Raw genomic sequence first — 56267 nt, 5'->3', positions numbered from 1 at the left:
AGCCGCCTCTTCGGGCGCCCCCTCCGCGACGTCCACCTGGGCGAGTACGGCCAGCAGCAACGCGGTCAGGTGCGGGGTCGCCCGGCCGGGCGGAGCCTCGGTCAGACCGGCCTCGGCGTGTTCGCGGGCGGCCCCCGGCCGTCCGGCCTGCCACTCCAGCCGCGCCAGGCCGAGACACACCTGGGCCTGCGACTCCGCAGACCCGGCCCGGCCCGCCTGGGCGAGCAGGTCCGTCAGCAGCCGTCGCCCGCCGTCCGCGTCACCGGTCTGGGCGAGACGCAGCGCGGTGGCGACCTCACTCTCCATCGTGTGCTCGGGCATGCCGAGCTCCTGGAAGTGCCGGGTGGCCCGCTCGGCCAGCACGGGCGAGGCCGGTTCGCCGGCCCGCTGCGCCGCCGAGTTCAGGGTGCTCATCGTGGTCGCCAGCCCCCACCGCTCGCCGAGCTCCTCGAAACCGGTCAGCGCGTGCGACAACAGATGTCTCGCCTCCACGGCCCGCCCGGTGTTCATGGCCAGCACGCCCCGGACCAGCAGGGTCAGCGACCGGCTCCACGGATCGGTCTCCTCGTCGGGGGAACCGGGGATGTCCGGTGCGCCCGCGCCTATGGCGAGCGCCAGCCGGGCCATCCTCAGGACGGGGTGGGTGCCGGAGGCCTCTTCGAGCGCCTTCCCGATCCGGTCGAAGGCCTCCTTCGCCTCCTCCGGCTCGCCGACGGCCTCGACGGTGGCCAGTGCGTGCGCGACGACCACCAGCGCGCGGGCCTGCGGCTCCGCCGGACCACGAACCTGGAGCACCCGGTCGAGCAGGTCGAGTGACTCCGGCGGATGGTCCCGAAGGAACCAGAACCAGCACAGCGCGACGCCGAACCGGACCGCCAGACCGGCGTCGCCCGACTCGGCCGCCCAGCGGATCGCGGCCGACAGGTTGTCCCGCTCCGCGGACAGCCGTACCAGCCAGCGAAGCTGCTCTGAGGTGCGCAGATGCAGGTCGGCGGACTCGGCCGTCCGCAGGAGGAAGGCGACGTGCCGCCCCCGTACGGCCTCCACCTCGCCCCGCTCCGCCAGACGCGCCAGGCCGTACTCCCTGATGGTCTCCAGCACGCGGTAGCGCGGCTCGACCGGGTCGGCGGACTCCACCGGGTGCAGCAGGGACTTGTCGACCAGCGCCGCCAGCGACTCCCGCACCTCACCCAGCCCGCCGACGGCCTCCGCCGTGTCCTCGGCGAAGGTGCCGGGCACGACCGACAACCGTTCCAGCAGCGTCCGCTCGTCGGAGCCGAGCAGGTCCCAGCTCCAGGCCACCGCCGCGCCAAGCGTCCTGTGCCGTGGCAACGCCGTACGGCTGCCGCCGGTGAGCAGCCGGAAGCGGTCGTCCAGCCGCGCCGCGACCGCCTCGACCGGCAGGGCGCGCAACCGCGCCGCGGCCAGTTCGATCGCCAGCGGGAGGCCGTCCAAGCGGCGGCAAATCTCGGTCACCGCGGTCAGCGCGCCACCCTCGGGGGCGAAGTCCGGCCGGACCGCGGCGGCCCGGTCGTGGAACAGGCGGACCGCCGCGCAGGCACGGGCCCGCTCGGGGCTCGCCCCAGGTTCGGGGAGTTCCAGCGGGAGCACCGGATGCAGGGTCTCACCGTCGATCCGTAGGGGTTGCCTGCCGGTGGCCAGCACCCGCAGGCCCGGACAGCGGGCGAGCAGGGTCCCGGCGAGCGTCGCGACGGCCTCGATCACGTGCTCGCAGTTGTCCAGCACCAGCACCAGGTCGTCGTCCGCGAGCGTCTCGGCCAGGTGGTCCGGGACGTCCTCCCGGGCGACGGGCCGGGACGGCACACCCTCCCGGCGGCTCCGCAGCAGGTCGAGCACCACGCGGGGCACGTCGTCCGCGGCGGCCGGGGCCAGCGGGACGAACCACACCCCGCCGGGCGGCGAGAGCCGTCGGCCGACGGCGTTGGCCAGCCGGGTCTTCCCCGCTCCGCCGGGGCCGACCAGGGTGACCAGCCGGACGCGGCCGAGCAACCCGACCACCCGGCGGACGTCCTCGTCGCGGCCGACGAAGCTGGTGAGCGGGACGTCCAGGTTTCCGTGCGACCGGCGGGGGCCGGGAGACGTGCCGCGCAGCACCGCCAGGTGGGCCTGCTGAAGGTGCGGTCCCGGATCACCGCCGAAACCGTCCGCGAGCAGGTCACGGATCCGCTGGTAGGCGGCAAGGGCCTCGGCGCCCCGGCCGTTCAGCGCCAGGGCCCGGATCAGCTGGGCGTGCAGCCGTTCCCGCAACGGGTGCGCGGCGGTCAGCGACTCAAGCTCGGCGACAAGGCCGGGCTCCGCGCCCAGCGCGAGGTCGGCCTCGATCCGGTCCTCCAGGGCGGACAGCCTGGCCCGTTCGAACCGCTCCGCCTCGGCGTCGGCGAACGGCGCCTCACGCACGTCCACCAGAGCGGGACCGCGCCACAGTTCCAGGGCCTCGCGCAGGGTCGCGGCGGCCTCGGCGGGCCGGGACCGCGCGTACGAGTCGCGCCCCTCGCGGGCCAGCCGTTCGAACCGGACGGCGTCGACCGCCTCCGGCTCGACGGCCAGCCGATATCCGGCGGGCCCCAGGGTGAGCAGCCCGGGGTCGCCCAGGACACGGCGCAGCCGGGAGACCAGCGACTGCAGCGCACGCTGGGGGTCCTCCGGCGCCTCCGCACCCCACGGTTCGCCCCACAGCGCCTCGGTCAGGGTCGCGGGCCGTACGGCACGCCCGGCGTCCAGCGCCAGCCGGGCCAGCAACGCCCGAAGCCGCGCGCCTCCCACCTGCGCGGGACCGGAGGGGGTGTCCAGCACCAGGGGGCCGAGGACACCGACGCGCACCCGTTCACTCGCCATGACCAGCAGTCTGCCAAACCGGAACATCACGACCGGCCCCTGAGGCGTACGCCGATGACGGTAAACCGGACCGTGCGTCGGCGATGCCCGCTCAGGTCGTTGTCGTACGGCTCCGCGTCGGGTCTCTCGGCGAAGACGCCGGTCGGCCTCCCGCTCCTCCGCCTGGCTCCGGCGAACAACCGCCTGCCGTCGGGTGCCCGACGGGAACGGCCTCCCTTCGAGGGCTCCCGGGGCCGGTGACCGTTTGCGAACGCCGCCCGTTTGTTTACCGGTCACCACAATTAACACGAGGAAATGAAGGGCATAAGGGAAACCGCACCGGCGGAGCCGGTAAGCAATTGGCACGGAGCCGGACGCCCGGATTGTCCCGGGACGGGCTTCGGTCGTCGTAACAAGAAAGGATGATATTCATGGAAGAAACAGCGGAAAAGCCGCGGAAGAAACTCTCACTGGACCGGGAGACGGTGCGCAACCTCAATGACCCCATCCTGAGCACGCAGGGATGGAGTCTGTGGACGTGCGACGACGCCGGCTCCGAGCATGAGATTCAGGGCGAGCGGGTCAAGTAGACGAAAACGGTGGGTCGGCGTTGAATCTGAAACCGGTTCCACGTGTCTCACGTGGTGACTTCCGGCCGGCACGCCTCGCCGGCCTTCCTCAGGTGGTCGTGGACAATGTTTCCGGATGGCGGGCCGTCAAGAGCTGGAACAGCGCCTACCTCAAGTCCGTGGCAGGTCACCGTGAGGTCGCCGTGCGAGAGACGAACGGCCCACCCAGCAATATTTTCCAGAATCTGGCCCGCGGCGGGCGTACGTCTTTCGGTGATTATCTGGACTGGGTGGTGGAAACCGCGCACGACCTACGGCCTGTCACCGAAAGACACGCCGACGTCGGCGCCATCACCAAGGCGGTCGCCGCCAGCGGCTTCGAGGACTCCTATTACCTCGACGCGAAGCTGAGCCAGTTGTCAGAGAGGCTCGCCGCCGACGCGCCGGCCCCGGACTGGTTCCGCGCCTCCCCGGTGGACACCAATCTGTGGTGCGGCGTCCTGGGCACCTCCTCCGGACTGCACTGCGATGTGACTCCCAACTGCAACGTCCAGGTGATCGGCCGCAAGCATTTCGTTCTGTTCCCGCCCTCGCAGTCGCGGCTGGTGTACCGCATTCCCCGGATCACCCACTGCCGCTTCGACCCCAACGTTCCGGACTTCGACAGGTTCCCGCTCGCACGGCGGGCGTCTGGCTGGCAGTGCACTCTGCGGCCGGGTGAGTCGCTCTACATCCCGGTCGGCTGGTATCACCAGGTGACGGTGGTGACGCCGTGGGCGCTGAACGTCAACTTCTTCTGGCCGCGCCCGTTTCCGCAGGGCGTCATGACGCCGTCGCTGTGGCGGTTCCTGCTCCGGCGGGGGTCGGCCCGGATGAGGCGGCTGCTGCGGGGATGACGGGTGCAGAGGAGGAGCCGGCCTGGCGGCCTGCGGAGTTCTTCGTGCTCCGCACACCGTACCTTCCGCTGGACGCGTTGTCCGCGCTGGGCGGTGACGGCCTGGTGGAGACGGGTTTCTCGCACGAGCGTGCGACGGCGGAACACGCGCGTGCCCTCGACCGGCTGCGGGCGCTGTGCCTGCGGCCCGATGTGCGCGAGGCCCTGTGGGTGGCCTCGCCGTCGCTGGAGGGGCGGCTGGACGGCTGGGCGCGTGACCCGCGGGGCGGGCTCAGGATCGGCCATGGTCTTCTTCGGTATGTCGCGCGCATGGCGGGGCGCCCGACGCCGTTCGGGCTTTTCGCCGGGTGCTCGCTCGGGACGGTCGGTGCGGAGACCCGGCTGTGCCTCGCGAGCCGGGAGGCCTACCGCCGCCACACGAGTTTGGACGCCCGATATCTCGCTGCCCTGGCGGAGTCCCTGCAGCGGGATCCGGCCCTGCGGCCGCGGCTCAGGTATCTGCCGAACTCCAGCGTCTACCGGGCGGCCGGGCGTCTGAGGTACACCGAGACGCGCCCTGCCGGCGCCGGGACGTCGTACCATCTGGTGGCCGTCGAACCGACGGCCCACCTGGAGGCCGTGCTTGAGCGGGCCGCGGGCGGGGCCCTGCCCGGAGAGCTGGCCTGCGCCGTCGGCGCCGTCGACCCCGAGGTCGGCCGGGACGAGGCGCTCGACTTCGTGGACCGGCTGATCGACGCGCAGCTCCTGGTCTGCGAACTCGGTCCCACGGTGAGCGGGCCCGAGCCGGTCGACGACCTCCTTGACCGGCTGGACCGGGCGGGCGGAGAGCGCGCCCGGCCGGTCGTCTCGGCCCTGCGCCGGGCCCGGACCATGCTCGCGGGTTTGGACGAGTCGTCGCCGGGGGCCGATCCGGAGCGTTACCGCGAAGTCGCCGCGGCGCTTCCGGCCCTGGCCGAGGTCCCGGTCTCCTTCCACGTCGATCTCACGAAGCCCGCCAGGGCGACACTGGGACGAGACGTGCTCGCGGAGATCGAACGCGGGGTGCGTCTGTTGCGCCGCGTCGGCGCTGGGCGGCGCGGCGACCCTCTGGCCCGCTTCCGTGAGGCGTTCCTCAACCGGTACGACCGGCGCGAGGTGCCGCTGTGCGAGGCCTTGGACGACGAGATCGGTGTCGGATTCCCCGCTGACGGCCCGTTCGGGGCGGCACCGGCCCCGCTGCTGGACGATCTGGCGTTCCCGGCTCCTCCACGGGCCGAGGACACTCGGCTCAGCAGGCGGGACACGCTTGTCACGCGCTGGCTGACCGAAGCCGCATGCGCGGGCGTGGCGGAGCTGTCGCTGGGCGAAGCCGAGGTGCGGGCCCTTGAGGAGGCAGGCGAGGCAGCCTCGCTGCCGGACTCCTTCGGGGTCGTCGCCACGATCATCGCGGCCGACGAGGACGAGGTGGCCGCGGGACGCTACCGCATCATGTTGTCCGCGGTGGGCGGTCTGTCCGGAACAACGCTGATGGGCCGGTTCTGCCGGCGTGACGACCGGTTGCTCCGCCATCTGCAGCGGCACCTACGGGCCGAAGAGGCACTGCGACCGGAGGCGGTTTACGCGGAGATCGTGCATCCCGTGCCGGGCAAGGTGGGCAACGTCCTGGTCCGGCCGCGCCTTCGCGAGTACGAGATCGTCTACCTCGGCCGACCGGCCGCGCCGGAGCGGCGAATGCCCCTCGACGACCTCACGGTCTCCGTCACCGGCGAGCGGGTGGTGCTTCGCTCGCGTTCGCTCGGCCGCGAGGTTCTGCCCCGGCTCACGGTCGCGCACCGCTTCGACGGAGCCGGCAGCCCGGCCTTGTATCGCTTCCTGTGCCACCTGCAGCGCCAGGGGAGGGCGGGCGGGCTGTCCTTCCCGTTCGGAGGCCTGGACGACGCGCCCTATCTGCCGAGGGTCACCGCCGGTCGGCTGGTGCTGTCCCGGGCCCGCTGGCGTCTGTCGGACGCGCAACTGGCGTCCCTGGAGGGCCCGACGGCCGCCGCCCGCTTCGCCGCGGTGCAGGATCTGCGACGCCTGCTTCGCCTGCCGCGATGGGTCGCGGTCGTGGACGCGGATCGGAGACTGCCCATCGACCTGGACAACCCGCTCTTCGCCGACATGGCCGTCCATCTGTTCCGTGAGCACCGGCCGGTGCGGCTTGAGGAAGTGTTCTTCGGGCCGGACGAGGTGCCCGCGACGGGGCCGGAGGGTCGTTTCGCGCACGAGATCATCGTGCCGTTCCTGCGTACGAGCGCTCCCGAGCCCACTGCCGGTGCCCCGGCGCGCCAGGAGAGGCCCCTCACGCGAAGTTTCCCGCCCGGATCGCCCTGGCTCTACGCCAAGCTGTACAGCGGCCCGGTCGGTGCCGACACCATGCTCCAGCAGGTCGTGCGACCCCTGGTGCGCGCGGCGGTGTCCGACGCCTCAGTCGACCGCTGGTTCTTCGTCCGGTACGCCGATCCCGACCCGCATCTGCGGCTGCGGCTGCACGGCGATCCCGGCCGTCTGATGAACGAGGTGCTGCCCGCGCTGCTCGCCGCCTGCGCGCCGTTCCACGCCGAGGGCACGCTCTGGCGGATCCAACTGGACACCTACGAACGCGAGGTCGAACGCTACGGCGGAGCCGACGGGATCGTTCTGGCCGAGCGGCTGTTTCACGCCGACAGCGACGCCGCGCTCAAGGTGATCGGGGAGACTCCCCGCGACATGGACGCACGCTGGCGGCTGGCGCTGGTCGGTCTCGACCGGCTGCTCGACGATCTGGGCCTGGACCTGGCCGGACGGCTCTCCGTCAGTACGGCGGCACGTGATCGTTTCAGCCGCGAATTCGGTGCCGACACCGCCTTCGCCCACCGGCTCGGCGCCCGCTACCGGCGGGAGCGGACGCGACTGGAGTCGCTCCTGGCCGCACCGGATCATCTGTACCGGGCACGCTCCGAGGCGTTGCGTCCCATCGCCGGCGACCTGGCGGCGTGTGCGGGGGCCGGTCGGCTCACCCGTCATGCGACCGCCCTCGTCGGCAGCTTCCTGCACATGCACGCGAACCGGATGCTGCCCGCCGCCGCGCGCGCCCAGGAACTTGTCCTCTACGACTTCCTCAGCCGCTGGTACCGCTCGCGCGTGGCCCGGACTCTCATCGAGGCCGCGACAGAAGCACCGCGTCGTGCCACCGGCCGGTCTCATCGAATCCAGCGGTGACGAACATGTCGGCGTACCGCGGGTTGAGGTACATGACGTAGAAGTCCCGGGGAGCCTCGGCGAGCGATTCGAGAATGCGCTCCACGACCGCGCGCATGGTCTCGGCACCGAACGGATGGAAGAAGTAGGCGACGGTCACGGACGTCGGGACGGCGAAGGACCCGGCGTCCGCGCACGTGACGCTCAACGCGCAGGGACGGCGGCGGCCGAACCTGGCGATGTTCGCGTTCGCGATCGCGCACAGCTCCGGCGACGCTTCCACACCGATCGCCGCGGCGAAACCGTGTCTCGCGGCGAGCATGAGCACCCGTCCTTTTCCCGCCCCGAAATCCACGAACACCCGCCCGTCGGTGGTCAACGGGGTGTTTCGCAGCATCTCCGCGAAGAGCAGCGGATTGGTGCCCTCGTGCGCGGTCGCGCAGCCGGGCGGCTCCAGAGAGGTGTCGGTCCCGTGCCGGACGTCGAACAGAAGCTCATGCGAGACCAGCCGCATCGTCCGGACGACACCGTATCTCCGTCGCGCGGCGGGAAACGAACGCGTGATGAGCCGGAACTGCCCGGCGAGCCGACCCAGCATCGCGCGCCCAGCCCTCCCGTCGCGACCGTGAACGTCACCTCATCCTGTCAGGGGCGTCGAGACGAGTCCCGGGGAAACGCCGAGACGCCGCCCACGGCCCGGCGGCCCGTTCCTGCCCTGCGCACATGTGGCGGGAGGCAGCCGCGAGTCGGTCGGCCTGCGGTCCGATTCCCTGTAGTAAGGCCCGACCTCGTCGGAGGCCATCAGTCATGAGGCGACTACTCAGTGTATTGGACGCTGCGTTCCGCGCGTATGGACAGCCCCGGCGCCCATCGACGGTCACCGCTGCCCGGCCGCCTTCAGGAAGGACGTTCCCTGTGAACCTCAGCAACCCCGTCGGTGCCCACCGGCCGCGTGTCCGGCGCACCGCGGTCACCGCGTGCCTTATGCCGGCCGTCCTGCGCCACCGATGGTTCCAGCGCCACCGCCCGCACGGGCCCCGGGCGCTGGCGCTGGAACGTGCCGGTACTGGTCTGGCTTCAGGCCGCCGCCAACGCCCCCATGCAGCGGGCCCGTTACAGCGGAACCCTGAGCGTCGACGGTGAGCGGCAACCACTCGACGTGGTCATCACCGAGGGGAAGCAGGGCCTGTTCGGCGTCGTCCGTGAGGACGCCCCCAACAACAGCGGCGCGCTGGTGTCCGACGTGGTGCCGGGCAGCCCTGCCGACAAGGCCGGGATCCGGCCCGGTGACGTCATCGTCTCCTTCGACGGCAGGGTCATCACCAATGCCAGGGAGCAGAGTGCCGCCCGTGTCGGAGTGTTGCGCGCGGGAGCCGTCGTCCCCGTCACCTACCGCAGGCCCGACGGCGGCGTCAGAACCGCCGAAGTCACCCTGGTCGACGCCCTTTGAAATTCTTCGAGGTGGATGCCCGGTTCCCCGAGGCCGCCAAGATGGAAAGCCCGTGGGCGGAGGCGAACAAGCCTCTGAGGGTGCGGAAGCTTACAACCGGCTGAAGTCCTGTTCGGCCTCCGAGGTCGCCTCGGTGATCGAGGGCGTGTCGCGGCGGTACACCGACACGCACGGCGCCTTGAGCGTCGGGTTCGCCTTCGCGTACATGCTGGACTTCAAGCTGAGGCTGAAGAACATCGGCTCGGCGAAGCCGTACCGGCCGACGGCCGGCAAGGACAAGAACTGGCCCCACCTGGCGCCGACGCTGTCCACCAAGACGATCAACTGGGACCTGATCCGCCAGCAGTACGACCAGATCGTGAAGGACGCCACCGCCCTGCACGCTGGGCATCGCCGAGGCCGAGAGGTCCTGCGCCGCCCCACCCGCGGCGTACCGGATGGTCAGCACGTCGGCGATCTGTGCCGGAGACCACTTCCGTGTCAATTCTGTCCGTGTTGCTGCGTGGGATGCGCGGCCCGGACAGCCGCCCGGCCTCCGCTCAGCCCTTCCGGTCGCTCAGGACGCAGAACTCGTTGCCCTCCGGGTCGAGGAGGGTCACCCAGTGCTGCTCCTCCTGCCCGGTGCTGGCGCGCTGGGCACCGAGCGAGAGCAGCCGGGCGACCTCGGCCTCCTGGTCGTCAGGGCGGAAGTCGGGGTGGAGCCGGTTCTTCGACGTCTTGCCCTCGGGGACGGGCACGAAGAGCAGCCCCGGCATCCGGTCCGGCTCAGGCCGGATCTCGATGATCTCCTCGGATTCGTCGACCACCACCCAGCCGAGAGCCTCTGCCCACCAGCGCCCGAGAGCGACGGGGTCGGCGGAGTCGACGATGATCTGTTCCCATTCCAGTGCCATGGGCCTGAGCATAGACAGGACCGGCGGCCGTCCCTCCGTGAAGGAGCGGGCCGGCTCGTGTACTCCTGTGAGAACCAGGTGGAGCACGGGCCGTCCGGAGACTCGGCAACCGCGGCGTCCGACCGTTCCGGTTATGGCCTCCGAGGATCTGGGACGGCCGTGTCGCGGGGCCTTGGGAAGACGCGGACGAATCTTCGTCAGCTCCCGGAGATGGTGCCTCTCCACTTCCAGCCTTGGTTTCGGGCCGACATGGACACGTCAGTACCTGGAGGCCCGCGTAGCGGACTGATGACGTCAGGTCGCGACGCCTATGGAGCCGGTTCCGGGGGAGTGGCGGGGGCGCGGAGTTCCGCTGTCACCGCGCGTTCCCTGAGCTGGGCGGCCTCCAGGCGCAGAGCCTCCATCTGCTCCCGCAGGTCGGAAAGCCTCACCTGCTCCATGGCCAGTTGCATGAGCGCCCTGTCCCGCTCCGCCTGTGCCTCGGCGATCCGCGCGGCGGCGCGTTCCTCCGCCTCCGTGACCTTCGCCATGGCCCGTTCCTCCGCCTCGGTGACCTGGCGCGCCGCCCGTTTGTCCGCCTGGGCCGACTGCCGGTCGGCGCGGGCCGCCTGCGCCCGGGCCTCGGCGGCTTCGGCCAGCGCCTGTGCCCGGCCCTGAGCCTCGGCGTCCGCCCGGGCCTGGGCCCTGTCCCGTTCGGCTTCGGCCGCTCTGGCCTGGGCCTCGGAGGCGACGGCGGCCCGCTCGGCCTCCGCCCTCGCCCGCTGCGCGGCCTTCGCCGCCCGTTCCGCCTGGTCACGCTCGGCGCGGGCCTGTTCCGCCTGCTCTCGTTCCTGTACGGCCAGCGCCTGGGCCTGCTCGGCGGCGGTCTCGGCCGTCTCGATCCGCTCGGCCGTCTCCCTCAACGTGGCGTCCCTGGCCGCCTCGGCGTGGTCGGCCCGTCGTCTGGCCTCCTGTTCGGCGTGCTTGGCGAGCCGTTCGGTGGCCGCTGCCTCGTGCAGGGCGGCCAGCGCCTGTTCCCTGGCGGTCTCGGCGTCGGCCAGGGCGATGTCCCGTTCGGCGTTCGCCTCCTCGACCTGGCGGGCCATGGTGTCCCGCTCCCGGCGGGCGTGTCCGGTGGCCTCGCGGGCCAGCCGTACCTGCTCGAAGGCCTGTTCCCGCTCGGTGCGCGCGATCGCCACCCGGGTGTGGGCCTCGGCCTGCACCGCGCTCAGCTTCGCCTCGACCCCGGCGGGACTCAGCTCGTCGGCCAGGATCTGCGCCAGCGGCGCGATCGCCGCCGCCATGCCCTTCTCCATCCGCTCGTAGAACTCCTCCGCGCGGGCGAGCGCGCCCTCAAGGCCGGGGGTCGCGCGTTTCAGCTCCCGTTCGCGCTTGGCCGCCGCCTGGCAGTCACCCTGCGGGCAGTAGGCCTTGGGCCGTCCTCTTCCCTGGCGCTGCTCGATCGGCATCCCACAGTGCTTGCACGGCGTCACCGCGCCGGCTCTCTCGCTCACCCCTCCAGGCTAGCATTTTCTGTTTTCCAGAAATTCAAAATCAATAATCACGCTTCGTTGTGTTGGCGGCACAGATCGCCTACTACCGGGAATGACAATTCCCGCAAGTAGGCGGATCGGAGGTCTTCTGCGGCGTGGATTGTCCGTTTGTGCGAATCCGCACGAGGTGTCAGTGCGCAGCTCAGAGGCCTTTTTGAAGGCTCGGTGGCCGCCTGGCGCCCTCACCGCACCGCTGCGTCCCAGAGGACGGATGAGAAAGTGTCACGGAGCCTGAGGCCCTGCAGGACTGTGGGGCCTCGCGGATCGTGACCAACGACGCCTCGGTGACCCGCGACGTCTCATTGATGGCCAGCCCCCTGGGAGTGCTTCCGGCTCAGAGACGTGACACGTTCCTCAGCCCACAAACGAATGGCCATGCCCCGACCTTCGATGTCTCGCCGACAGCCAGACCGTGCTCGTGGCCAATGAGAATTGGCCACGAGCGGTGAAGCCCTATAGGCCCTCCGCTCGGGTCCGCGCGATGAGCCCCAAAGTAACTATGGGTGACATTGCAAATTCGATTCGTAGTAGTCACGACTAGGTGATACCGGTCAGTAGCGACCTGGTTACAAAACATGGTTCTCCCGGATCTTCTGTGCGGATCGGGAGAAGGGCCCGCGATGCGGCGTGAGTGGGAGTTAGAGGACCTCATCGAGTGCTGGACGCTGGATGAGGCCGAGCTGGAGCTGCTGGGCAACAAGACCGGGGCGACCCGGCTCGGGTTCGCGCTGCTGCTGAAGTTCTTCGAGCTAGAGGCGCGTTTCCCCCGGCGTGAGGACGTGCCCAGGGCCGCGGTGGAGTTCATGGCCGGTCAGGTGAAGGTCGACGCCGCGCTGTTCGCCGGTTACCAGTGGTCGGGCAGCACGATCGAGTACCACCGGGCGCAGATCCGGGACTTCCACGGCTTCCGGACGCCAACGGTGGCCGACGAAGACAAGCTGATCTTCTGGCTGGCCGACCAGATCTGCCCGGTGGAGGTCTCCCGGGACCGGCTGCGGGCGGCGTTGCGGGGGTCAGAGAGATTTGGAACGGAATCCGGCGTTAACGGGGTTCCCCCACTGGTCAACGAGCCGAGCGTTTCCCCTGCCTTCGAACGCTGCGGCGCCGGATTCCGTTCGGTTTCACAGCGCGACATTGATCTACCTACTGCTACGATAGGTAGCACTTAGTAACGATTGCATTGCTCTGATGACACTGTGTCTGTTGAGTCATACGTTGCGTGCATGCCAGTCGACTTCCTGAGCGACTCAGAAGCGGCGAAGTACGGCCGTTACGACGGTCCGCCCTCCCGGGGCGAGATGGAGAAGATCTTCTTCCTCGACAACGAGGACATGGCCCTGATCAAGGGGCATCGCGGCCGGCACATCCGGTGCGGTTTCGCTCTGCAGCTCGTGACCGTTCGCTACCTGGGGTGCTTTCTGGCTGACCCGCTGGAGGTGCCGAACGAGGTCCTGGACGTCGTCGCCGGCCAGCTGGGGATCGAGGATCCGTCCTGCGTGAAGCGCTACACCGAGCGGGACAAGACGCGGCTGGAACACACCTGGGAGATCGCCAAGGCGTTCGGGCTGAAAGACTTCGCCTCGGCCGAGACCGAGCTTGCGGGCAAGGTGCGGGCGCACGCGTGGAACACCGGCGACGGCCCGACCGCGTGCTTCCAGTACGCGGTGCGCTGGCTGCGCCAGAACGACGTGCTGCTGCCCGGGATCAGCACGCTGACCCGGCTGGTGGCACGCGAGAGGGAACGCGCCACGAGGGAATTGCACGACACCCTGGCCGCGCTGCTCAGCGCGCCGCAGCGGGCGGTGCTGGACCTGCTGCTGGCGGTGCCGCCGGGTAAGAAGGTCTCGGATCTGGAGCGCTGGCGGACCGGTCCGTCGAAGGCGTCCGGACCGCAGATCGTCAAGTCGCTGGATCTGGTGGCCGAGATCGGCGGCACCGGGCTCGGCCGGCTGGAGCTGGACGCCGCGGTGCCGCAGCGGCGGCTGGACGAGCTGGCCCGCTACGGCCTGACCGCGCACTCCTCCCAGCTGAAGAAGCATCCCGCCTCGCGGCGCCTGGCCACACTGCTGGCCACCGCGCAGCGGCTGGAGACCAAGACCATCGACGACACCCTGGAGCTGCTCGACCTGCTCATGGCCACCGAGCTGCTCGGCAAGGCGCAGCGGGAGGCCGACAAGCAGAAGGTCGTCAAGCATCCGCGGCTGGCCAAGGCCTCGGCCTGGCTGGCCCAGGCGGTGGAGGTGCTGCTGGAGGCCGAGACGTGGAGCGAGGACGTGCGGCTGTTCGAGGTGTGGGAGATGATCGACGCGGTCGTGCCCCGCGCGCAGTTGCGCTCGGCGGTGGCCACCGTGACCGGGCTGGTGCCGCCGCCGGACGCCGAGGACGACGGCGGCTGGCGGGCGGAGATGGCGAGCAAGTACGCCACCGTGTCCGGGTTCGTGAAGCTGATGACCGCGGTGATCGCGTTCGAGGCCAACGCCGAGGGCCGGCAGGTGCTGGCCGCCATGCAGCGCCTGCCGGACGCGCTGGCCTACCGCTCGCGCCACCATCCGGTCACGGTGCTGCCGCTGCGGCTGATCGACCCGCTGGTGGTGACCGGCCCGTGGAAGCGGCTGGTGTTCGGCCATCCGGCCCGCACGGACGGCCTGGTCGACCGCAACGCGTACGTGTTCTGCGTGCTGGAGCAGTTCCACCGCCACCTCAAACGCCGCGAGATCCACGCGCCCGCCTCCAGCCGGTGGCGCGACCCGGACGCCCAGCTGCTCAAGGGCGCGGCCTGGGCGGCGGTCAAGGACAGCGTGCTGACCGACCTGGGCCTGCCCGAAGACCCCGCCGGGCTGCTGGCCGAGCACGCCGAGCGGCTGGATCGCGCCTACCGGGTGGTGCGGGCCGGGCTGGCCGCCAACACCTCCGTCACCATCGACGACGACGGCAAGATCCACGTCGCGAGCGTGAAGGCGATCGATGAGCCGCCGTCGCTGATCGACCTGCGCAAGCGGGTGGAGGCGATGATGCCGCGGGTGGACATCTCCGAGGCGGTCGTGGAGGTGCTGGGCTGGTGCCCGAAGTTCATGGAGGCCTTCACCTCGATCGCCGGCACCGGAGCGCACCTGGACGACCTGGACATCTCGGTGGCGGCGTGCCTGACCGCTCAGGCGCTGAACATCACCTACGGGCCGATCGCGGTCAAGGGCGTGTCCGCGCTGGAGCGGCACCGGCTCGGCTACGTTGATCACACCTACCTGCGCGCCGACAACTACGGCGCGGCCAACCCGCACCTGATCGCCAAGCAGGCCGGGATCGGTTTCGCCCAGGCGCTGGGCGGCGGCCTGGTCGCGGCCATCGACGGCATGCGGTTCGTCGTCCCGGTGCCGTCGGCATATGCTCGCCCGAATAAGAAGTATTTCGGGCCGAAGCGCGGCATCACCTGGCTGAATATGATCAATGATCAGGCGTTCGGGATCGCGTCGAAAATCGTGTCGGGCACCGACCGGGATTGCCTGCACGCGCTGGATGTCATTTTCGGCTCGGGTGAGGGCCGCCGGGCCGATGTGATTGTCACCGATACCGGATCGTACAGCGATCTGGTCTTCGGGCTCGCGCATCTGCTGGACAAGGAATACCGGCCGGCGCTGGCCGATCTGCCCGATCAGAAGCTGTGGCGCGTCCAGGCCGATGCCGACTACGGGGCGCTGAACGCGCTGGCGCGCGGGCGGCTGGACCTGGGCAAGGTCGCCCGGTGGTGGCCGGACATCCTGCGCCTGGTCGGCTCCATCTACACCAGCGCCGTCAACCCCTACGACGTGGTGCGGATGCTGCAGCGCGACGGCCGGCCGACCGCGATGGGCGAGGCCATCAATACCTACGGCCGGATTTTCAAGAGTCTGCATGTGCTGGCGCTGATCGATGACGAGGGCATGCGGCGCGGCATCAAGGGCATCCGAAACCTTCAGGAAGGCCGCCACGATCTGGCGCAGAAAGTCTTCCACGGCCGTAAAAGTCAGGTGTTCCAGCGCTACTACGAAGGGATGGAGGACCAATTAGGAGCTTTGGGCATTGTCTTGAACTGCCTGGTGCTGTGGAACACGGTCTACATTGACGACGCCTTGCGCCAGCTGCGGGCGCAGGGATATCCGGTGCTGGATGACGACGTGGCCCGGCTCAGTCCGTTCATCAGGCGGCACATCAACGTGCACGGCCGGTATTCCTTTCAACGTCCGCAGCTGGGTGGCGGGCGGCGGGCCTTGCGTGATCCTGACGCCGACGACACCGACGATGAGGATTGACGGGCGCTGCGGAGGCGAACGGCCTGCCCCGGAGCGTGCGGGCGGGCATCATCCGGGGGTGGGCTGCACCGCGTGATCACGATGCTGTTCCTCGGCCTGCAGGAGGGTATAGGGGCTGTCGGTGAAGATCGGGTAGTAGCGGTAGGTGGGAAACAACTCGACCTGACCTTCGGCGACCTGGTCGAGCTTCCTGACCCTGCGCACGATGGGCTCGGTGCGGTTTCAGTGAGGCCGCGCCGGGGCCAGCTGATCACGGGGGCGCTCCGCGTCTGTGCTGGTGGTGCATGAGCAGCGTTGGCATCGAGCTCCTGCCGGAGCCGGCGGATGACCAGAGCGACTATCAACACCGGGCGTCGGCCGCCGAGCAGGCCAGCGCCCTTCTCAGCAAGGCCTCCGCCGACCTGATCCTCTCCCGGGAGCCACGAATGGAAATTGACCAGTGGGCGTTTGCCCACTAATAATGGGCGCTCGGTCACTCTATCGCTGTAACGAAGGGAGAGCGTCTCCATGGAGACTTCAGACATGACGGATGTCGTCATCGTCGGCGCAGGGCCGGTGGGGCTCACGCTGGCATGCGACCTCGCCCGCCGCGACCTCCGCGTGCGGATCATCGATCGTGCCACCGCGTATCCAGTCGGAACGCGGGCCCGTGGCATCCGGGCCCGCACGCAAGAGGTGTTCGAGGACATCGGCGTGCTCGGCCGCCTGGCTGAACACGCCGAGCCACCTCTTCCCACGCGCTTCTACGATGCGCAGGGGAACGTGGTGCGCGAGGCGGTGATGTACGACGCTCCCCCGGTACCAGGTGCGCCCTACCCGGGCAGCCTCATGGTGGGGCAGCAGTTCACCGAGGCGGCCCTGTGCGAGAAGCTGGCATCGTTCGGCACCCGGGTGGAACTCGGCGGCGAACTGGTCGAACTTTCACAGGAGCGCGACCAGGTCACGGCATCCGTCCGATTTGACGGGCAACACCAGAACATCCGGGCGCGCTACCTCATCGGATGCGACGGCGGCGGCAGCACCGTGCGTAAGCAGGTCGGGATCGACTTCATCGGGGAGACGTGGGAGCAGCAGCGGATGCTGTTCGGCAACCTTCGCGTCGACGGACTGGACGCCTCGGTCGCGCACATGTGGGCCAACGGCTCCGGCGGCGGCATGCTGACCCTGGCCCCGATGCCGAGGAGCGGAACCTGGTTCTTCACCGCGCCGCTGCCGCCGGCCGACGGCCAGGGGCCCTCCTCGGTCTCGGTGGAGACCTTCGCCGACATCTTCTCGCAGCGAGTCGGGATGTCCGGGGTGCGCTTCCACGATGCGGTCTACCTTTCGGTGTACCAAGTCAACATCCGCATGGTGGACCGGTATCGGGATGGCCGCGTCTTCCTGGCGGGAGACGCGGCCCACGTGCACACGCCTGCGGGCGGCCAGGGCATGAACACGGGCGTTCAAGACGCCTACAACCTCGGCTGGAAGCTCGCGCACGTCCTGCGCGGAGCACCCGAACAGCTGCTGGACACATATGAGGAGGAGCGTCTGCCGATCGCCGAGCATGTGCTGGCCTCGACCACCGCTCGGGGCAGATTCTGGAGCAGCGGCGACTCCGCACGCGTGTCGGAGCGCATTGTCGGCGCATTCCGAGGTCAGGACCCGTTCAGCGATGTCAGCCAGCTGAGCATCACCTACCGAGGCAGCAGCCTGGGCCGCGACTTGGATGAAGGGATCGGCATCCGTGCCGGCGATCGCGCTCCGGACGCCCACTGCATCGAGCCGGCGAGCGATGAGCAGGTGAGGCTGTTCGATCTGTTCCGCGGCACGCACTTCACGCTGCTCGTCTTCGGTCTCAAGCCCGCACCCCAGGTGAGCGAGGGCCGACTCGGCGATGTGCACACGCACCGCATTCTTCCCCCGGGACTCCCCTACAGCGACAGCGAAAGCGTGCTCATCGACTCAGCGGGAAAGGCGCACGATCTCTATGGGGTCGACGGCGACGGTCTCGTGCTGATCCGCCCTGACGGCTACGTCGCCCTCGCGGGAGGCCACTGGGATGACCAATCCGTGGCCGACTACCTCGAACGCGTGACTGGCGATCGAGCGCACGGCTTCGAACGTGGGCGGCAGGCTCTGGGAACTCCGTCCTGATGCGTGGTGTGGCCGCGACCGCGAGGTCTGCGTCGACCACGTCGCGGGCGGGTTGATGCCACACAATCACGTGATCGATCGACTCCCGCACTTCGTGCGTTTCGGGACCGCACCCGCCCGGCTGAGACCAAGATCGCCATGAGTCCTGTGGCGTTCCTGCAGCAGACGTGAGCCGAGCGGAGGGTGCGGTGGCGGTAGAGTGACCATGCGCCCACGCCGAATAGGCACACGCCCATTCGTCAATTGCTCGCAGGAGGACTCATGCCGACGGGTGTAGCCCTACGCGATGCACGGGCACGGCTGTTCGCCGCCGCCGAGCGGATCCTGATGCGCGACGGCGCCGGCGGGCTGACCAGTCGCGCCGTGACGGAGGAGGCAGGGGTCGCCAAAGGAGTGCTGCACCGTCACTTCGCGGACTTCGACGACTTCCTGGCCGGGCTCGTCCGCGACCGCATCGCCCGGCTCGAGGCAGAGACCGACGAGCTGACCGAGGCGGCCGGCTCGGCCACGCTGGTCTCCAACCTGGCTGAGGCTCTGACCCGGATCTTCACGCCGGTGAACCTTGGCCTGGTGGGCATCGTGATCGCCCGTGACGATCTGCGGTCCCGATTGCGCACGACGACCCCGCACGGCATCCCCATCCTCACCGAAGCCGGCACCGGCCTCGCGGCCTACCTGGATGCTGAGCGCCGCGTCGGTCGTGTCACGGCGCACACGGATGCCCGCACGCTTGCCCTTACCCTGATCGGCACCGGTCACCTGCTGTTCGCCGGAGAACTCGGCGCGCTGCCCGACACCTCGGCCGTCCGGGAGATCGTCGAGGCGATCACCGTCGGTGCGGAGCCAGGAATTCGTCCCTGACTGATGCTCAACGAACTCTGGGGTTATTCTCACCGTTGGCGGGAATCGCCCTCTGAAACGCTCAGTCAGTACAGCCGCTCGTTACGAGGTTCCTAGCTGGCTTCGAGAACGAAGAACAAGAAGCACAGGAACCTCGTGCGGGTGGGCTCGAACACGTGGAGCTCCTTCCGACGAAGAGGGCCTGGCCGCGCCGACCCTGCTGGCGGACCTGCGCGACTGGCTGGCCGACGTCGAGCCCGACCTGATCGCCACCGCTCGCGACGCCGGCGTCACTTGGGGTGCCTGTAAGAAACGTGTCAGTACTGAGCCCCAAACGGTGTTGATCTTGCAGATCGCCGAGGCGGTAGACGTCTGAGATCAGGATGCCGTCTGATCGCGGCGTCGGCGTGCGGCGCGGATCTCGACGTCGTGACCTTGTTGAGAAGGCCCGCCGCTCGCCGGGTAGCCCCGGCGCATTGCTGCACCGAGGCCCCCTCAGAAGGCCTCGCTGTAGTCCTGGGGAAATTTCCAACGGATTTGCCTGACCTGCGACGATGTACGCCTTTGTGACTGCCGTCGCGATTCACTTACCGGTGGACCATGAGCGACAAGCCGGAGTTTGGGTACGGCGCGGGCGGTCGGCCGCTGTGGACCGTGCGGGATCGGGATGCTGAGGTCATCCGGACGGTGCTGCGCAAGGCGGGAGTTCAGCGAACGCCATGACGGGTTCGTGGTCGAGAGCGGGGGCGACGGGGCGCCGCGCCTGCACCAAGGAGGCCGAGGGTTCCGCGCCGGAGCTCACGCGGTATCGGGTCGATCCAGTGAAGGTCGGGTATCGAGTCGAGCCCGACCCCGACGATGATCAGGTGCTGCTGGTGCGGGACAGTTCGTGACCCGGTGGTTTACCGGGTGGTGTGGGGAGTCAGCGGGTACGGCGACGCTGGATGGGGTCGGCTTCGGCGGTGATGCGGGCGGAGGTCTCTTCGCCGAGTCTCACATAGTGGCCGAGGCTGGCCAGGTGCTGGTGGCGGCTCTTGGCTTGCAGTTCGGGCGCGCTGCGCCCGGCTTGGGCGAGATGCTGGAGCGCGGAGTGCCGTAGCTGGTGCAGGGTCCAGCCTTGCCGGTGGGGGTCGAGTGTGGCGGAGGCGGTCTTGAACAGGTACTCGGCGCGTGGGTAGGACAGTCGGCCGCGCCGGGTGGTGGGGTCGATGTCGCCGTCCGCCGGCACTCTGGGGCCGGAGGTGGGAGCGCGCCGGTCGGCCAGGAACAGCGGCCCGCTGGTGCGGCCGGCCAGCAGGCGGGGCAGCAGTCGGGCGGTGGGGGTGGCCCAGTGCACGTACTCGATCGCGCCGCCCTTGGAGGTGACGCGGGCGCGGCGGAACTCGGGGTCGAGGTCTTCGATGTTCAGGGTGAGGATCTCCTCGGCGCGGGCGGCCGTCTCATACAGCAGCCGCCAGAGCACCCGTTCGCGCAGGGCGTGCGAAGTGTCGGTGAACAGCGTCTCCAGTCGGGTGCGCGGGATGGAGCGGTCGCCGCGGCGGGCGCTCTTGCGGCGCTCCAGCCGCCGGGCCGGGTTGGTGGCGAGGATTTCCTGGCGCTGGGCCCAGGTGGTGAAGGACGTGAGCGCGGACAGGTGCCGGTTCCATGTCGCGGCTGTGGCCGCTGTCCAGCGTTCCATCGCCGCGGCGTAGTGCTCGGGCTGGAGGGCGGCGGCCGGGAACTGGGGGCCGGTGACGGCGAGCAGGTGCTTGAGGGTCTCGGCGTAGCCGGCGCGGGTCGTGGCCGCGGTGAGGGAGTCGAGGAAGCGGTCGACCGCCGCTGCGGTCGTTGGGCCGACCGGGGCCGGGTCGGGCCGGCCGGGGAACGCGACGACGGACAAGCCAAGCACCTCCTACGCCGATGTGACACATAACGTTACCGAGTCGCGCCCGGCGCGGCGGATGTCGAGCTGGGCGGATACGGTCGGCAACCGGCCTATGTGACAGATAATTCATATTACCTGTCGCATAGTCCGACTATCGGTTCAGCATGTCGCCCGCCGGCTGGTCGCCGCCGTCTCGGCTCTGCCTAGACGCCCTTTGCGAACGCTCCATGACGGTGCATCAGTTAGGTCCGCAGTTCAGCGTCTTGATTACGTTGGTCACCTGTCCTGGGCAAGGAACTTGTCCAGGGTGAGGGGCAGGTCACGGATCCGCACACCAGTGGCGTGGTACGCCGCGTTCGCGATCGCGGCGGCAACGCCGACGACGCAGACTTCGCCGATTCCTTTGGTGCCCAGGGGATTGGTGTAGGAGTCCACCGCGTCGATCCAGTGCGTCTCGATGGAGCCGATGTCCGCGTTCGCGGCGAAGTGATAGCTGGCCAGGTCATGGTTGACGATCTGGCCGATTGTGTTGTCGACCACGCCCGCTTCGTGCAGGCTCATCGAGATGCCCTGGATCATGCCGCCGATGAGCTGCGATCTGGCGGTCTTGGGGTTCACAACGCGGCCCACGTCGAACACCCCGACCATCCGGGGGACGTGCACGGTCCCGGTCTTCTCGTGAACCCGCACTTCTGCGAAGTGGGCGGCGAAGGAGTACATCTCGTATGGCGAGGAGTGGGGGTTGTCGGGCGCCTCCACGGTGATGTCGAGTCCCTGCGCCGGGACCGTGCCTCCGTGCTCCTCCAGTAGACGGCGGGGCCGACAGGGCTGAGCGGTGCCCATAGGAGTCGCGGTACTACTTTGCGGCTCGCCGGGGCTTCAGAGCTTCCAGAACAACCCGACGCGAACCGTCGCCATCCCACGCAAGATCATTCTCATCGATAACGGCTGTTCCCCGGTTCCTCAACCCCGTGCTCCCCGCGCTTCGCCGCCAACCCTCTGTGAGATCGAACGGAATCCGGCGTTACCACGTCCGGAAGACCGCAACACAGGAGGTTCGCTGACCTGGGAGAACCCCGTTAGCGCCGGATTCCGTTCCAAATCTCTCTGACCGCCGTTGCTGGCCCGCTGCCGGCAAGAGAGGATCGAGCCGCCCCGGCCGGCGCCGATCGAGCGGCTGCTGGGCGCGGCCGAGGCGATGTTCGAGCGGCACTTCACCACGGGCACCCTGGAGCGGCTGCCAGCCTCCGCGGTGGCGCGGCTGGAGGAGCTGATCGCGGTTGACGACCCCGACCCCGAGGGCGGATCGGGCGGCGGGATGCGCAGCTTCCTGCAGGAGCTGAAGGAGGACCCGGGGCCGCTGCAGCTGGAGACGCTGCTGGGCGAGATCGTCAAGCTGGAGCGGGTCAAGGCGATCGGGCTGCCGCAGGGGTTGTTCGAGGGGGTGTCGGAGAAGGTCGTGGAGGGCTGGCGGGCCCGGGCGATGAAGATGTACCCCTCCGACTTCGCCGCCGCCCAGGCGCCGGTCCGCCTCACGCTGCTGGCCGCGTTGTGCTGGGTGCGCAAGACCGAGATGATCGACGGCCTGGTCGAGTTGCTGATCCAGCTGGTGCACAAGATCAGCGTGCGGGCGGAGAAGAAGGTCGAAACCGAGATCAGCACCGAGTTCACCCGGGTACACGGCAAGAACGGCATCCTGGTCCGCCTGGCCCAGGCCGCGCTGGATCTGCCCGAGGAGCTGGTACGCAAGGCGATCTATCCGGTGGTGGGCGCCGGGACGTTGTCCGACATCATCGCCGAAGCCCGCGCGAACGAAAAGGCGTTCGACGCCCGGGTGCGCGTCAAGCTGCGCGCCTCCTACTCGCGGCACTACCGGCGGGGCCTGCCCAAGCTGTTGCGTGCGGTCACCTTCCGCTCCTCCAACACCGCCTTCCGGCCGGTGATGGACGCCCTGGAGTTGCTGGACCGCTACGCCGATTCGGAGGCGGTGTTCTACGACGCGGCCGACAGGGTGCCGATCGAGCACGTGGTGCCCGACGACTGGCGCAATGCCGTCGTCGAGGCCGACACCGGCCGGATCGAGCGCATCCCGTATGAGTTGTGCGTGCTGGTCGCGTTGCGCAAGGCGGTGCGGCGCCGGGAGATCTGGGTCGAGGGCGGCAAGATCTGGCGCAACCCCGATGAGGACCTGCCGCCGGACTTCGAAGACAACCGGGACGTGCACTACGAGGCGCTGAAGAAACCTCGCGAGGCGGCGGCGTTCGTCGCCGACCTGCAAAAACGTCACGTGGCCGCGTTGGACCGGCTGAATGCGGCGCTGCGCAGGCACACCACGGGCGGGGTGAAGATCACGACGAGGAAGGGGGAGGCGTGGATCGCCGTCCCGCCGCTTGCCAAACAGGTCGAGCCGGCCAACCTCAAGGCGCTCAAAGAGGAGATCTCCCGCCGGTGGGGCGTGATCGACCTGCTGGACGTGCTCAAGGACGTCGACCACGTCACCGGCTTCACGGCCGAGTTCTCCTCGGTGGCCTCGCGTACCGTCACCGATCCCGGGGTGCTGCGGCGCCGGTTGCTGTTGTGTCTGTACGGGCTGGGCACCAATATCGGGATCAAACGGGTGGCCGACGGCGTCGCGGTCGCGGCCACGGCCCAGGGGCAGGGGCAGGTGGACAACGAGGCGGCGCTGCGGCGCACCCGCAGGTTGTTCATCAACCGCGACAACCTGCGCGCGGGGATCCGCCGGGTGGTCAACGAGACGCTCAAGGCCCGCGACACCGGCCTGTGGGGCTCGGGCACCTCGTGCGCGTCCGATTCCCGGAAGTTCGGGTCCTGGTCGGCGAACTTCATGACCGAGCGGCACCAGCGCTACGGCGGCCCGGGATCATGGTCTACTGGCACGTGGAGCGGCGGTCGGTGTGCATCTACTCCCAGGTCACCTCCACCACCGCCTCCGAGGTGGCCTCCATGATCGAGGGGCTGCTGCGGCACCTGACGGATGCGGAGATCGACCGGCAGTACACCGACACCCACGGCGCCTCCATCGTCGGCTTCGCCTTCTCCCACCTTCTGGGTTTTCAGCTGCTGCCGAGGTTGAAGAACATCGGCTCGGCCCGGCTGTATCGGCCAGGCACCGGAGAGAACGAGACATGGCCGGCCCTGGAGGAGGTGTTGTCGAACAAGACCATCGACTGGGACCTCATCGCCCGCCACTACGACCAGATGATCAAACACGCCACCGCGCTGCGCCTTCGCACCGCCGAGTCCCACCAGATGCTGCGCCGTTTTGCCCGTGGCGGCCCCAAGCACCCCACCTATCAGGCCATCGAAGAACTCGGCCGCGTGGTGCGTACCGTCTTCATCTGCGACCATCTGGCCGATGAGCAGCTGCGCCGGGAGATCGGCGAGGGCCTGAACGTGGTGGAGAACTTCAACTCCGCCGGCAAGGAGATCTTCTACGGCAAGGCCGGCGACCTGACCGGCGAAGACCGCGAACATGTCGAGGTCTCCGCGCTGGCCCTGCACCTGCTCACCGCGACCATCGCCTACCTCAACACTCACCTGGTCCAGATCGTGCTGCGCGACCCCGCCTGGGCCAAACGCCTCACCCCTGCCGACCGGCGCGGCCTGTCGGCGCTGTTTTGGACCCACCTGAACCTGTATGGCCGATTCGAGCTCGACATGACCAACCATCTCGACCTCGGCCTGGCGAGCCCGGCCGACGCGGCCGATACGGGAGGCGGACAGAGTCAGAGGTGAGAAACCTGCCGACAGCTGATAGCGCTGAAAACGCTCGGCGGCTTGGCCGGCGACTGCTACGGCAACGGCTTGGCAGACGTTTCCTGCTTGCCCAGGCGGGCCAAGGCTTTGGAGACGTTGGTCCCTTTCTCGTGTGCCGATCGGCCCTATGTCCCCCTGGGTGGGTGCGCCCACCGTGGAAGGTGAGGAACCGGGCAAGGCGCCGGGAGGAACGATGAGACGGCAGGCAGCACTCACAGCGGCGGCCGGGGCGATCCTGGCCACCGCGGCGTTGACAGGCCTCAACGCCGCGGCCGCCAACGACCAAGAGCAGCCGACACCGACTCCGGCCCCTTCCGGGTGGCAGCAGACCTGCCCGCCGGAAAATCCATGGATGGGTCCCAGCATGGGTCCGGGCATGGGGCCCGGCGGCCCGATGCACGGCATGTGGGTGGATGACGAGTTCGACTATCTGACCCAGATGCTGCCCCACCACCAGGAGGCCGTCGCCGCCGCCCGGCAGCTGCGCCGCTCCGAACGGCCGCAGATGCGTCGGCTGGGGGAGTCGATCGTGGCGACGCAAAGCGCTGAGATCGCGACGATGAAGGCGTGGCTGGATCAGTGGTACCCGGGGCGCTCTGCGGCGGTCGGCTACCGACCGATGATGCGTGATCTGTCGAGGCTGTCGGGGGATGCGCTGGATGAGGCGTTCCTGCAGGACATGATCCGCCACCACATGGGGGCGATCATGATGTCGCAGCAGCTGCTCATGCACGGGCAGGCGCAGCACGAGCAGGTCGCGGCGTTCGCCCGCACGGTGCGCGACGCCCAGCACGCCGAGATGTTCCAGATGCGGCAGTACCTAGCCGACTGGTTCGGCCAGACGGGCATGCCCTGCGGGCCAGGACCGGCGGGCGACGGCCGCCAGGGAGGGCACGGCTGGTGACCGCGAGGCCGGTTTCCGTACCGGGGTGCGTCATGACGCGAAGACAGAGAAGCCCTGGAAGACGTAAGGGCCCCGCCTGCCGGCTGGTGCTGGACCTGCGAGGTGTGGCCTGGGGCGGCGACCGTGACACGGCCACCGCCATGCTGCCGGCCCGCCCAGGGGTCCTGGACGCCGACGTCGATCCCGGCAGGCGCAAAGCCGTGGTGATCCACGACGCGCATCAGGAGGTGTACCCGCTGTGGAACTGGCTGGTCGAGTGTGGTGCGCACTGCTCGGGCGTTCAGTCCCGCCGGGATGAGCGCGCCATGCCGTCGCCACCGCCGTCGTCATGACCTCCGTTCGCCGTCACTGCGGCGAAGCGGGCGAAAGCCGACCGGCTCCGGCATCCGGCGGATCTACGATGAACGGTAGAAGCGTGACGGTTTTGCCCCGTTTTTCGTCCTTCTGTTGTGAAGGAGGCTGGCCGTGACGAATCACCTCCATGCTCGCCGCGGCGGCGGTAAGGAACACAGCACCGCGATCTTGGACGTCAGCGGATTGCGGTGGGCCTCGGAGCAGGGTGTCGTGGCGGCCGTGCTCGGCCGCCGTCCCGGGGTGTTGCGGGTGGAGGTCAACCCGGTGGCTCAGACGGCGACCGTGGTGTTCGACCCGGCCCGGACCTGTCTGGCCGAGTTGCGCACGTGGGTGGTCGAGTGCGGCTACCACTGTGCCGGTCAGTCGGTGCCCTCCCACATCTGCGACCCGATGATCGAGCCTGACCCGCCGCCCTCCGGCCCCAAGGGACCTTTGACGGCCTCTGCGGACACCGCCGTGCCGCCGCGGCGGCACGTCTGCGGTGACGGCGCGCACGCGGAACCCACACAGGAGGCGGCCGCTTCCGGGACCGCCGTTCGCCGGGCGACCGCCGGTCGCGCGGCACCGGACGGTCACGCCGATCACACCGGAACGCGGGCCGTGGCCTCCGCGCCCGAGATGACGGGGCACGGCGGGCACGGCGGGATGTCGATGGCCGCGATGGTGGCCGACATGCGCGACCGGTTCCTGGTGGCGCTGGCCTTCTCCATCCCGATCGTGGCCTGGTCGCCGATCGGCACCGAAGTGCTCGGTTTGCACCTGCCGGTGCCGTTCGGGCTGCGGCCGGATGTGTGGGCGCTGCTGTTCAGCCTGCCGGTGATCTTCTACTCGTGCTGGATCTTCTTCACCGGGGCGGTGCGCGCGCTGCGCGCGGGCACCCTGGACATGATGGTGCTGGTCGCCGTCGCGGTCGGCGCAGGCTGGCTGTACTCGGTGATCGTGACCCTCACCGGCGGCGGCGAGGTGTTCTACGAGGCCGCCACCGTGCTGGCCGCCTTCGTGCTGCTGGGGCACTGGTTCGAGATGCGCGCCCGCGGCGGCGCCAACGACGCCATCCGCACCCTGCTGGACCTGGCCCCGCCCAAGGCGACGGTCCTGCGCGACGGCGAGCCGGTCGAGGTGCCGACCGCCGAGGTCGCCGCCGGCGACCTGCTGCTGGTGCGGCCCGGCGCGAAGATCCCGGCCGACGGGGTCGTCGAGGACGGCGACAGCGAGGTGGATGAGTCCACAGTCACCGGTGAGAGCCTGCCGGTGCACAAGCAGCCGGGCTCGGCCGTCGTCGGCGCGACCATCAACCGCAACGGCACCCTGCGGGTACGCGCCACCAGGGTCGGCGCCGACACCGCCCTGGCCCAGATCGTCCAGCTGGTGCAGCAGGCCCAAAACTCCAAGGCCCCCGGGCAGCGGCTGGCCGACCGGGCCGCCTTCTGGCTGGTGCTGGTGGCGCTGGTCGGCGGCGCGCTCACCTTCGCCGCCTGGCTGCTGCTGGCCGGTGCGCCGTTCGGCGTGGCGATCCTGTTCGCCATCACCGTGGTGGTCATCACCTGCCCCGACGCGCTCGGCCTGGCCACTCCCACGGCCATCATGGTGGGTACGGGGCTCGGCGCCAAGCGGGGCGTGCTGTTCAAGAACGCGATCGCGCTGGAGACCTCCGCCCGGATCCAGGTCGTGGTGATGGACAAGACCGGCACCCTGACCAAAGGGGAACCGGAGGTCACCGACGTCATCGTCGACGAGGCCACCGGCGGGATCGGGCAGGAGGAGTTGCTGCGGCTGGTGGCCGCCGTCGAGCGCGAGTCCGAGCATCCGCTGGCCCAGGCGATCGCCGCTCACGCCGACGCTCGCGGCCTGGACCGGGTACGGGCCGAGCGGTTCGAGAACGTGCCCGGGCACGGTGCCGTCGCCGAGGTGGCCGGGCACCGGGTGGCGGTCGGCAACCGGCGCCTGCTGGAACGCGAGGGCGTCGGCCTCGGCACGCTCGGGGAGCGCCGGGACGAGGTGGCCGCCGGGGGCCGTACCGCGGTCATGGTGGCGGTCGACGGGGTCGCGGCCGGGGTCATCGGCATCGCCGACGCACCCCGGCAGACCTCGGCGGCGGCGGTGACCGCCCTGCACGACCTCGGCATCCAGGTGGTCATGCTCACCGGCGACAACGCCGCCACCGCGCAACGCATCGCCCGGCAGCTGGGCATCGACACCGTGATCGCCGAGGTCCTGCCCGGCGACAAGGCGGCCAAGATCGCCGAGCTGCAGGCCGGTGGCCGCAAGGTCGCCATGGTCGGCGACGGCGTCAACGACGCCCCCGCCCTGGCCCAGGCCGACCTGGGCATCGCCATCGGCGCCGGCACGGACGTCGCCATCGAGACCGCCGACGTCGTACTCATGCGCTCCGACCCGCTGGACGTGGCCGCAGCGCTGCGCATCGGCCGCGCCACCCTGCGCAAGATGCGCCAGAACCTGGGCTGGGCGATCGGCTACAACACCATCGCGCTGCCCATCGCCGCAGGCGTGTTCGCCCCCGCCTTCGGCCTCGTACTACGCCCGGAGATCGCCGCTCTGTCGATGTCCGGCTCCAGCGTCATCGTCGCCGTCAACGCCCTGACCCTCAAACGGCTGCACCTGCCGCGCGCCACTCCGGCCGGGGGTGAGCGCCGCGCGTGATCACGCGCGGCGCTCACCTCTCGGTGACGCCCCGGGCGGCATCTCATCTCAGGGAGCCGAATCAGGAATGGCGGACGGGTGGTGCGGCACACTGGCCGCCCATCCCGCCGGGCCTACTGCAGGAGCTGCTTCATCATGGTGATCTCCACCGACTGGCTGGAGACGATGGAGGCGGCCATCTGCTTGGCCGGCTCGTAGATGCCGCCCGCCTGTTCCCGCTTGGCCATGGCGACGGCGCCTTCGTGGTGCTGAATCATCATCGTCAGGAACGCCTTGTCGAAGGCGGCCCCCTTGAGCCCCGCGAGCTCCTTCATGTCCTCCTCGGACATCATGCCGGGCATGCCGTGCTCCATCGGCACGGCGTGCTCGCCGGGCACCTGTGCGCCCCAACCGGTGAGCCAGCCGCTCATCGTCTGGATCTCCGGTTCCTGAGCAGATTCGATCTTCTTGGCCAGGTCCCTAACCTGACCGTCGGTGGCGTGGTCTTCGGCCAGCTTCGCCATCGCCACCGCCTGGCGGTGGTGCGGAATCATCATCTGGGCGAACATGACGTCCTGGCCGTTGTGGTCGGCTGCCGGGCTCATGGCCGGAGCCGATGCCATCGGCATGGCCGAGGCGGAGGTCGCGGCGGGCGTGGTGGGCTCGGTGGAGCCGCAGGCGGTGATCAGCAGACCGGCCGCTGCGAGAACGGCCACGGGAATGACGACGCGCTTCATGAGGAACACCCTTCGTGTTCATCGAGGTGAATAGAGAACCGGCGCTCAACGGTCAGGACGGACCGCCGAGTGCGGCTTCTACACCCGGATCACACAAAGCTGGGCAAGGGTCGGGCCCCGAGGGCGGGCGGTGGGCCCGCGCGGCAGCCTCCGCAGGAGAGGCCGCGCCGACGCCGGCGCCGCCCCGCCGAGGACCGTCACAACGGCAAGCAGGACCAGGGCTGCTCCGGTCGCCGGGAAAGCCAGGCAGACCTGGCCACCGGCGTGGCCGTTGTGCGAGGAGCCGCCGTGCCCGTCATGGCGGCGGCTGTCGGGTGACATCGCGCCACCGGCGCCGTAGTCGTGATCAAGCCCCATGGCAAGGACGCTGGGAGCGGGCGCCGGGCCAGGTGAGGGCTGCAGTCCGTGCATGACGATCAGCCCGCACAACACAGCGGCAACCAGCAGCAGCCCGCTTAAGGGAGCGAGCCGGCGAGCCGCGGTGCCCATCCTCACGGTCGCCACATTACCGGCCGTATCACCGGCCGTTGCGGCCGGTCCCAGCAGCCAGCCCGGGCCGGCGTCGTAGGTGCTCACAAGTGCGCTGTACGTAGCCGGCGCGCCCGCTCGTGGCGTGGGTCGAAGCGGCGGCCACGACAGCCAGAGTGCGGACAAATCACATCGCCGACGGCCGCAGGCCACGGACCTCTCGGTCACCGTCAAGCCACGGACGCCTCTCGGTCATCGTCGAACTGTCCGGCAATCCGTCGTGCGCCGCCCGCGTGCCAGGGCGCTCATTCGCCGCTGGTAGGTGGCCGGGTCGATCTGGCCGTGCAGCCACAGGCCGACACACCACCGCTCGGCGGCCTCCAGGGCCGCCCGCCGCCCCCGCAGCCGCGCCAGCGGCGGGCAACGCGCCTCACGAGGCGTGATCATGCGTGCCAGGTCGTACACCACCGCCACCGCGAACAGTACGCAGACCAGCGTCACCACGACGGCCGCGGTACCCATGACGTGCCCCCGCCCGTACCCGGCCGCCTATCGCCCGAACCGGCGCTGATCAGGCCGGTCCGCCTGGCCGGTGTGCCAATCCCCACCACCGCGGTCACCGTGATCACCGGGCATGCTTCCCATCATCAGCGGGCAGGCGGCGACGATGGCCAGCAGGATGAGAATGTGGCCGGGCATGCCCAGTGCCAACGCGCCGACCCAGGCGGCGACGAACACCAGCGCGTACAGGCCATAGGCCCTCTTGGTGGTCTTGACGATGTTCATAGCGGGCCTCCTGCTCGGGAAGGCGGCAGCGTCGTGGTGCGCGGCCCGGGATCGGTGCCCGGCCCGGTGGAGGCGACGCGCAACGTGTCCAGGCGCCGCCGGTAGTCCTCCTCGTCGATCTCGCCGCGAGCGAACCGTTCGGCAAGCACCTGCTCAGGGGAGGTCCCGGCAGGCGGGCGCGGGTAATCCTGGGAGCGGCCCAGGGCACGGACGACCGCGACGACAACGACGATGACCGCGCCCCAGAACACGATCATGCCTGCGGACATCGCGAACCAGCCCCATCCGCTCAGAGTGTGGCCATACCAGGGCATCATCGTTCCTTCACCCCGCATCAGCGACACGGCGGACACGGCTCTGGCCGTGCTGCCGATCCTTTCTTCGGTGTCACCGTCACGCTCTCACTGTCCGGGCCATGCGGGCAGGGGCCGAAAGTCCCGGCTGCGGCGCTGTTGGGCCCCTATCCTCCGCTCTGAGTCATCGCAGGCCAGCGATAGGTTCCACGACTGGCTATCACGGCCACCCGAGTGGTCGCCTCGCCGTTTCATAAGCGACCGCCTATGAAACATCGCCCGCCGCCGGACCCGTCCAGGGCGAACGGTGTTTCATAGATCGGTGCAAACAGGCAGGCGTGTGAAACGCCCCCATGAAACACTTTCGGGGTGCGCGACGACGACTACCTCCGCGTGGAGGCCCACGCCTGCCCGATGACCTCCTGCGCCGCCCCGGCCGGCTCGCCCTGCCGCACCGGCAAGGGCAAGATCGCCGTCCAGTACCACACCGCCCGCTTCCGGTTGGTGCCCTCCCTGGCCAAAACGCTCACCGTGGCCACCCCGGCCCTTCGCAGACCCGGCACGGCCTGGACCGAGCTGCCCCACCCCGCCGAAACCGCAACCGAGCCCGCGGGGCACGTGCGGATCGGCTACGCCCGTGCCTCCACCGTCCGCCAGTCCCTGGACACCCAGCTCGACGCGCTCCAGGCCGTCGGCGTCACCCGTGTCTTCTCCGAGAAGATCTCCACCCGTGCCACCACCCGCCCCGAACTCGACAAGGCCGTCGCCCTGGCCCGCGAACTGCGATCGGCCGGGGTGGCGGCCACGCTCGTGGTGCACGAGCACAAGCGGCTCGGCCGCGGCCTCGACCTGGCCGCCCTGGCCGAGCAGCTACGCGCCGCCGGCATCGGCCTGGAGTTCCTCACCGGAGAACTGCAGGGCAGCCACGACCCCTCCGGCGTGGTGTTCACCGTGCTCGCGGCCCTGTCGGGGACGGAACGCGAATACATCCGCGACCGCACCCTGGAAGGCCACGAATCCGCCCGGGCCCGCGGCAAGGCCATCGGCGGCGCCGCCGTCACCGACCCGGCGATGCTGTCGATGGCCGTCCACCTGCGCGGCCAGGGCGCGAGCCTGCGCGACATCGCCGCCCGGCTCGTCATCACCACAGGCAAGAAGAAGGGCCGCCACCCCTCGGCGGCGACCGTCTTGCGCATGCTCCGCGAGCACGACGCCGCCGCCGCGGCGGCGACCGAGGACTGACCAGCCTGTACCGAACGTAGCTGTGATCACCCACAGTTACTTTGGGGCTCATCGCACGGACCCAAGCGGTGAAGCCCTATAGGACGGGTCACAGGCCGACGTTGCGCATGGCGTTGTCGCGCCGGCGGTCGACGGCACGGATGTAGCGCAGCACGGCCGGGGTGGCCGGAGCCCAGCGGCCGTGCTTGGCGATGAGGCCCGGCGCTCGGGTTGGTGTCACCAGGCGCAAAGTGGAGTGTCCGAGCTGGTCAGAGGGCTCGGACGGCGGGTGGCCGCCGGGGTGGTTACGGCTGTGAGCAACCGGGGCGGGGCAGCGGCCGGATCATAGCGTTCAGGAGTCCTAGAGTGCTGACCTGGTCGGATGTGATTCGGAAGATCCGACAGAGCTACGTTCTGTCTGGTCAGACCTCACGCTGAGCTACTTTGCCCCTGGTAACACCGACCCGGGCCCCGAGCCTTGTCGAGGTCCCGGGGCTTCGTCGTGCTCAGCGTGCGGCAGCGGGCTCCGGGAGCCGTCGCGACATGTTCATCTCCTCGACGGTGGCGACCAACGGGGCCAGCTCGGGGTTCTTGGCGGCCTCGTCCAGCGCCTCCCGGAGGGCGGCCTCGTTGGTCGGCCTGGCCGCTTCCAGGAGTTCCAGGCCGGACCCGGTCACGTCGGTGTAGATGCCGCGGCGGTCGGTCGCGCAGAGGTAACGCGAGAGCAGGCCGCGGTCCTCCAGCCGGGTGACGAGGCGGGTGGTGGCGCTCTGGCTAAGCACGACCGCGTCGGCGACCTGCTTCATCTGCAGGTGCCCGCCCTCGCCGTCGTGCTGGCGGCTGAGCACGTCGAGCAGCGAGTACTCGCGCACGCTCAGGTCGTGCTTGGCCTGAAGGGCACGCTCGATGTGCGCCTCGATCCGGCCGGCCAGGAGGTAGAGGGCGGCCCAGCCGTTGGCGAGGGCGGTCAGCGCGGGGTCCGTGGCGGTCATGGGTGCGACTCTCCTTCCATGGTGCATGCTCTCCAAGATAAACCCTTGCACGCAATATCGGCTAACACGTGTATCCCGCTCATGCAAGTATCACCCTCCATCACACCCGGACGCGCGTTCCGCCGCCGCCGTCGCCCACCGTCGTTGGCGAGCGAATACCTGCATTTGCGCTTAGCCCGCGCATGCAATTATTGTCTAAGCGTGTAAGGCGCAACGGCAATCGTATGGAGGGCGGCACACCATGCCTCTCGCACTCCTAGCCCTGGCCATCGGGGCCTTCGGGATCGGTACGACCGAGTTCGTGGTCATGGGCCTGCTGCCCGAGATCGCCGACGACTACAGGGTGTCTATCCCCTCGGCCGGACTCCTGGTCACCGGTTACGCGATCGGCGTCGTCATCGGCGCCCCGCTGATGACGGCGCTCGGCACCCGGATCAGCCGCAAGACGATGCTCATGATCCTCATGGGCCTGTTCGTGGTGGGGAACCTGCTCTCCGCCGTGGCACCGACCATGGGCGTGATGCTCGCCGGCCGCATTGTGGCCTCCCTCGCCCACGGCGCGTTCTTCGGCATCGGCTCGGTGGTCGCCGCCGACCTCGTGGCCCCGGACAAGAAGGCCGGCGCCATCGCCACGATGTTCACCGGCCTCACCGTCGCCAACATCGCCGGCGTTCCGCTGGGCACCTTCATCGGCCAGGCCGTCGGCTGGCGCGTCACCTTCGCCGTCGTCGCCGCGCTCGGCGTGGTCGGACTGTTCGGCATCGCCAAGCTCGTCCCCGCTCTGCCCCGCCCCGAGGGCGCCCACCTGCGCCGCGAGCTCACGGCGTTCCGCAATCCCCAGGTCCTGCTCGCCATGGCAATGACCGTCCTCGGCTTCGGCGGTGTCTTCGCGGCGATCACCTACATCGCCCCGATGATGACCCACGTCGCCGGGTACTCCGACGGCGCGGTGACCTGGCTGCTGGTCCTGTTCGGCGTCGGGATGTTCCTCGGCAACCTGCTCGGCGGCAGATTCGCCGACCGCAAGCTGATGCCGATGCTCTACGCCTCCCTCGGCGGACTCGCCGTCGTCCTGGCCCTGTTCACCCTCACCGCACACAACAAGATCCTCGCCGCGGTCTCCATCCTGCTCGTCGGGGGGCTCGGCTTCGCCACCGTCCCACCGCTGCAGAAGCGCGTGCTCGACCAGGCGCACGGCGCGCCCACCCTGGCCTCCGCCGTCAACATCGGCGCCTTCAACCTCGGCAACGCCCTCGCCGCGTGGCTCGGCGGCCAGGTCATCGCCGCCGGCCTCGGCTACACCGCCCCAAACTGGGTCGGCGCGCTGCTCGCCGGGTCCGCCCTCCTGCTGGCCGTCTGGTCCGCCGTCCTGGAGCACCGCGCCCCCGTGCGGGAGGGCGCCGTCACCGCCGCTCCCGTTCCCGCTCACCACTGACCGTCCTCCTCCCCGTTCCTTCCGGCCCAGGACTCCCGAAGCTGCGACGAGCCGCAAAGCAGGCGGATCAGTCCAGCTCAGCGCGGGTTTTTCATTACCGCCCGCCGGGGCCGGGTTTCGGCGGCCCGTCCCGGGTCGGCATGGGGGACCGGATTGGCGGGGCGCTCGGAGTCAGAGCCGTGACCTGGGACGATGTGGTTCCGCTGACCGGACAGAGTCGTAGTCCTGTCCGGTCAGCCTCCTCCTTTGCCCCTGGCCGTAGCTTCAGGAGTCCTGGGCCGAATACGGCGGAAACGAGTCACTCCGGGACTCTGACCGGACAGAACCTGCGTTCTGTCCGGTTCCTGAAACGGCGTCTGACCAGATCAGCGGGGTGAGGCCGCACCGGGAACCAATCCGGTCCCACACCGGGAACCGCCATCCACAGCCGAAACCCGGTGTACGCTCCCACCGCCTGACCTGCGGTCTCCGGCGGACACAGCCCGTTTCCGCCGTATTCCGGGACCGCCGCGTATCGCATCAGATGCGAATTGGCGACCCCTCGCGCCCGACGGCTCGGACTCGACGAAGGGGCTGCTGTGCGCGCCGTTTCGGCCGACTGCACTCGGCCCATCCGAGCGCGGTTTGAGACAGGCGAGAAGGTAGGATCCATACGCTGACCTGGGGCGCTGGACAGCCTTCGCATTGGATGCGAACGACGGAGAGTGACGGTGTCCAGGGCGAACGACCGGCTTCCAGGTACCGCTCGGCTGCAGTTGGCCGATGGGTGACGTTACTGCCCCCCCGGGAGCAGGTGTTCGAAGTGATGGTGGACGGCTGGCACAATCAGCAGCTGGCCAGGAATCTCGCCCTTTCGACGGCTGGGAACCGAATACGTGGGAAAGGGGCCATGACCCGATCTTGGTAGTGCTTCCCCGCAGGTCGACGCCGGTTTCTGGTCGGGTGATGCTGCGCGGTTGAGAAGCTCAGGGATCAATGGCCAGGAACTGCAGTTTCGTGTTCGCGGCCTCATGAACCTCAGGTGCCAGGGGATCGGCAGTCAACTCCCGCAGACGCGAGCGGACTGCGGCCGTATCTGGCGCCGCCTCACACGCGCGCTGCTGAACCGTTGGCTCGCAATCGTCAAGTCCCTCGACCATGACGGCTTCGGCTTCATGCGGCGCACATCCCCGAAGCCCGTCCAGGAACGCTTCTCGGGCAAGTGAATGAACTGTGCCTTCCCATGCGGCCATGAGCTCGCTTGCGGCTTCATGGATCCCCAACCGGCCCAGGCCTCGTGCCGGAACCTCGGCAGCGCACCATTCCCCGGCGACGACTGTGCGGTGCAACGCGGCCAGCAACACCGGCGCATCGCCCCGGTCGCCGACCTCTGCCACCACACGCTCCCCGAACGCGACGAGTGTGTCGTCGCCGCTGCCGATCCACGTGCGGGCACGTGGCAGCGCGTCTGGCCCAAGGTGGTGGAGCGCCTGTGGGATACCCGGCAGCCACCCGGCCGCGTTGCGTAGGCCGGAGTCTTCGGCGAAGTCGAAGACGATGCGATCGCCGCGCCTGCCCAGTTCCTCCAGCGCCCGCGGCTGCTCGAAGCCGCCGGCAGCGACAAGCCCGATCAGGTCTTCGTTGTCGATGGCGACGATTTCGGGTCGTGTGTCGCGCCTGGCCGGTCCGGGTGAACGGGAGGCCCTGAGTTCGTCGATGATTCGCCGGACCCGTGGCTGGGACTGCGCGAACGTTGTCCACGGCTCCGTGTCGCACCAGATCACCTGTGCAAGCTGGGCATCGTCGCGGTTGGCGATGATGTCGTCAGCGAGCCCGTCCCATATGGTGGGAAGCTTCATCGCCCCGCTGTCGACGATCGCCTCCAGTGCCGTGGACCAATGCGGCCCGTCGATCGCGTACCCGCGCAGCACGGCCGCCGCGTCGAGTCGACCGACCATCGGAAGCAGGGCAAGGACCTGCAAGGCAAGCTCAACCGGTTCAGCGTCCTCGCCGTCGTACGTGAGCAGGTGCTGTTGGATCGGTGCCAGCGGCAGGTCGAGCCGAGCGATGAGACCGGCGAGGTAGCTGTCGCGTTGATCAACTTGTCGGTCCCAGCGCGTGTCCGTAATCACGCACTCATACACCGTGTCGGCGGCGCCGGGGGCGGTCGACGTACGATGCACTGCGGCACCGCGTCCCCGTTGAAGCTGACCGCGGAACGAGGCCGGACTGTCGTATTCGATCATCGACATGCAGTATCCCCGTGGTGGAGGCGCCGAGCGAGCGAATAGGGGTCCTGTCGGTCGTATCTTTGAGGTGCGTGTGACGTCGATCGATCGCACCGCCTACCCGACGTTCAAGCGGATGGCGTCGCGTGATCTGTCCGACGCGTTCACCCCGTCGGACGACGAGATCGAGTGGGCGCGGGACAAGTCCTCGACCGACGCGCATCTGCTGGCCCTGATGATGTGGCTCAAAAGCCACCGACGCCTGGCCACCTCGAAGGCGTCCTCCGCGCCGTCGCCGAGCACGGCCCACGCGCCGCGCAGCTCGGCGTGCGACCGGGTACGGCTGCCGTCGAGGCGTTCGCACGCCAGGTCGCCGACGCGGTCACCCCGCCGTGGTCTGCCGCCCCGCCCGCCCAGCGGGCCGCGCCGACGCCCCGGCGCGGCACCCGATTCGCTGAACGGCACATGCTCCTGGCCGCTCGGCTGGCGTTTCCGCCATCTGGTGGTGAACCCGGATTCCCCCGTCCGCGGGCATCGCCCTGGTGGAGGCTTTCGCCCAGACGCTGGTAGCCCCCGCCAGTATCCGCCCCCCGCCGTAGGAGACGACCGGTGAACCCCACCCCAGCTACCCCTCGCCCCAGCGCGGCGCTTTTGACCGCGCTGCCCGACCTGGAGCGGCTGCTGGAGCAGACCCGTACGACGCTGGGCCCGGCGATGAACCAAAGCCGCAAGGCCCGCGACGCCCACGGCTACACCGAGGCGATGCGGACGCTGCTCAAAGGCATGTCCTTCATGGTCGAGGCCACCCGCGCCGGACACGTCGGCGACGCGGCCGCCGTGCACGGGGCGCTGCGTGAGGCCGACGACGTCGCCCAAGCCGCCACGGCGGCTGGGCGGATGGCTCCCGCGCCCTGCTGGGGTATCTGGAGGACGCCGAAATCCCGACGTTCACCCCGATCTTCGTGATGGCCCACATCGACGAGCAACTGGCAGCCGACTGTCTGATCCGGCCGCTCAGCTCCTACGCGGGAGCGGCGGAACGGCACCTCGCGTGACCCCCTGTCCCACCACGGGATCCGGCGCCGTGGGCGCGCCGGGTGCGGACGTGCTCGGCGGCGGCCGGGGAGGCCTGTAACCAAATGCGGCCAACTGCCCAAGGGAAGCGGATGATCCATTTCCTTTGAATCGAGAGGTGCGCATGAGCTTGGGCAGTGGCTTGACGGCCGCGATTCTGACCGTGGCGGTCGGCGTCACGGTTGTCCAGGATCCCGTTCCCCAAGGGGAGAACGTCGTAGGAGAAGGGCGGACGACACAGGAGGCGCGGGGGACGGCACAGCAGACCGGCAGCGTGACCCTGGTGACCGGCGACCGCGTCGTCGTGACCGGCAGGAGTCACCGGGTGGAGCCGGGGCCCGGCAGGAAGGTGCGCTACGCCGTACAGCGCCGCGGCGGCCATCTCTTCGTCCTCCCCTCAGACGCGATGCCGCTGGTGGCCGAGGGAGTGCTGGACGAACGGCTGTTCGACGTCACCCAGCTTCTTGAATGGCGGTACGGCGATGCGGACAGGACCGACATCCCGGTGATCGCGCAGTCGGCCCAGGGACTCGCGCCCGCCCCGCGAGCCGCGCGGCAGACCAGGCAGCTGGCCGATCTCGGCATGACGGCCCTGCGCCTCCCCAAGGCACACGCCGGCGAGACCTGGAAGGACCTGATCGGCGGCCCCCGGGCCCTGGCCGCGGGCAGGACCAGACTCTGGCTCGACGGCCGCCGCTCGTTCAGCCTCGACCGGAGCGTCAAGCAGATCGGCGCCCCGGAGGCGTGGAAGCAGGGCCTGACCGGCAAGGGCGTCACGGTGGCCGTGCTCGACAGCGGCTACGACACCGACCATCCGGACCTGAAGGGCGTGGTCACCCAGGCGCGGAACTTCAGCGACGCCCCCGACATGCGAGACGGTGAGGGCCACGGCACACACGTCGCCTCGATCATCGCGGGGGCCGGCGAGAAGTACCGGGGTGTGGCGCCGGATGCCAAGATCGCCCTCGGAAAGGTGGGGGACGAGAACGGGGTGACCGACTCCGCCCTGCTGGCGGGCATGGAATGGGCCGTCTCCGAGGTCAAGGCCAAGATCATCAACGTGAGCATCGGCGGGCAGGACACACCGGACATCGACGTCCTGGAGGAGGCGGTGAACACGCTGTCGGCCCGGACCGGCGCGCTGTTCGTCATGTCCGCGGGGAACGAAGGCAGGCTCGGCAAGGTGAGCAGCCCGGGCAGTGCTGAGGCGGCTCTGACCGTCGGGGCCGTCGATCGGGCGGACCAGATCGCCGAGTTCTCCAGCCGCGGCCCCCGGGTGGGCGACCACGCGATCAAGCCGGACCTCACCGCCCCCGGCGTCGACATCGTGGCTGCGGCGGCCGAGGGCACCGCCGAGGGCCCCTACGCCGCGCACAGCGGCACCTCAATGGCCGCCCCGCACGTGGCGGGGGCCGCCGCGATCCTCGCCCAGCGCCACCCCGACTGGAACGGCGAACAGCTCAAGGCGGCGCTGACCGGCACCGCCGCGCCCACCGCGGGCGCCACGCCGTATGAGCAGGGCACCGGGCGGGTGGACCTGGTCCGCGCGCTGGCGCAGCCGGTCGTGTCGCCATCGGCCGATCTCTGGGTGGTCTTCCCCTGGCAGGAGTCCGGCAGCCGGAAGACGACCAGGACCCTCACCTACGCCAACTCCGGCGACGTCCCGGTCACCCTGGACCTCACCACGGACGTCGACGTACTGAAGCTGCCGGTCCAGCGGCTTGAGGTGCCCGCCGGAGGAGAGTCCTCGCTCACCCTCACAATCGACGCCGAGGGGAAGGCGCCGGGAGACTACCCCGGAATCATCACGGCCACATCGGGCGGCACCGTCCTGCGCACCCTGGCGGGCGCGTACGTGGAGCCGAAGTCCCACGACGTGACCATCACCGCGACCGGTCTCGACGGCGGCTCCGCCGTCGTCCAGGGGCACATGTACAACCTCAAGACCGGCGCCCAGGAGTATCTGCCCTTCAGGGACGGGGCGGCCAAGGTCCGGCTACCCGAAGGGGAGTGGAATCTCTACGCGGAGGTGGTGACCGAGTCCACGATCGCGATCACGACCGCGCACGTGCCGGTGAAGCTCGACGACGACCGGCGGATCGCACTGGACGCGCGCCAGGGCAAGCAGGTCCGGTTCTCGCTGGACGAGCCGACGGCCGTACCCGACCAGGTCCTGGAGTTCGCCCTGGCCAACGGGTCCTGGAACTTCGCGTGGATCGCCTGGGCCGACCCCAACCGGTCCTTCTTCGTGCTTCCGAGCCGCCAGGCCGGACTGAGCTACAGGACCAGGACCGTATGGCACAGGAAGGACACCGTTCCCAGTCCGTACCGCTACGACCTCGTCGACCATCGCACCGGCGGCATCCCGGACGATCCCTCCTACACCGCGCGCACGAGTGACCTCGTCAAGGTGACCGCGACCTACCGGGCGTCCGGTGTGGCCGCCAAGGGAGAGATCGCCCTGGGCCCCCTCTTCCCCGAGTCCGGCTCATCGATCGTGTATCCGACGCGTGACGTCAACCTGCCCGGCACCATGACCCACTACCGCACCCCCGGGTTCGTCTGGGACTCTCAGTTGCGGTCCGGCACCCTCTCGACGACGGGCACCGACCGGTACCCGGCGGGCGGACCTCACCGCGAGCTGTGGAATCCCGCGGTGACCGGTCCCGCGTTCGCGACCTCCGGCGGCGCCCGGACGGGCGATGAGCTGACCTTCTTCCCCGGCGGTCTGTTCACCGACGGCGTGGCCGGGCGGACCGGCACCGACGCCTCCATCACCGGCGACGTCACCCTGACCCGGGACACCAAGGTGGTCGCCAGGGCCGACCTGGCGGACTGCGCGGTTCGGGTGAGGAACTGCCTGACGGCGAAGCTCCCCCCGGACGCCGCCGTCTACACCCTCACCGCCGCGGCACGCAGGCAGGTGCCGAACGCGACGCTGTCCACCGCGGTGGACGCGGTCTGGACGTTCCACTCGGCCGGTACGGCCACGCCGCGACCGCTGCCCCTGATGGCCGTACGCTACGCGCCGGCCGGCCTCGACGACCTCAACCGGGCCAGGCCGCGGTCGCTGACCCGGTTGCCCGTCTGGGTCGAGAGGAACCCCGGAGCTCCCGGGGCCGAGGTGAGGTCGATCAAGCTGGAGGCGTCCTTCGACGACGGCGCGACCTGGCGTCCGGTTCCCGCGATCCCCTCCCGGGCGGGGTGGACGGCCCTTCTGACGAACCCCGGCACGCCGGGATTCGTCTCACTGCGCGCCACGGTGACAGACTCCGCCGGCGACGGCGTCACGCAGACGATCACCCGCGCCTACGCCGTCGGCTGAGCCCCCTGAAAACGGCGTGCCCGGGACTCGGATGCGGAGTCCCGGGCACGCCGTTCTCTCCCTCCGCGGACGGTCACAGGATGCCGGGCGGACACTTCTCCGGGCCAGGTCTCGTACTCGGCCCCGGCGCCCGGGGCGGTCGCCGAGACGGGCCGTACCCCGTCGGTTCCCCCGGCGCGGACTCACCCGTCCAGGCCCGGCGCTCGGGTCGGTGTCACCAGACGCAAAGTAGAGCGTCCGAGCTGGTCAGAGGGCCCGGGCTGCGGGTGGCCGCCGGAGTGGTTACGGCTGTGGACGACCAGGGTGGGGCAGTGGCCGAATCATGGCGTTCGGACGTCCCAGAGCATTGACCTGGGCGGATGTGATTTGAAAGACCGGACAGAGTTAACGTTCCATCTGGTCATGATCAAGCGTTTCCGCAGGTGGCAGCCTCTACCGCTAATTTCTGTACTCAGGCTCCCCGAAGGCCGATGCCGAAGTGATGATCTGTGTGAATCCGTTCCGCCACCAGGCGGGTCACACGTGCGAAGCGCGCCAATTCCTCTTGAGGGAGCGTCCCGCTCGGGCCTTCGAAGAGGGCCGCGGTGGCCAACCGGAAGGTCAGAGCCCTGACAAGCATCTGGAGCCCATCGCGGCCGGGAAGCACCCTGTCGACGAGTTCAGGCTCCGCACGGTGATAGAGGAGGCCGTCGGCGACGACGATGGCCTCGGCATACCCAGCCGGCCGCCAATACGGCGAGAAGTCGATCACAGCAGGCGGTCGCCCGGACATCAACAGCACATTCCCCGTAAGGTCCCCGTGCACGAGCTGGCTGGGCGCGTCCACGGGACGCTGGAGATCCTGCAACGTCGCCAGCAGCCCGTTGGTGTGAGCCGATGTCACCGAACTGATCTCGCCCCACGCGATGCGGTCGGCTACCGCCCAGGGATGCTGGCGCCGGTCAAGCAGGCCGGGCCGGGGCAGATGACGCAAGGCCCGGTGAAAGGCCCTGCCCGCGGCTATCAGCGTCGCCCACTCGCCGGCCGGCCCCGCTTGGCCGTCCACGAACTCGAAGGCCGCCCACCCGGCTACGACGTAGCTTCCGTCATCTGCACGACAGGGCCGGGGAACTCGAAACTCAGACGTGGAAGTCAGGCCCGCGAACACCTCTGCGCACCATTCGGCCTCCTCCATGGTGTCCACCGGCTTCAAGACCGCGTTCCCGACGCGGAAGCTCTGCCCCTGGCCACCAGCAAGCGGGCGGGGTGCTCCCGCCAGACGGAAGGCTGCGAGCACGCCTGCGGGGGGTTCGGTCGTCGTTCTCAAGGTCATAGCGGGCAGAGTGCCGGATCGCCAACTCGTCGGACACCTGGATTTCGGCATACGCCGTGAGGCGTCCGGTTGATCGGTTGGGCGGAGTGCGGAGGAACTTCGGCAGGCGCAAGGCCGATCGGTCAAGTTCAGCTCGCACCTCCGGTCACAGCAGGTACCCGGGGCGACGCCGGTGGCTACGCGAGGCCGTAGACCCCGTACGTCGAGGCGTCACAAGCTGGTGCGCCGCCTCAGGGTGCCCATGTGCTGTCCGACGTCCAGCCCTTTCCCGGCGGCCCACCCGTCGTCATGACAGGTCGCCAGATGCCGATCGGCCGCGTCGCCGATCAGCGACACCACCGTGCCGGTCTCGCCCCTGGCCCGCATGCGCTCCACCAGTTCCAGCGCCGCCCACAACGCGGTGCCCGAGGAGGCGCCAACCGGCAGCCCGGTCACCTCGCGGATGTGCCGGGCCGCCGCCAGACCGGCCGCGTCGGGCACGGGGACGACCAGGTCCACGAGGTCGGGCCGGAAGCCGGGCTCGACGCGTGGGCGTCCGATGCCCTCGATCCGCGAGGGCATCCCGGTGCCGTAGTCGGGTACGTCGAGGGTCCATCCTGGGAAGTAGGCCGAATTCTCGGGATCCGCCACCGCGACCCGGCAGTCCGCACCGTGGGCCCGGATCCACTGGCCGAGGGCGGCCGAGGTCGCTCCGGTGCTCGCACCCGTCACCACCCAGTCCGGCCGCACCTGTCCGAACAGCTCCTCCGCCAGGTCGTGCGGCGCGGCCCGCCCGAACTGGTCCAGGAAGTGCCCGTCGATCTCCCGGGCGGCCTCGTAGATCGCCGGCGGCGGCGTCACGAATCGGCATTCCCCGCCCAGTTCCTCCACCGCCCGCGCCCGCGCCTGACTGCGCTCGCCCGGCATGACCACGATGTACGGCAGCCCGAGCCGCCGCGCGAACCACGCCTGGGCCACGGCCGCGTTGCCGCCGGTCGCCTCCACCACGGTCACGCCCTCGGTGACCGAACCGTCGAGCACGGCCTGGCGGAACAGCGCCCTGGCGTGCCGGTACCGTAGGCTCCCCGTCGGTTGCGCGGACTCGTCCTTCAGCAGCAGCCTGATCCCGGGCGCCGATATCGGCAAGTCGATCAGCGGGGTGGGTTCACCCACCGCCAGCACATCGAGCGCTCGCGTGTTCCAATTCACCACCCCACCATGTCAGGCGCGGTTCGGAAGACCGCGCCTGTTCGCCACCGGCGAGCGGGTCAGGGGATCCGTGTGCTCCGCCCTGAAATGACTGTCGCGGTTGCCCGTTCGGCCCAGGCGCAGATGAACGTCCGACTCACCACATAGGACACGGTCTTAACGAGGGGTCGATCACGCTACGGCTTGACGAGTGCCGGAGTCGACGCGGCCCCGACCAGGTTCTCTGGTTCCTGGCCGAGGCCGATCGTCGTCGTGGTCAGTCGGTCGCGTTCTTCATGTGTGGGAACCGCGCCACGGCGTCGTCGACCAGGGTGATGCGGTGGTCGCCGACGCGCTGCTGGATGAGGAAGGCCAGCGTTGCTGGGTGGTATGGCCGCCCAGGCGCAAGCAGTCCGGGACGGGATGCTCCAGTTGCCGCGCCGGTGGACCAAGACGACGCGCAGGGCAGGGGTGAACAGGTATCCGCTCGGCCACGCGCACGCCCTGCTGCAGGGACTGCTGGAGACGGCCGTCGACGCCGAGACCAGCGCCGCACCGGCGGGCGAGGATTGGGTGACGGTGCGGCTGGGGGAGCTGTTCCAGTTCACCTTCGATGAAGCCCTGCTCACCGTGCAGGCGCCGGTTCACCGGTAGCCGCATCCGTTCGCCGCCGTTCCTGCGCTCGCCCCGGCCCGGGGACACAGGCAAGCCGTCGGTGCCGCCCGCGGGCAAGTCCCTCGTGCGGTGCCCGCACCGCATCGGCGGCCGCAGGCGACCGGGACCGTCGTGGGCTCAAGCCCGGTCAGGGCTGAGCGTGAGGGCCTGGTCGAGAGCGTGGGTGTGCTCGGGCCCGGCCAGGATGGCCATGGCAGCCTGCTGACGCCGGTGCAGGGCCTTTGCCTGAGCGCGCAGGGCGCGCAACCGGGCGCGCATGCGCAGCCGGCTCCGCCATGGGTGCCAGAGCGCCTGCAGGAGCAGCTGGGTGGTCGCCTCCAGGTAGTCATCGCCAGCAGTGACAAGCGCATCAAGGCTCGCCTCATCCAGGGCGCCGCCGAGGCGAGAGTCGATGAGGCGTAAGACCTCGCCCTGGAACGCCTGTTCCTCACCGCCGCCCGCGAAATCCAGAACTCTGCGGGGCACACCTGCCGACAGCGCGCTCACGACGAGGCCATCGAGTGCTTCGCGCAGCGCGCGTTCGGCGTCCATGCCGTCCTCAAGGAGCACCGACAGCCTGAAGTGGTCTGAGACGAGCAGGCGTTTGCCCGCCACGTACCGACCCCCTCGCCCGTTCCCGGCCCCCCTCGGTGCGATGTCGCGGACGCCGGCCCGTACCGCGGCGACGCGCTGCAGCCGCTGCTGCACTTCGGCGCGCAGATGGCGCCGCTCATGGTTACGCGACAGATACGTGGTCACCGCGGCGCCCACGATGCCGCCGGCAGTGGTGTACACCAGATCGATCAACTCAGCCATCGCCACCACCTTCCGGTGCGCCGGACACGCGGTTTTGCGCGAGTGGTTGTCTCCTGCCGTGCGCGCAGAGATCGGGCGCAAGATCCATTCCCGCATTCTCACTGAAACGCCTCACGGAACGCCAATCCGCGGGGATCTGCGCTCCGGCTCGCCTTCGACGAGGGGCTGCTCACCCTGCAGACGCCGGTCGGCCGGTAGGGGCTCGCGCGCCCGTGCGTAAAGCGCTGCGAAACTCAGGAAAACCCCTCTGCGCGGTCGGCAGCGGGCGTTTGCTGTTGGGGTGGTGTCGTAGGCGCATCTCGACACCGAGAAGGCCGCTTTGCGCCACCTGTTTGTCCGTCGGCCGAAGGGAAGGGCACGTGAGCAAACACGCCATCGCCTACGTTCAGGGACTCCAGCTCGCCGATCCGACCGTCGAACGCGTGTTACTGCTGCTGGCCGAACGCACCAACACCTGGAACCAGGAGCGGCCGGTGATGGGACTGGAGTTGCGCGACGCCGACATCCCGAGGCCTGCCGTCGAGGCGAAGATGAGCGCCCAAGAGTTTCGGCACCTGCCACGCACGATGAAGAACACGGTCCGGATGGACGTGCTCGAACACAGCGACGGCGTATGGGAGATCGTCTACGGCCCCTCCTGCACCGGCCGCGCCCCCACCGCCGCGGCGCAGCCCGCCGATGCGCCAATCGGCGCCATCCAGGCGTTCACCATGCCGGGCTGGGATCACTACAGCACCTGGGGCTACGACGCCAGCCTGGGACACCTGTACGCCCCAACCCTTACCTGGTGCCCGGGCGGGTCGTCTTCCTCGCACCGGGCCGCACTGTCTTGCTCGTACTGGGCTTCACCGACGTTGCCGTGTTCCACATGGCGGCCTTTCCCCAAGGTGTCGAATTCTTCGACGCGACGGCTGCTCCCGTAAACGGTCACCTGTGGCCGGATGGATGGCGCCTGGAGATGACGTCCGATGGCGAGGATTATCTGGTCGCAGACGCGGCTGACGAGCCCGGACCGGTTGACGCGCCAGACGAGAAGGCTTGACCGGGCGACCCTGCCTGTAACCAGCAGATCAAGCTGTGGCCTCCGTCGCCCCGCCCCCACCATCTGCGGACGCGTCCTGCTCGTCGGCGCCGAACAGCTGCAGTTGCTCACCGGGCGGTTCGGTTCCGGTGAGTTTCAGGCATCGGCGGCAGGTGACCGGCCCGCGGTCGGGGTGGGCCGCGCCGGGGTCCCAGCCGCTGACGCCGACCATGCAGGCCGGGCCGGGCATGCGTTCGTCGGCGAACCACTTCGTCATGGCGACCTCGTGCACGATGCCTGACGACCGGACCCGCAGGTTCGAGCCGTCGGCGTAGGCGGCCCGCGCCGCCGCGGCGATCGTCGCCAGGGCGGCGTACAGGTCCGGCTCGTCACTCATCTACAGCCCCACCACCGGATTGTCGGTCCATTGATCGGCATCTTCCAGATACCCCAGCAGGGCGCGGGAGCATCCGCCCAGCCGTCGTGCCGGTCGATGCGCACCAGCAGCGGCCCCGTCGTGCGGCCGTGCTCGGCGAGCGCGGCCAGCAGGGTGCGGGTGGCTCGCACCGGGTAGGTGGCCGGGTTGAACCCGTACGGCACGGCCGTCTCGGTGTACTTCTTGATCTTGCGCCGGTAGACGGTGACCACCAGCCCCTCGGCGGTCTCGGCGACGTCGCCGATGTTCAGCGCGGCCAGTTCCGAGGAGTGGGCGGCGGTGGCGTAGCCGAGCAGCACCAGGGCCGCGCCAGTCGCCCGCCGAGGTGTCTGGCTTCTTCTTCGGCGGGCACGGCGTCGCCTTGGCCCTGCGGTGGCGCCCGGGCGGATCTCACTCGGCTGGCGTGGGAGGTGCCTACCTGTTCGGACCCGGCCGCGTCGATGAACACCGTGACCGGCGGGCCTGCGCTCGGAGGCCGTGATAGACCTGCCGCCCATGGCCATCGCCCGGCCTGGTCCGGTCAGGATGGCGGGGCGGCCAGGATGGCCTTTGCGGCCAGCCGGAGACTCTTGATCATTGGATTCGGGTCGCCCTTGCGGCTGACCAGGACAACCTGGCTGGGGGGAGCACCCTCGATCGGGACGGTGACGAGGTCGGGACGCAGTGAACTGCGCCGATCTCCGACCGGTAGGACGGCGATCGCCCTGCCACCGGCGACGAGTTCGAGCTTGTCCTCGTAGCTCTCGATCGGCGGCACGCCGGCCCCGAGGATCCGGTAGGACGTCCAGTCCGCGGTCTCGAACGCGCACGGCGCCGTCTCTTCGTCGGCCAGTTCTTCCGCGGTCACCGACGCGCGGTCGGCCAAGGGATGGCCGCGGGGGACCACGAGCATCCGGGGCTCCTCGTACAGCGGGGTGGTGAACACGTCGTCGGCGGCGAGCGGCAACGGGGTCCGTGCGATCAGGGCGTCGACGCGCTTGTCGGACAGTGCGCCGACGTCGCGGCAGCTCAGATGCCGGGTGGCGATCTCGGCGTCCGGGTGACGGTGGCGCAGTTCCCGTACGGTGGTGGTGATCACCAGGTCTTCGACGTAACCGATGGTGATCCGTTCGGTCTGGGCTTGTTCACGCACGGCCAGTTCGGCCTGGCGGGCGGCCTGCAGCAGGGCGTGGGCCCGGGGGAGGAATGTCTGGCCGGCCGGAGTGAGCCGGGTGCCCCGGGAGGTGCGGTCCAGCAGTCGTGTGCCGAGATATCTCTCAAGCCGCTGAATCTGGCGGCTCAGCGCCGGCTGGGCTACGTGCAGATCGGCGGCGGCCCGGCCGAAGTGCTGGTGCGCCGCCACCACGGTGAAGTAGCGCACCAGCCGCAGTTCCAGGTCCTGCCCGAGATCGTTCACCGTCACAGGGTACGCGTCATGCTGTTTCGGAATGACCGGTTGCCGAAGGGGTCTTGGACGGCCATGCCGTCCACGGCTTTGACTGAAGGAGCAACGTTTCCCTGAGAAAGCGATAGGCGCGATGAAGGCGATCCAGTTCCACGAGGCGGGCGGGCCGGAAGTTCTGCGGTACGACGAGGTGCCGGTTCCCGAGATCGGCCCGGGCGAGGTGCTCGTCCGGGTGCACGCGGCGGGCATCAACCCGCCGGACTGGTACCTGCGTGAGGGGATGGAGGTCATGCCGGCCGAGATGAGGCCGGTGCTGGAGTTCCCCCTCATCCCCGGAACGGACATGTCGGGCGTGGTTCAGGCGGTCGCTCCGGACGTGTCCGGGTTCGCCGTCGGTGACGAGGTCTTCGGCATGCTGCGGTTCCCGGGATTCGGCGGCCGGACGTACGCCGAGTACGTGGCCGCTCCGGCTTCCGACCTGGCTCACAAGCCGGCCGGTATCGACTACGTTGAGGCGGCCGGTGCGCCGATGGCCCTGCTGACGGCCTGGCAGTACCTGGTCGATCTCGGCCACGACGTGCCGTCTCCCTTCACCGGCCAGGTGCACCAGCCGGTGGCGATCACGCCAGAGATGACCGTGCTGGTCAACGGGGCCGCTGGGGGAGTGGGTCATTTCGCGGTGCAGCTGGCGAAGTGGAAGGGGGCACACGTCGTCGCGGTGGCCTCGGGACGGCACGAGCAGTTCCTGCGCAAGCTCGGCGCCGATGAGTTCGTCGACTACACCACGACGCGGGTCGCGGACGTGGTCAGCGGCGTCGACTTGGTGATCGACACCGTCGGCGGCCCGGACAGTTCACGTTTCCTGACCGTGCTCAAGCGCGGCGGCACCATGCTTCCGGTGTTCTTCGCCCAGTACGATCCGGAAGAGACGGCGCGTCTTGGCATCACCGTCTCGAACATTCAGGTGCGTTCCAACGGCCCCCAGCTCGCCGAGATCGGGCGCCTGTTCAACGAGGGCAAGCTCCAGGTCGGGGTGGACAGCACCTACCCGCTTTCCGAAGCGGGCAGCGCACACACACGAGCCGCGCAGGGCCACATCCAGGGCAAGATCGTGCTGACGGTGTTCTCGTGATCGCCGACCTCCAGCAGGCGGTGGCGCGCTACGCCCAGGCCCTGGACGAGCTGAATGCGGCCGAACTGGAAGCGGTCATGACCGAGGACACCACCTGGACCTTCACGATGCCCGGACAGGGGGTGCTCGGCCCGGTCGCCGGACGCGCGGCGGTGCTCGACTTCATCCGTGACGGGCATACGGCCCAGACCGGAAGGGTGCGGCACCACCTGGGTGACGTCGTGGTCACGACGACGGACGCCGCCACCGCCGAGGTGCGGGCCTATCTGCTGCAGACGAGGAACACCGGCGAGAGCGTCCAGATGATCTCGACCGGGGTCTACACGTTCGGCCTGCGACGATCCGGCGGTAGGCGGCGGATCGCCGAGCTCACCCTGACGCTGGACAACGCCTTATAGGGCGAGGCCAGGTATCGCGCCCGGCGATCATCGAACGCCCGCCGACGGCGCCCGGGTACCGATTCGGGCCGACGACGAACGGCACGGCCCTGGCAGGGAAATGATCAGCCGGTCGATGCGCTGTTGAGCGCCGGCAGGCTCGGCTGCCCCAGACAGATCGACCAGGCGCTCGGGGACAGATCCTTCGACGAGTACCTCACCTCGGCCGTCGAGGACCGGACGGTGCGACGCGCGCAACTGGAGCCGCTCCTGCACGGCGACCGGAAGACGGCTCACTGGGGCTGTCTCCCATCTCAGACGGGTGCCAAGGCGATTCTCCGTTCAGCGATCACGCTTCTAGCGTTGCCATCGCACGGATTTCGGTTGCGAGCAGGAGGGGCTGATCATGAGTGAGGTGACCCGCCGCGGATTCGTGGGCGGAGCGGCAGTCTCGGCGGAACGACGGCGCTGGGCCTCGGCATGCCGTTAAAGGCGTGGGCCCAGCGGCTGGGGCCGGTCCGTATAGCCCCGGATGACCCACGTTATGAGGATCTAGCCGTGCGCCGGACGAACCAGCGGTTCGACACCAGACCGGAGTACTTCCACGTGGTCGACTCGGCCCAGCAGGTGGAGAAGGACGGCGCGTTCGCGATCGAGGCGGGCACGACGTTCATGCAGGTGTACCGGACGCTGCACCTGGGCTGGGGGTGACGATCCCCGGAGGCCGGTGTGGCGGGGTGGCGGCCGGCGGCTACGGCCGGCACTCGCGCCGTCTGGGCTCGGTGGTCGACTATCTGCACGCCGTGGAGGTAGTGGTGGTGGATCGTTCGGGGCGGGCGCGAACGGTGGCCGTCCGACCCCAATCATGACCTGCGGTGGGTGCACGCGGGCGACGGAGGCGGGAACTTCGACGTCGTGGCGCGCTACTGGATGTGCGACCCTAAGGCGAAGGGGAAAGACCCCTGTAAGTCACGGCCCGCGTCGGTGCCGTCACGCCCCGGCTGCTTCGTTCGGCCGGCGGCCGGTCGCGGCCCGAACCGTCAACGTGCGTATCGATGACTGATGTGCCATCTCATGACACCGGTTCCTCGCTGTCAGGCTTGGCGGGCGTGGGAGGCGAGGCGATCGGCGAGCCCGATGACGAGGTCGCGCAGTTCATCGGGGCGCTCGATGACGAACGGCCGGTCGAGTGAAGCGAGTACCGGAGGCAACCAGTCCAGCCGCTCCGCCCGTAGCTCGGCACGTAGCCAGCGCTCGGTCGCCCGATCCTCGCCTGCCCCGGGCTCGTACTCCTCCAGGCGTGCCACGCCGGCGGGAAGGTGGGCGCGGATCTGCTCAACTGTCCCGTGGATCCGCAAGGTCACCGCATACCGGTACTCAGCCGTGGCGAACCCTGACAACACACGTTGTGCAGAACCGGGCCCCACGGGCGCTTCGAACGAGCCGGGCAGGGTCCTCGCGTCCACGATGCGATCGAGCCTGAAGGTTCGGTCCTCACCGATCCGGGCGTCCTTGCCCGTGACGTACCATCGGCCCGAATGGGCGACGATCCCGTACGCGTGCAGCGTGCGTTCGCTGCGCCGTCCGTCGCGATCGGTGTATCGGATCGAGACCGGTCGGCGGTGGCGCACCGCGTCGGCGATGGTCAGCAGGACCCCGGCGTCCGGGGTGTCGAAGTCACCGGGCTGATCCGTGAAGGCGAGAGCCTCCAGGAGCGTGTCGAGCCGGCGGGCGACGTGCGTGGGCAGGACCCGCCGGATCTTGGCCGATGCCGTCTCGCTTGCTGTGCGCTCCGTCGTCGTCAGCCCGGTGCGGAGGCCGGCGACCAAGCCGAGCAGTACGGCCAGCGCCTCGTCGTCGCTGAGCATGAGCGGAGGCAGACGGCACCCGGGGGCGAGCCGGTACCCGCCGTAGCGGCCGCGCACCGACTCCACGGGCACGTCCAGGTCGATCAGCTGGTCCACATACCGCCGCACGGTGCGCCCATCAACGCCGAGCCGGTCGGCGAGTTCGGCCACCGTCCGGGTGCCGCCCGACTGCAACAGCTCCAGGAGTGTCAGCACGCGGCCGGTGGGTCGAGGCATGCTCTCAGCCTAATGCGAATACAGGACCGATTCTGTCCACTATTTCTCCTAGCCTGCGGAGTGCACGACTCCAGCACAGCCAAGGAGATCCCATGGACTTCGTCTCGATCCGCATCATCACCGGCGACGTCGCGCGCCTCGTCGAGTTCTACGAGCGAGCCACCGAGGTGCCGGCGATGTGGGCCACCGAGGACTTCGCCGAACTCAAGACCCCCACCGCCACCCTCGCGATCGCCGGCACCCGCACCGTTCCACTGTTCGCCCTGGGCTCTGCTCGCTCAGCGGACAATCACAGCGTGATCACCGAGTTCCTCGTCGACGACGTGGACCGCGTTCACCAGAACCTGACCGGCTTCGTCACCGACTTCGTCACCGAGCCCACCACGATGCCCTGGGGCAACCGGTCGCTGCTGTTCCGCGATCCCGACGGCAACCTCGTCAACTTCTTCACCCCCGTCACCCCGGCGGCCATCGAAAAGTTCGCACGTTGACGCCACGCATGGCCGCTCGTCCGGGAGCCCTGAGATCCCAATGAACAGCCACCGGCGGGGGGTGCCGAAACACCGCGCCGCCCCCCGAGGGACGTCGGCGGTCGCGTCTACCACGGTGTGGGCACAGACGCCGCCCACGCCCCCAAACGTGACCGGGAAGGCCGGTCGTACGTACACGACCACGAGCGGCCGCACGCCGCCTTGAGCGGGGAACCGCCGATCAACCGGACATTCGGCAGCCACTACCGTGTCACGCTCAAGCAGCCGCCGGGGCCGCTCGACACCTTCCCCCAGCGGCTGACCACAGAGGACGTCGTGGAACCAACGTCCTGAGTCTGGACCGGCAACAACCGTGTCCAGTGGCACGGGGACGGAAGGTGGCAGCCCGAGGGCGGGACCAACCCGTGGACCAGCTTCACCTTCCCGAACCACCCGGGCGGGGCCAGCGTCCAAAGGATCAGGATCATGTGAACTTCCGGCGATGATCAGGGGCGGCGATCCTGCCCGATCGCCGGATCGCCCAGGCGGGGTGCCGTCAACCAATGCGTCACTAGCCGCCGAGTAGGCGCTGATCTGGGGAAACAATGTCCCGCTTCCAACTCGGCTCGCACCGTTGGCCGTTCGGCGGTGGGGCGGCCCGTGGCGAGTTCGGGCACGTACTTGTAGATCGTGGAGCGGTTGACGTTCAGCAGCCGGGCGATCGAGGAGACGGTGGCGTCGGGCTGGGTGAGCAAGGCGCGGGCGTTCCGGACCTGCTCGGGGTCATCGCGGGCGGGCGGCCGAGTCGGACGCCGCGAGCCTTGGCGGCGGCCAGACCCTCATGGGTGCCTTCCACGATGAGCTCGCGGATGACTTCGGCGAGCGCGGCGAAGACGTGGAAGACGAGGCGGCCGCCGGGGGTGGTGGCGTTGAGGGCTTCCTTCAGGGACTGGAAGGCGGCGCGGCTCGGTGACAATCGTGATGAGGTCGGCCAGGGAGCGGGCGAACCGGTCGAGTGAGGGAACGACCAGGGTGTCGCCGGACCGCAGGTGGTCCAGGGCCTTGGTGAGCTCTTCGCGGTCGGTGTTTCTTGCCGCTCAGCTTGTCGGCGAAGATGCGGATGCATCTGGCGGCTTCGAGCGCGTGGGTCTGCCGGTCCAGCCGTTGAGCACAGGTAGAGACCCGGGCATAGCCGACAAGCGCTTTGGAGAGGACCGCGGTTTCGGAGCCAAGGAAGTCGGCGGCGGCTTGGCGGGCTGCGGCAGGAGCCGAGCCGGCGATCGCGGATGTATGGGCGTCATGTTGCCACGCCGCTTGACCCTGACGCAGGGTCAAGCTTTCAGCATGGTGGCATGACCACGGAAACCAAGGCGATCGAGGTCGCCGAGCTGTACGACGAGCACAACAATGATGGAGGGCGGGCGGAGAGAGGCGACAGGACGATCCGGCGCTTCACGATCCACCACGACGGCGTCACAATCCCGGTGTCTCGCGGCGGTCAGGGACGACCGCTGGTTCTGTGCCCTGGCCTAAGCTCGACCCAGGCCCACCTGCGCGAGCTGATCGAGCTGCTGAGACGCGATCACGACGTGGTGACCTTCGACCTGCGGGGGCATGGCCTCGCCTCGGCCGCCGACCGGTACTCCTTCGAGGACTTCCTCAATGATCTCGTCGCGGTGATGGCGGAGCTGGGAAACCTCGGCCTCCCAACAGCGCCCGTACTGGTGGGCTACTCGCTGGGCGCCGACCTGGCCGTGCACTATGCCTCCGAGCACCCTGACACCGTCGCCAAGCTTGTTCTCATCGACGGGGCGAACCCGGTGCCCGAACCGTTCATCACCGAGGCAGCCCGGCCGGCGTTCCGCGCCATGTGGGAGGACCTGGCGACTCAGCAGGAGGTCGAGCGGGGCACCGCGCGTCAGGTGCTGCTCAGCGCCCAGGAGATCCTCGACCTGAACATCGAGATCGACGTGATCCGGTCCGAGATCCTCGACCGGTACAGGAACATCGACCGGCCCATCAGCATGATCATGTCGACCTCGATGGCCGGCGACAGCGGCGAAGGGCCTGCGCCGCGGTTCAACCAGAACTGGCGTGCCGGCGTCGAGCGGCTTGTCCGCGAGTATCCGCACATTGCCACCAGCTGGCTCGACACCGATCACCAGCTGGTCTTCACCCATGCCCCGTACATCGCGCAGATCATTCTTGATGCATCAGTCTCATCCGGTCGGGCGATCTCTTGAGCGGTTCCTGGAGACTGGTCTGATGGTGACCATCGGCGAGCTGGCGTCGTACGCGGGGGTGACGGTGCGTGCGGTGCGGCACTACCACGCCAAGGGGCTGCTGCCGGAGCCTGAACGGGATAACTCCGGTTACCGCAGATACGACGCCGGCGCCGTGATCGAACTGATCAGGATCCGGACCCTCGCCGAGGCCGGGGTTCCGCTGGCGCGGGTGCGGGAGCTGCTACGGGCCGGGCAGGAGGAGTTCGCCGCGGCGGTCGCGGACATCGACAGGCGGCTGCAGGCGGAGATCCGGGAGAGGCAGCGGCACCGAGAGCGAATCTCCCGGCTCGCCTCCGGGGACAGCCTGGTCCTGCCCCCGGAAGTGGTCGAGTATCTCGACCGGATGCGGGCGCTCGGGGTCGACGAGCGGATCGTTCAGGCCGAGCGTGATGGCTGGATCCCGCTGGCCGCGCACTCACCCGAGCGAGTCCCGGAGTGGATGGCACGCAAGCGGAGGCAGCTCGACGATCCGCGGCTGGTCGACTTCTATCTCATCCTGGGCCAGGCTCTTGACCGGGCCGACGACGATCCGCGGCTGATCGAGCTGGCCGACAAGCTGGCCGCCTATCTCACGCGTATGGCCGACGAGCGGGGCGAGGACTATGTCGACGACATCGATATCGAGCTGCCGCTCGTCAAGCTGATGGACACGCTGGCGTTCGCCACTGTGCCGCCGGCGCGCCGACTGATCGAACTGCTGAAGCAGCGAGGCTGGACGGGCTGGACCAAGCTGGAGCGCGTGACCTCCACGCCGGGCACGACTCCCTAGTAGCGCCAATACGCACAGGAAGACGCCACAGCGCGGCGGTCCGAGAGCTATCGGTGATGGCGGGCGGGGTACTGCTGGGCGGCTTGGTCCAATCGCAACAGCAACCCAGCGACGGACTGCCCCTCCTCCGCTAATCTGACTTTAGGCCTAAACTTGAGGAGGATGGCATGACACGTGTGATCGTGGTCACCGGCGGGGGCACCGGCATCGGCAAGGCGATCGCGGCGCGCTTCGCGGCGGACGGAGACCAGGTGCTGATCACCGGCCGCCGCGCCGGCGTACTGGAGAAGACCGCGGAGGAGATCGGCGGCACAGCGCTGGCGGCCGACCTGAGCGATCCGGCCGAGGTCGCACGGGTGCGCGCCGCCCTGGCCGAGCGCTTCGGCGTGATCGACGTGCTGGTCAACAACGCGGGCGGCAACATCGAACGGCACGGCGGGTCCGGCGGAGTCGCGGAACGGTGGACGAGCAACTTCCGGGCCAACGTGCTGACGGCGGTGCTGCCGACCGAGGCGTTCCGCGATCTGCTGAACCCGTCGGGCCGGATCGTGTTCATCACCTCGATCGCGGCCTTCCGAGGCTCGGGTGGCACCTCCTACGGCCCGATGAAGGCGGCCCTGCACCCGTATGTATTCGACCTCGCCGCCGCCCTGGGGCCGCGCGGCATCACGGTGAACGCGGTCGCCCCGGGACTGGTCGAGGACACCGAGTTCTTCGGCGACACCCTGAGCGAGGAACGCCGCGCGGCGCTCGTCACGCAGACCCACACCGGCAGGGCCGGGACACCGGGGGACATCGCCGAGACCGTGCACTGGCTCGCCTCGTCCGGCAGCGGGCACGTCACCGCGCAGATCATCCAGGTGAACGGCGGCGCCGAGCGTGGCCGCTGAGCCGCCACGCGACGGCGCCGATGCCATCCAGGACGCCTGGCGGCGCGAACTGCCGGGTGTTCCGGTGGAGTCGATCGGGATCGTCACCCGCGTCTGGTGGGCCGCCAAGGTTTTCGGCGACCAGCGCCGCCGCACCCTCGCGGCGCTGGGGGTGGACGTCGCGACGCTGGACCTGCTGTCCACGTTGCGGCGCTCCGGCCCGCCGTACCGGATGAGCCCGGGGGAACTGGCCGGGGCGTGCATGGTGACGCGCGGCGCGATCACCCAGCGTGTGGAGCGGGCGGTCAGGGCCGGGCTGGTCGAACGGACCGCTGTGGGGTCGGGCTACCACGCGCGCGCGGTCACCCTCACCGAGGCGGGCGGCGCCCTGCTCGACCGCGTCGTCGCCGATCTGCTTCTCACCGAGGACCGTCTCGTCGGCCATCTCGCCCCCGAACGCCGTGAGCTCCTCGCCGACCTGCTGCGTGAACTGCTCTCCGGACTCGACGGCCCGGATCCGACCGGACAGGTCGGAGACTGAACTCCAGACTTTTTGGGCTGGTGACACTCTCGTTGAGACCGTGCTGCCGCTGCCCTACGGCTCACACGGCTCAGGACTCCCGAAGCTGCGGTGAGCCGCAAAGTAGACGGGCTGATCCAGCTCAGCACGGGTTTCCGTACCGCTCGTCAGAGCCGCCTGTACGATGCGGATCGCCTCGCCCGCGTCGAGGCCGACGCTGGCGATCACGGCCGCGTACTCGGCGGCGGCCCGGCGGGCCC

The 56267-nt window shown here is 69.4% G+C and carries 53 protein-coding genes and 3 pseudogenes (1 of these 56 running past the window's edge); 30 read left to right on the top strand and 26 right to left on the bottom strand.

Annotated features, from left to right (window positions below):
- Positions 1 to 2883, bottom strand: the 5' portion of a protein-coding gene (locus ACIBVQ_RS31635) for a BTAD domain-containing putative transcriptional regulator (RefSeq protein WP_399182069.1). Its footprint begins 336 nt before the window's first position; the window shows 2883 of its 3219 coding nt (coding positions 1-2883); the start codon lies at positions 2881 to 2883; its stop codon lies off the left edge, out of view.
- Positions 2884 to 3266: 383 nt separating this feature from the next.
- On the opposite strand from ACIBVQ_RS31635, the gene ACIBVQ_RS31630 reads away from it, so the two are divergent.
- From ACIBVQ_RS31630 to ACIBVQ_RS31620, 3 genes are all read left to right on the top strand, one after another.
- Positions 3267 to 3425 (top strand): hypothetical protein, encoded by a 159-nt coding sequence (locus ACIBVQ_RS31630; protein WP_352013449.1) that lies wholly within the window; start codon positions 3267 to 3269, stop codon positions 3423 to 3425.
- 92 nt (positions 3426 to 3517) lie between these two features.
- On the top strand, positions 3518 to 4300 hold the full coding sequence (locus ACIBVQ_RS31625; RefSeq protein ID WP_386196517.1) for a cupin-like domain-containing protein: 783 nt from the start codon (positions 3518 to 3520) through the stop codon (positions 4298 to 4300).
- Positions 4297 to 7518 carry a lantibiotic dehydratase gene (locus tag ACIBVQ_RS31620; protein WP_399181934.1) on the top strand — a complete coding sequence of 1074 codons (3222 nt, stop codon included), beginning with the start codon at positions 4297 to 4299 and terminating at the stop codon, positions 7516 to 7518. The genes ACIBVQ_RS31625 and ACIBVQ_RS31620 overlap by 4 nt, the downstream gene beginning before the upstream one ends.
- On the opposite strand, the gene ACIBVQ_RS31615 is transcribed toward ACIBVQ_RS31620, so the two are convergent.
- Positions 7454 to 8011: a class I SAM-dependent methyltransferase gene (locus ACIBVQ_RS31615; RefSeq protein ID WP_399181931.1), complete on the bottom strand. Its 558-nt coding sequence runs from the start codon at positions 8009 to 8011 to the stop codon at positions 7454 to 7456. The two genes, ACIBVQ_RS31620 and ACIBVQ_RS31615, sit on opposite strands and share 65 nt — an antisense overlap.
- Positions 8012 to 8554: 543 nt before the next feature.
- Here ACIBVQ_RS31615 and ACIBVQ_RS31610 point away from each other — a divergent pair.
- Together ACIBVQ_RS31610 and ACIBVQ_RS31605 are read left to right on the top strand one after the other, a co-directional pair.
- Positions 8555 to 8947, top strand: coding sequence for a PDZ domain-containing protein (locus tag ACIBVQ_RS31610; protein ID WP_399181929.1), 393 nt, complete (start codon positions 8555 to 8557; stop codon positions 8945 to 8947).
- Positions 8838 to 9305, top strand: a pseudogene (locus ACIBVQ_RS31605) (Tn3 family transposase); the annotation flags it as partial. The gene ACIBVQ_RS31610 and the pseudogene ACIBVQ_RS31605, both read left to right, overlap by 110 nt.
- Positions 9306 to 9486: 181 nt before the next feature.
- Here the strand turns inward: ACIBVQ_RS31605 and ACIBVQ_RS31600 are convergent.
- Positions 9487 to 9840 (bottom strand): VOC family protein, encoded by a 354-nt coding sequence (locus ACIBVQ_RS31600; RefSeq protein WP_399181927.1) that lies wholly within the window; start codon positions 9838 to 9840, stop codon positions 9487 to 9489.
- A 308-nt stretch (positions 9841 to 10148) separates the two neighbouring features.
- Positions 10149 to 11333 carry a hypothetical protein gene (locus ACIBVQ_RS31595; RefSeq protein ID WP_399181925.1) on the bottom strand — a complete coding sequence of 395 codons (1185 nt, stop codon included), beginning with the start codon at positions 11331 to 11333 and terminating at the stop codon, positions 10149 to 10151.
- Positions 11334 to 11992: 659 nt separating this feature from the next.
- Between ACIBVQ_RS31595 and ACIBVQ_RS31590 the strand changes: the two genes are divergently transcribed.
- Together ACIBVQ_RS31590 and ACIBVQ_RS31585 are read left to right on the top strand one after the other, a co-directional pair.
- Positions 11993 to 12541, top strand: a complete 549-nt coding sequence (locus ACIBVQ_RS31590; protein WP_399181923.1) for a DUF4158 domain-containing protein — start codon at positions 11993 to 11995, stop codon at positions 12539 to 12541.
- Positions 12542 to 12595: 54 nt separating this feature from the next.
- Positions 12596 to 15658: a Tn3 family transposase gene (locus ACIBVQ_RS31585; protein WP_399181921.1), complete on the top strand. Its 3063-nt coding sequence runs from the start codon at positions 12596 to 12598 to the stop codon at positions 15656 to 15658.
- Positions 15659 to 15706: 48 nt separating this feature from the next.
- Here the strand turns inward: ACIBVQ_RS31585 and ACIBVQ_RS31580 are convergent, their stop codons facing one another.
- A complete protein-coding gene (locus ACIBVQ_RS31580; RefSeq protein ID WP_399181919.1) occupies positions 15707 to 15862 on the bottom strand; it encodes a hypothetical protein in 156 nt (51 codons plus the stop codon).
- A gap of 80 nt (positions 15863 to 15942) precedes the next feature.
- Here ACIBVQ_RS31580 and ACIBVQ_RS31575 point away from each other — a divergent pair, with 80 nt between their 5' ends.
- The 3 genes from ACIBVQ_RS31575 (at position 15943) to ACIBVQ_RS31565 (ending at position 18655) form a co-directional block, all read left to right on the top strand.
- Positions 15943 to 16116 carry a hypothetical protein gene (locus tag ACIBVQ_RS31575; RefSeq protein WP_399181917.1) on the top strand — a complete coding sequence of 58 codons (174 nt, stop codon included), beginning with the start codon at positions 15943 to 15945 and terminating at the stop codon, positions 16114 to 16116.
- A gap of 64 nt (positions 16117 to 16180) precedes the next feature.
- Positions 16181 to 17794 (top strand): FAD-dependent monooxygenase, encoded by a 1614-nt coding sequence (locus ACIBVQ_RS31570; protein ID WP_399181915.1) that lies wholly within the window; start codon positions 16181 to 16183, stop codon positions 17792 to 17794.
- Between the two features lie 261 nt (positions 17795 to 18055).
- Entirely contained in the window at positions 18056 to 18655 is a 600-nt protein-coding gene (locus ACIBVQ_RS31565) for a TetR/AcrR family transcriptional regulator (RefSeq protein WP_399181913.1), read from the top strand.
- 901 nt (positions 18656 to 19556) lie between these two features.
- Here the strand turns inward: ACIBVQ_RS31565 and ACIBVQ_RS31560 are convergent.
- Positions 19557 to 20513 (bottom strand): tyrosine-type recombinase/integrase, encoded by a 957-nt coding sequence (locus ACIBVQ_RS31560; protein WP_399181911.1) that lies wholly within the window; start codon positions 20511 to 20513, stop codon positions 19557 to 19559.
- A 261-nt stretch (positions 20514 to 20774) separates the two neighbouring features.
- The gene (locus ACIBVQ_RS31555; RefSeq protein ID WP_399181909.1) at positions 20775 to 21341 is read right to left on the bottom strand and encodes a molybdopterin cofactor-binding domain-containing protein; all 567 of its coding nucleotides are present in this window, start codon (positions 21339 to 21341) and stop codon (positions 20775 to 20777) included.
- Between the two features lie 274 nt (positions 21342 to 21615).
- Between ACIBVQ_RS31555 and ACIBVQ_RS31550 the strand changes: the two genes are divergently transcribed.
- From ACIBVQ_RS31550 to ACIBVQ_RS31530, 5 genes are all read left to right on the top strand, one after another.
- Positions 21616 to 23466: a Tn3 family transposase gene (locus ACIBVQ_RS31550; protein WP_399181907.1), complete on the top strand. Its 1851-nt coding sequence runs from the start codon at positions 21616 to 21618 to the stop codon at positions 23464 to 23466.
- Positions 23382 to 24254 (top strand): Tn3 family transposase, encoded by an 873-nt coding sequence (locus ACIBVQ_RS31545; protein ID WP_399181905.1) that lies wholly within the window; start codon positions 23382 to 23384, stop codon positions 24252 to 24254. Before ACIBVQ_RS31550 ends, ACIBVQ_RS31545 begins: the two co-directional genes overlap by 85 nt.
- Before the next feature lie 214 nt (positions 24255 to 24468).
- Complete coding sequence (locus ACIBVQ_RS31540) at positions 24469 to 25179, top strand: DUF305 domain-containing protein (RefSeq protein ID WP_399181903.1); 711 nt, start codon at positions 24469 to 24471, stop codon at positions 25177 to 25179.
- A 32-nt stretch (positions 25180 to 25211) separates the two neighbouring features.
- Positions 25212 to 25511 carry a hypothetical protein gene (locus ACIBVQ_RS31535; RefSeq protein WP_399181901.1) on the top strand — a complete coding sequence of 100 codons (300 nt, stop codon included), beginning with the start codon at positions 25212 to 25214 and terminating at the stop codon, positions 25509 to 25511.
- 133 nt (positions 25512 to 25644) lie between these two features.
- A complete protein-coding gene (locus tag ACIBVQ_RS31530) occupies positions 25645 to 28194 on the top strand; it encodes a heavy metal translocating P-type ATPase (protein WP_399181899.1) in 2550 nt (849 codons plus the stop codon).
- A gap of 113 nt (positions 28195 to 28307) precedes the next feature.
- Here ACIBVQ_RS31530 and ACIBVQ_RS31525 read toward each other — a convergent pair whose 3' ends face one another.
- The 5 genes from ACIBVQ_RS31525 to ACIBVQ_RS31505 form a co-directional block, all read right to left on the bottom strand.
- A complete protein-coding gene (locus tag ACIBVQ_RS31525) occupies positions 28308 to 28910 on the bottom strand; it encodes a DUF305 domain-containing protein (protein WP_399181897.1) in 603 nt (200 codons plus the stop codon).
- A 78-nt stretch (positions 28911 to 28988) separates the two neighbouring features.
- On the bottom strand, positions 28989 to 29486 hold the full coding sequence (locus ACIBVQ_RS31520; RefSeq protein WP_399181895.1) for a DUF6153 family protein: 498 nt from the start codon (positions 29484 to 29486) through the stop codon (positions 28989 to 28991).
- Between the two features lie 144 nt (positions 29487 to 29630).
- Positions 29631 to 29900, bottom strand: coding sequence for a hypothetical protein (locus ACIBVQ_RS31515; protein WP_399181893.1), 270 nt, complete (start codon positions 29898 to 29900; stop codon positions 29631 to 29633).
- Between the two features lie 27 nt (positions 29901 to 29927).
- Positions 29928 to 30164, bottom strand: a complete 237-nt coding sequence (locus tag ACIBVQ_RS31510) for a hypothetical protein (protein WP_399181891.1) — start codon at positions 30162 to 30164, stop codon at positions 29928 to 29930.
- Positions 30161 to 30481, bottom strand: coding sequence for an SHOCT domain-containing protein (locus tag ACIBVQ_RS31505; protein WP_399181889.1), 321 nt, complete (start codon positions 30479 to 30481; stop codon positions 30161 to 30163). The genes ACIBVQ_RS31510 and ACIBVQ_RS31505 overlap by 4 nt, the downstream gene beginning before the upstream one ends.
- A gap of 345 nt (positions 30482 to 30826) precedes the next feature.
- On the opposite strand from ACIBVQ_RS31505, the gene ACIBVQ_RS31500 reads away from it, so the two are divergent.
- The gene (locus ACIBVQ_RS31500; RefSeq protein ID WP_399181887.1) at positions 30827 to 31699 is read left to right on the top strand and encodes a recombinase family protein; all 873 of its coding nucleotides are present in this window, start codon (positions 30827 to 30829) and stop codon (positions 31697 to 31699) included.
- 88 nt (positions 31700 to 31787) lie between these two features.
- On the opposite strand, the gene ACIBVQ_RS31495 is transcribed toward ACIBVQ_RS31500, so the two are convergent.
- Together ACIBVQ_RS31495 and ACIBVQ_RS31490 are read right to left on the bottom strand one after the other, a co-directional pair.
- Positions 31788 to 31919, bottom strand: a complete 132-nt coding sequence (locus ACIBVQ_RS31495) for a hypothetical protein (RefSeq protein WP_399181885.1) — start codon at positions 31917 to 31919, stop codon at positions 31788 to 31790.
- Between the two features lie 265 nt (positions 31920 to 32184).
- The gene (locus ACIBVQ_RS31490) at positions 32185 to 32670 is read right to left on the bottom strand and encodes a MarR family transcriptional regulator (RefSeq protein ID WP_362912018.1); all 486 of its coding nucleotides are present in this window, start codon (positions 32668 to 32670) and stop codon (positions 32185 to 32187) included.
- Between the two features lie 241 nt (positions 32671 to 32911).
- Here ACIBVQ_RS31490 and ACIBVQ_RS31485 point away from each other — a divergent pair, with 241 nt between their 5' ends.
- Entirely contained in the window at positions 32912 to 34105 is a 1194-nt protein-coding gene (locus ACIBVQ_RS31485) for an MFS transporter (protein WP_399181882.1), read from the top strand.
- Between the two features lie 965 nt (positions 34106 to 35070).
- Here the strand turns inward: ACIBVQ_RS31485 and ACIBVQ_RS31480 are convergent.
- On the bottom strand, positions 35071 to 36336 hold the full coding sequence (locus ACIBVQ_RS31480) for a hypothetical protein (RefSeq protein ID WP_399181880.1): 1266 nt from the start codon (positions 36334 to 36336) through the stop codon (positions 35071 to 35073).
- A gap of 93 nt (positions 36337 to 36429) precedes the next feature.
- Positions 36430 to 36777, bottom strand: coding sequence for a hypothetical protein (locus ACIBVQ_RS31475; RefSeq protein ID WP_399181878.1), 348 nt, complete (start codon positions 36775 to 36777; stop codon positions 36430 to 36432).
- A 144-nt stretch (positions 36778 to 36921) separates the two neighbouring features.
- Between ACIBVQ_RS31475 and ACIBVQ_RS31470 the strand changes: the two genes are divergently transcribed.
- Positions 36922 to 37278 carry a hypothetical protein gene (locus ACIBVQ_RS31470; protein WP_399181876.1) on the top strand — a complete coding sequence of 119 codons (357 nt, stop codon included), beginning with the start codon at positions 36922 to 36924 and terminating at the stop codon, positions 37276 to 37278.
- 232 nt (positions 37279 to 37510) lie between these two features.
- Entirely contained in the window at positions 37511 to 40711 is a 3201-nt protein-coding gene (locus ACIBVQ_RS31465) for a S8 family serine peptidase (RefSeq protein WP_399181874.1), read from the top strand.
- Between the two features lie 451 nt (positions 40712 to 41162).
- On the opposite strand, the gene ACIBVQ_RS31460 is transcribed toward ACIBVQ_RS31465, so the two are convergent.
- Together ACIBVQ_RS31460 and ACIBVQ_RS31455 are read right to left on the bottom strand one after the other, a co-directional pair.
- Positions 41163 to 42023 carry a TIGR02569 family protein gene (locus tag ACIBVQ_RS31460; RefSeq protein ID WP_399181872.1) on the bottom strand — a complete coding sequence of 287 codons (861 nt, stop codon included), beginning with the start codon at positions 42021 to 42023 and terminating at the stop codon, positions 41163 to 41165.
- A gap of 210 nt (positions 42024 to 42233) precedes the next feature.
- Positions 42234 to 43175: a PLP-dependent cysteine synthase family protein gene (locus tag ACIBVQ_RS31455; protein ID WP_399181870.1), complete on the bottom strand. Its 942-nt coding sequence runs from the start codon at positions 43173 to 43175 to the stop codon at positions 42234 to 42236.
- Between the two features lie 393 nt (positions 43176 to 43568).
- Between ACIBVQ_RS31455 and ACIBVQ_RS31450 the strand changes: the two genes are divergently transcribed.
- Positions 43569 to 43844 (top strand): hypothetical protein, encoded by a 276-nt coding sequence (locus ACIBVQ_RS31450; RefSeq protein WP_399181868.1) that lies wholly within the window; start codon positions 43569 to 43571, stop codon positions 43842 to 43844.
- 138 nt (positions 43845 to 43982) lie between these two features.
- Here the strand turns inward: ACIBVQ_RS31450 and ACIBVQ_RS31445 are convergent, their stop codons facing one another.
- Entirely contained in the window at positions 43983 to 44660 is a 678-nt protein-coding gene (locus ACIBVQ_RS31445; protein ID WP_399181866.1) for a hypothetical protein, read from the bottom strand.
- A gap of 359 nt (positions 44661 to 45019) precedes the next feature.
- On the opposite strand from ACIBVQ_RS31445, the gene ACIBVQ_RS31440 reads away from it, so the two are divergent.
- Positions 45020 to 45583, top strand: coding sequence for a hypothetical protein (locus tag ACIBVQ_RS31440; protein ID WP_399181864.1), 564 nt, complete (start codon positions 45020 to 45022; stop codon positions 45581 to 45583).
- A 147-nt stretch (positions 45584 to 45730) separates the two neighbouring features.
- Here ACIBVQ_RS31440 and ACIBVQ_RS31435 read toward each other — a convergent pair whose 3' ends face one another.
- From ACIBVQ_RS31435 to ACIBVQ_RS31425, 3 genes are all read right to left on the bottom strand, one after another.
- Positions 45731 to 46078 (bottom strand): hypothetical protein, encoded by a 348-nt coding sequence (locus tag ACIBVQ_RS31435; protein WP_399181862.1) that lies wholly within the window; start codon positions 46076 to 46078, stop codon positions 45731 to 45733.
- Positions 46075 to 46416 carry a hypothetical protein gene (locus ACIBVQ_RS31430; protein ID WP_399181860.1) on the bottom strand — a complete coding sequence of 114 codons (342 nt, stop codon included), beginning with the start codon at positions 46414 to 46416 and terminating at the stop codon, positions 46075 to 46077. Before ACIBVQ_RS31430 ends, ACIBVQ_RS31435 begins: the two co-directional genes overlap by 4 nt.
- Positions 46417 to 46637: 221 nt before the next feature.
- Positions 46638 to 47513 carry a LysR family transcriptional regulator gene (locus ACIBVQ_RS31425; RefSeq protein WP_399181858.1) on the bottom strand — a complete coding sequence of 292 codons (876 nt, stop codon included), beginning with the start codon at positions 47511 to 47513 and terminating at the stop codon, positions 46638 to 46640.
- A gap of 121 nt (positions 47514 to 47634) precedes the next feature.
- Here ACIBVQ_RS31425 and ACIBVQ_RS31420 point away from each other — a divergent pair, with 121 nt between their 5' ends.
- The 3 genes from ACIBVQ_RS31420 to ACIBVQ_RS31410 all read left to right on the top strand — a co-directional run bounded on the left by ACIBVQ_RS31420 (position 47635) and on the right by ACIBVQ_RS31410 (position 49721).
- Positions 47635 to 48633: an NADP-dependent oxidoreductase gene (locus ACIBVQ_RS31420; protein ID WP_399181856.1), complete on the top strand. Its 999-nt coding sequence runs from the start codon at positions 47635 to 47637 to the stop codon at positions 48631 to 48633.
- The gene (locus ACIBVQ_RS31415; RefSeq protein WP_399181854.1) at positions 48630 to 49031 is read left to right on the top strand and encodes a nuclear transport factor 2 family protein; all 402 of its coding nucleotides are present in this window, start codon (positions 48630 to 48632) and stop codon (positions 49029 to 49031) included. Before ACIBVQ_RS31420 ends, ACIBVQ_RS31415 begins: the two co-directional genes overlap by 4 nt.
- A gap of 537 nt (positions 49032 to 49568) precedes the next feature.
- Positions 49569 to 49721, top strand: coding sequence for a hypothetical protein (locus ACIBVQ_RS31410; RefSeq protein ID WP_399181853.1), 153 nt, complete (start codon positions 49569 to 49571; stop codon positions 49719 to 49721).
- A gap of 383 nt (positions 49722 to 50104) precedes the next feature.
- On the opposite strand, the gene ACIBVQ_RS31405 is transcribed toward ACIBVQ_RS31410, so the two are convergent.
- Positions 50105 to 51094 carry a helix-turn-helix transcriptional regulator gene (locus ACIBVQ_RS31405; protein ID WP_399181851.1) on the bottom strand — a complete coding sequence of 330 codons (990 nt, stop codon included), beginning with the start codon at positions 51092 to 51094 and terminating at the stop codon, positions 50105 to 50107.
- 92 nt (positions 51095 to 51186) lie between these two features.
- Between ACIBVQ_RS31405 and ACIBVQ_RS31400 the strand changes: the two genes are divergently transcribed.
- Together ACIBVQ_RS31400 and ACIBVQ_RS31395 are read left to right on the top strand one after the other, a co-directional pair.
- Complete coding sequence (locus ACIBVQ_RS31400) at positions 51187 to 51585, top strand: VOC family protein (RefSeq protein WP_399181849.1); 399 nt, start codon at positions 51187 to 51189, stop codon at positions 51583 to 51585.
- Positions 51586 to 51702: 117 nt separating this feature from the next.
- The gene (locus ACIBVQ_RS31395; RefSeq protein WP_399181847.1) at positions 51703 to 51918 is read left to right on the top strand and encodes a hypothetical protein; all 216 of its coding nucleotides are present in this window, start codon (positions 51703 to 51705) and stop codon (positions 51916 to 51918) included.
- 152 nt (positions 51919 to 52070) lie between these two features.
- Here ACIBVQ_RS31395 and ACIBVQ_RS31390 read toward each other — a convergent pair whose 3' ends face one another.
- Positions 52071 to 52319: a hypothetical protein gene (locus tag ACIBVQ_RS31390; protein WP_399181845.1), complete on the bottom strand. Its 249-nt coding sequence runs from the start codon at positions 52317 to 52319 to the stop codon at positions 52071 to 52073.
- Positions 52271 to 52899, bottom strand: a pseudogene (locus ACIBVQ_RS31385) (recombinase family protein). The gene ACIBVQ_RS31390 and the pseudogene ACIBVQ_RS31385 overlap by 49 nt, the downstream one beginning before the upstream one ends.
- A 17-nt stretch (positions 52900 to 52916) precedes the next feature.
- On the opposite strand from ACIBVQ_RS31385, the gene ACIBVQ_RS31380 reads away from it, so the two are divergent.
- From ACIBVQ_RS31380 to ACIBVQ_RS31365, 4 genes are all read left to right on the top strand, one after another.
- Entirely contained in the window at positions 52917 to 53807 is an 891-nt protein-coding gene (locus ACIBVQ_RS31380; protein ID WP_399181843.1) for an alpha/beta fold hydrolase, read from the top strand.
- A gap of 22 nt (positions 53808 to 53829) precedes the next feature.
- Positions 53830 to 54618 carry a MerR family transcriptional regulator gene (locus tag ACIBVQ_RS31375; protein WP_399181841.1) on the top strand — a complete coding sequence of 263 codons (789 nt, stop codon included), beginning with the start codon at positions 53830 to 53832 and terminating at the stop codon, positions 54616 to 54618.
- Positions 54619 to 54785: 167 nt separating this feature from the next.
- Positions 54786 to 55508 carry an SDR family NAD(P)-dependent oxidoreductase gene (locus ACIBVQ_RS31370; RefSeq protein WP_399181839.1) on the top strand — a complete coding sequence of 241 codons (723 nt, stop codon included), beginning with the start codon at positions 54786 to 54788 and terminating at the stop codon, positions 55506 to 55508.
- Positions 55498 to 56028, top strand: coding sequence for a MarR family winged helix-turn-helix transcriptional regulator (locus ACIBVQ_RS31365; protein WP_399181837.1), 531 nt, complete (start codon positions 55498 to 55500; stop codon positions 56026 to 56028). The genes ACIBVQ_RS31370 and ACIBVQ_RS31365 overlap by 11 nt, the downstream gene beginning before the upstream one ends.
- A gap of 54 nt (positions 56029 to 56082) precedes the next feature.
- On the opposite strand, the pseudogene ACIBVQ_RS31360 reads toward ACIBVQ_RS31365, so the two are convergent.
- Positions 56083 to 56267, bottom strand: a pseudogene (locus ACIBVQ_RS31360) (hypothetical protein); the annotation flags it as partial.

It is taken from the genome of Streptosporangium sp. NPDC049376, assembly GCF_044466505.1.
In the GTDB taxonomy this organism is placed as follows: Bacteria; Actinomycetota; Actinomycetes; order Streptosporangiales; family Streptosporangiaceae; genus Streptosporangium.
Note: the sequence above shows the minus strand (reverse complement) of the source record. Positions and strands in the feature narration are given on the sequence as shown.

Bases quoted from the DNA above. Each gene is read 5' to 3' on its own strand.
- ACIBVQ_RS31490 (WP_362912018.1), bottom strand. From the start codon at position 32,670: ATGACCGCCACGGACCCCGCGCTGACCGCCCTCGCCAACGGCTGGGCC.
- ACIBVQ_RS31380 (WP_399181843.1), top strand. From the start codon at position 52,917: ATGACCACGGAAACCAAGGCGATCGAGGTCGCCGAGCTGTACGACGAG.
- ACIBVQ_RS31375 (WP_399181841.1), top strand. From the start codon at position 53,830: ATGGTGACCATCGGCGAGCTGGCGTCGTACGCGGGGGTGACGGTGCGT.
- ACIBVQ_RS31505 (WP_399181889.1), bottom strand. From the start codon at position 30,481: ATGATGCCCTGGTATGGCCACACTCTGAGCGGATGGGGCTGGTTCGCG.
- ACIBVQ_RS31405 (WP_399181851.1), bottom strand. From the start codon at position 51,094: ATGCCTCGACCCACCGGCCGCGTGCTGACACTCCTGGAGCTGTTGCAG.
- ACIBVQ_RS31420 (WP_399181856.1), top strand. From the start codon at position 47,635: ATGAAGGCGATCCAGTTCCACGAGGCGGGCGGGCCGGAAGTTCTGCGG.
- ACIBVQ_RS31525 (WP_399181897.1), bottom strand. From the start codon at position 28,910: ATGAAGCGCGTCGTCATTCCCGTGGCCGTTCTCGCAGCGGCCGGTCTG.
- ACIBVQ_RS31515 (WP_399181893.1), bottom strand. From the start codon at position 29,900: ATGGGTACCGCGGCCGTCGTGGTGACGCTGGTCTGCGTACTGTTCGCG.
- ACIBVQ_RS31485 (WP_399181882.1), top strand. From the start codon at position 32,912: ATGCCTCTCGCACTCCTAGCCCTGGCCATCGGGGCCTTCGGGATCGGT.
- ACIBVQ_RS31480 (WP_399181880.1), bottom strand. From the start codon at position 36,336: ATGTCGATGATCGAATACGACAGTCCGGCCTCGTTCCGCGGTCAGCTT.
- ACIBVQ_RS31630 (WP_352013449.1), top strand. From the start codon at position 3,267: ATGGAAGAAACAGCGGAAAAGCCGCGGAAGAAACTCTCACTGGACCGG.
- ACIBVQ_RS31615 (WP_399181931.1), bottom strand. From the start codon at position 8,011: ATGCGGCTGGTCTCGCATGAGCTTCTGTTCGACGTCCGGCACGGGACC.
- ACIBVQ_RS31510 (WP_399181891.1), bottom strand. From the start codon at position 30,164: ATGAACATCGTCAAGACCACCAAGAGGGCCTATGGCCTGTACGCGCTG.
- ACIBVQ_RS31590 (WP_399181923.1), top strand. From the start codon at position 11,993: ATGCGGCGTGAGTGGGAGTTAGAGGACCTCATCGAGTGCTGGACGCTG.
- ACIBVQ_RS31575 (WP_399181917.1), top strand. From the start codon at position 15,943: ATGAGCAGCGTTGGCATCGAGCTCCTGCCGGAGCCGGCGGATGACCAG.
- ACIBVQ_RS31460 (WP_399181872.1), bottom strand. From the start codon at position 42,023: ATGACCTTGAGAACGACGACCGAACCCCCCGCAGGCGTGCTCGCAGCC.
- ACIBVQ_RS31555 (WP_399181909.1), bottom strand. From the start codon at position 21,341: ATGGGCACCGCTCAGCCCTGTCGGCCCCGCCGTCTACTGGAGGAGCAC.
- ACIBVQ_RS31400 (WP_399181849.1), top strand. From the start codon at position 51,187: ATGGACTTCGTCTCGATCCGCATCATCACCGGCGACGTCGCGCGCCTC.
- ACIBVQ_RS31465 (WP_399181874.1), top strand. From the start codon at position 37,511: ATGAGCTTGGGCAGTGGCTTGACGGCCGCGATTCTGACCGTGGCGGTC.
- ACIBVQ_RS31600 (WP_399181927.1), bottom strand. From the start codon at position 9,840: ATGGCACTGGAATGGGAACAGATCATCGTCGACTCCGCCGACCCCGTC.
- ACIBVQ_RS31620 (WP_399181934.1), top strand. From the start codon at position 4,297: ATGACGGGTGCAGAGGAGGAGCCGGCCTGGCGGCCTGCGGAGTTCTTC.
- ACIBVQ_RS31540 (WP_399181903.1), top strand. From the start codon at position 24,469: ATGAGACGGCAGGCAGCACTCACAGCGGCGGCCGGGGCGATCCTGGCC.
- ACIBVQ_RS31565 (WP_399181913.1), top strand. From the start codon at position 18,056: ATGCCGACGGGTGTAGCCCTACGCGATGCACGGGCACGGCTGTTCGCC.
- ACIBVQ_RS31370 (WP_399181839.1), top strand. From the start codon at position 54,786: ATGACACGTGTGATCGTGGTCACCGGCGGGGGCACCGGCATCGGCAAG.
- ACIBVQ_RS31435 (WP_399181862.1), bottom strand. From the start codon at position 46,078: ATGAGTGACGAGCCGGACCTGTACGCCGCCCTGGCGACGATCGCCGCG.
- ACIBVQ_RS31445 (WP_399181866.1), bottom strand. From the start codon at position 44,660: ATGGCTGAGTTGATCGATCTGGTGTACACCACTGCCGGCGGCATCGTG.
- ACIBVQ_RS31535 (WP_399181901.1), top strand. From the start codon at position 25,212: ATGACGCGAAGACAGAGAAGCCCTGGAAGACGTAAGGGCCCCGCCTGC.
- ACIBVQ_RS31570 (WP_399181915.1), top strand. From the start codon at position 16,181: ATGACGGATGTCGTCATCGTCGGCGCAGGGCCGGTGGGGCTCACGCTG.
- ACIBVQ_RS31545 (WP_399181905.1), top strand. From the start codon at position 23,382: ATGGTCTACTGGCACGTGGAGCGGCGGTCGGTGTGCATCTACTCCCAG.
- ACIBVQ_RS31585 (WP_399181921.1), top strand. From the start codon at position 12,596: ATGCCAGTCGACTTCCTGAGCGACTCAGAAGCGGCGAAGTACGGCCGT.